This is a genomic window from Streptomyces sp. NPDC013457, from assembly GCF_043089925.1.
In the GTDB taxonomy this organism is placed as follows: Bacteria; Actinomycetota; Actinomycetes; order Streptomycetales; family Streptomycetaceae; genus Streptomyces.
On sequence record NZ_JBICBL010000007.1, the window covers coordinates 114,767 to 163,898 of the forward strand.

At 72.3% G+C, this 49,132-nt stretch carries 50 protein-coding genes and 1 tRNA gene (1 of these 51 only partly in view); 24 read left to right on the forward strand and 27 right to left on the reverse strand.

Annotated features, from left to right (window positions below):
• From ACF1G2_RS20015 to ACF1G2_RS20045, 7 genes are all read left to right on the forward strand, one after another.
• Nucleotides 1-834, forward strand: partial view of a molybdopterin oxidoreductase family protein gene (locus ACF1G2_RS20015; RefSeq protein WP_391799554.1) — the final stretch only. 1,365 nt of this gene lie to the left of the window's left edge; only the last 834 of its 2,199 coding nucleotides appear in the window; the start codon falls outside the window, past its left edge; its stop codon occupies nucleotides 832-834.
• A 180-nt stretch (nucleotides 835-1,014) separates the two neighbouring features.
• Nucleotides 1,015-2,487, forward strand: a complete 1,473-nt coding sequence (locus ACF1G2_RS20020) for a CitMHS family transporter (protein ID WP_391799842.1) — start codon at nucleotides 1,015-1,017, stop codon at nucleotides 2,485-2,487.
• A gap of 135 nt (nucleotides 2,488-2,622) precedes the next feature.
• Entirely contained in the window at nucleotides 2,623-3,558 is a 936-nt protein-coding gene (locus ACF1G2_RS20025; RefSeq protein WP_391799555.1) for a hypothetical protein, read from the forward strand.
• Complete coding sequence (locus ACF1G2_RS20030) at nucleotides 3,545-4,318, forward strand: class F sortase (protein WP_391799556.1); 774 nt, start codon at nucleotides 3,545-3,547, stop codon at nucleotides 4,316-4,318. Before ACF1G2_RS20025 ends, ACF1G2_RS20030 begins: the two co-directional genes overlap by 14 nt.
• A 203-nt stretch (nucleotides 4,319-4,521) precedes the next feature.
• Nucleotides 4,522-5,058, forward strand: coding sequence for a DUF3574 domain-containing protein (locus tag ACF1G2_RS20035; protein WP_391799557.1), 537 nt, complete (start codon nucleotides 4,522-4,524; stop codon nucleotides 5,056-5,058).
• A gap of 141 nt (nucleotides 5,059-5,199) precedes the next feature.
• The gene (locus ACF1G2_RS20040; RefSeq protein WP_391799558.1) at nucleotides 5,200-6,591 is read left to right on the forward strand and encodes an aldehyde dehydrogenase family protein; all 1,392 of its coding nucleotides are present in this window, start codon (nucleotides 5,200-5,202) and stop codon (nucleotides 6,589-6,591) included.
• A 121-nt stretch (nucleotides 6,592-6,712) separates the two neighbouring features.
• Nucleotides 6,713-7,846, forward strand: a complete 1,134-nt coding sequence (locus ACF1G2_RS20045; RefSeq protein WP_391799559.1) for a zinc-binding dehydrogenase — start codon at nucleotides 6,713-6,715, stop codon at nucleotides 7,844-7,846.
• Here ACF1G2_RS20045 and ACF1G2_RS20050 read toward each other — a convergent pair.
• The 4 genes from ACF1G2_RS20050 to ACF1G2_RS20065 are packed head-to-tail and all read right to left on the reverse strand — an operon-like array spanning nucleotide 7,843 to nucleotide 11,626.
• Nucleotides 7,843-8,862 (reverse strand): DMT family transporter, encoded by a 1,020-nt coding sequence (locus ACF1G2_RS20050; protein WP_391799560.1) that lies wholly within the window; start codon nucleotides 8,860-8,862, stop codon nucleotides 7,843-7,845. The genes ACF1G2_RS20045 and ACF1G2_RS20050 overlap by 4 nt on opposite strands.
• Before the next feature lie 32 nt (nucleotides 8,863-8,894).
• Nucleotides 8,895-9,590 carry an ArsR/SmtB family transcription factor gene (locus ACF1G2_RS20055; RefSeq protein ID WP_391799561.1) on the reverse strand — a complete coding sequence of 232 codons (696 nt, stop codon included), beginning with the start codon at nucleotides 9,588-9,590 and terminating at the stop codon, nucleotides 8,895-8,897.
• 18 nt (nucleotides 9,591-9,608) lie between these two features.
• Nucleotides 9,609-10,982 (reverse strand): HEAT repeat domain-containing protein, encoded by a 1,374-nt coding sequence (locus ACF1G2_RS20060; protein ID WP_391799562.1) that lies wholly within the window; start codon nucleotides 10,980-10,982, stop codon nucleotides 9,609-9,611.
• Complete coding sequence (locus tag ACF1G2_RS20065) at nucleotides 10,949-11,626, reverse strand: TetR/AcrR family transcriptional regulator (protein WP_391799563.1); 678 nt, start codon at nucleotides 11,624-11,626, stop codon at nucleotides 10,949-10,951. Before ACF1G2_RS20065 ends, ACF1G2_RS20060 begins: the two co-directional genes overlap by 34 nt.
• 72 nt (nucleotides 11,627-11,698) lie before the next feature.
• Between ACF1G2_RS20065 and ACF1G2_RS20070 the strand changes: the two genes are divergently transcribed.
• The 3 genes from ACF1G2_RS20070 (at nucleotide 11,699) to ACF1G2_RS20080 (ending at nucleotide 13,899) form a co-directional block, all read left to right on the forward strand.
• Nucleotides 11,699-12,850 (forward strand): acyl-CoA dehydrogenase family protein, encoded by a 1,152-nt coding sequence (locus ACF1G2_RS20070; RefSeq protein ID WP_391799564.1) that lies wholly within the window; start codon nucleotides 11,699-11,701, stop codon nucleotides 12,848-12,850.
• 70 nt (nucleotides 12,851-12,920) lie between these two features.
• Nucleotides 12,921-13,208 carry a YiaA/YiaB family inner membrane protein gene (locus ACF1G2_RS20075; protein ID WP_352189895.1) on the forward strand — a complete coding sequence of 96 codons (288 nt, stop codon included), beginning with the start codon at nucleotides 12,921-12,923 and terminating at the stop codon, nucleotides 13,206-13,208.
• 64 nt (nucleotides 13,209-13,272) lie between these two features.
• Nucleotides 13,273-13,899 (forward strand): TetR/AcrR family transcriptional regulator, encoded by a 627-nt coding sequence (locus tag ACF1G2_RS20080; RefSeq protein ID WP_391799565.1) that lies wholly within the window; start codon nucleotides 13,273-13,275, stop codon nucleotides 13,897-13,899.
• Here ACF1G2_RS20080 and ACF1G2_RS20085 read toward each other — a convergent pair.
• A complete protein-coding gene (locus tag ACF1G2_RS20085) occupies nucleotides 13,890-14,351 on the reverse strand; it encodes a MaoC family dehydratase (protein WP_391799566.1) in 462 nt (153 codons plus the stop codon). The genes ACF1G2_RS20080 and ACF1G2_RS20085 overlap by 10 nt on opposite strands.
• 101 nt (nucleotides 14,352-14,452) lie before the next feature.
• Between ACF1G2_RS20085 and soxR the strand changes: the two genes are divergently transcribed.
• Complete coding sequence (gene soxR, locus ACF1G2_RS20090; RefSeq protein WP_391799567.1) at nucleotides 14,453-14,917, forward strand: redox-sensitive transcriptional activator SoxR; 465 nt, start codon at nucleotides 14,453-14,455, stop codon at nucleotides 14,915-14,917.
• 118 nt (nucleotides 14,918-15,035) lie between these two features.
• Here the strand turns inward: soxR and ACF1G2_RS20095 are convergent, their stop codons facing one another.
• The 3 genes from ACF1G2_RS20095 to ACF1G2_RS20105 all read right to left on the reverse strand — a co-directional run bounded on the left by ACF1G2_RS20095 (nucleotide 15,036) and on the right by ACF1G2_RS20105 (nucleotide 17,640).
• Complete coding sequence (locus ACF1G2_RS20095) at nucleotides 15,036-16,106, reverse strand: RNA ligase (ATP) (RefSeq protein ID WP_391799568.1); 1,071 nt, start codon at nucleotides 16,104-16,106, stop codon at nucleotides 15,036-15,038.
• Between the two features lie 105 nt (nucleotides 16,107-16,211).
• Nucleotides 16,212-16,952 (reverse strand): 3-keto-5-aminohexanoate cleavage protein, encoded by a 741-nt coding sequence (locus ACF1G2_RS20100; protein WP_391799569.1) that lies wholly within the window; start codon nucleotides 16,950-16,952, stop codon nucleotides 16,212-16,214.
• A 76-nt stretch (nucleotides 16,953-17,028) separates the two neighbouring features.
• Nucleotides 17,029-17,640, reverse strand: a complete 612-nt coding sequence (locus tag ACF1G2_RS20105) for a hypothetical protein (RefSeq protein ID WP_391799570.1) — start codon at nucleotides 17,638-17,640, stop codon at nucleotides 17,029-17,031.
• A gap of 123 nt (nucleotides 17,641-17,763) precedes the next feature.
• Here ACF1G2_RS20105 and ACF1G2_RS20110 point away from each other — a divergent pair, with 123 nt between their 5' ends.
• Complete coding sequence (locus ACF1G2_RS20110; RefSeq protein WP_391799571.1) at nucleotides 17,764-19,173, forward strand: hypothetical protein; 1,410 nt, start codon at nucleotides 17,764-17,766, stop codon at nucleotides 19,171-19,173.
• A gap of 1 nt (nucleotide 19,174) precedes the next feature.
• On the opposite strand, the gene ACF1G2_RS20115 is transcribed toward ACF1G2_RS20110, so the two are convergent.
• The 3 genes from ACF1G2_RS20115 to ACF1G2_RS20125 form a co-directional block, all read right to left on the reverse strand.
• A complete protein-coding gene (locus ACF1G2_RS20115) occupies nucleotides 19,175-20,386 on the reverse strand; it encodes an alpha/beta hydrolase (protein ID WP_391799572.1) in 1,212 nt (403 codons plus the stop codon).
• Nucleotides 20,387-20,497: 111 nt separating this feature from the next.
• Complete coding sequence (locus ACF1G2_RS20120) at nucleotides 20,498-21,820, reverse strand: erythromycin esterase family protein (protein WP_391799573.1); 1,323 nt, start codon at nucleotides 21,818-21,820, stop codon at nucleotides 20,498-20,500.
• A 97-nt stretch (nucleotides 21,821-21,917) separates the two neighbouring features.
• Entirely contained in the window at nucleotides 21,918-23,177 is a 1,260-nt protein-coding gene (locus ACF1G2_RS20125; protein ID WP_391799574.1) for an exo-beta-N-acetylmuramidase NamZ domain-containing protein, read from the reverse strand.
• Between the two features lie 151 nt (nucleotides 23,178-23,328).
• Here ACF1G2_RS20125 and ACF1G2_RS20130 point away from each other — a divergent pair, with 151 nt between their 5' ends.
• The 3 genes from ACF1G2_RS20130 to ACF1G2_RS20140 are packed head-to-tail and all read left to right on the forward strand — an operon-like array spanning nucleotide 23,329 to nucleotide 26,374.
• Nucleotides 23,329-24,093, forward strand: a complete 765-nt coding sequence (locus ACF1G2_RS20130; RefSeq protein WP_391799575.1) for an SDR family oxidoreductase — start codon at nucleotides 23,329-23,331, stop codon at nucleotides 24,091-24,093.
• Nucleotides 24,090-25,739 carry a class I adenylate-forming enzyme family protein gene (locus tag ACF1G2_RS20135; RefSeq protein WP_391799576.1) on the forward strand — a complete coding sequence of 550 codons (1,650 nt, stop codon included), beginning with the start codon at nucleotides 24,090-24,092 and terminating at the stop codon, nucleotides 25,737-25,739. The genes ACF1G2_RS20130 and ACF1G2_RS20135 overlap by 4 nt, the downstream gene beginning before the upstream one ends.
• A gap of 41 nt (nucleotides 25,740-25,780) precedes the next feature.
• Entirely contained in the window at nucleotides 25,781-26,374 is a 594-nt protein-coding gene (locus ACF1G2_RS20140) for a TetR/AcrR family transcriptional regulator (protein WP_361601442.1), read from the forward strand.
• A 20-nt stretch (nucleotides 26,375-26,394) separates the two neighbouring features.
• Here ACF1G2_RS20140 and ACF1G2_RS20145 read toward each other — a convergent pair whose 3' ends face one another.
• Both ACF1G2_RS20145 and ACF1G2_RS20150 read right to left on the reverse strand, forming a co-directional pair.
• Entirely contained in the window at nucleotides 26,395-27,609 is a 1,215-nt protein-coding gene (locus ACF1G2_RS20145; protein WP_391799577.1) for an acyl-CoA dehydrogenase family protein, read from the reverse strand.
• 6 nt (nucleotides 27,610-27,615) lie between these two features.
• On the reverse strand, nucleotides 27,616-28,638 hold the full coding sequence (locus ACF1G2_RS20150) for a phosphotransferase family protein (RefSeq protein ID WP_391799578.1): 1,023 nt from the start codon (nucleotides 28,636-28,638) through the stop codon (nucleotides 27,616-27,618).
• A 133-nt stretch (nucleotides 28,639-28,771) separates the two neighbouring features.
• Between ACF1G2_RS20150 and ACF1G2_RS20155 the strand changes: the two genes are divergently transcribed.
• Nucleotides 28,772-30,064, forward strand: a complete 1,293-nt coding sequence (locus tag ACF1G2_RS20155; RefSeq protein ID WP_391799579.1) for a glucarate dehydratase family protein — start codon at nucleotides 28,772-28,774, stop codon at nucleotides 30,062-30,064.
• Here the strand turns inward: ACF1G2_RS20155 and ACF1G2_RS20160 are convergent.
• The 3 genes from ACF1G2_RS20160 to ACF1G2_RS20170 all read right to left on the reverse strand — a co-directional run bounded on the left by ACF1G2_RS20160 (nucleotide 30,051) and on the right by ACF1G2_RS20170 (nucleotide 32,959).
• Nucleotides 30,051-31,502 carry a DUF4157 domain-containing protein gene (locus ACF1G2_RS20160; protein WP_391799580.1) on the reverse strand — a complete coding sequence of 484 codons (1,452 nt, stop codon included), beginning with the start codon at nucleotides 31,500-31,502 and terminating at the stop codon, nucleotides 30,051-30,053. The genes ACF1G2_RS20155 and ACF1G2_RS20160 overlap by 14 nt on opposite strands.
• 161 nt (nucleotides 31,503-31,663) lie before the next feature.
• Entirely contained in the window at nucleotides 31,664-32,575 is a 912-nt protein-coding gene (locus tag ACF1G2_RS20165) for an MBL fold metallo-hydrolase (protein WP_391799581.1), read from the reverse strand.
• A gap of 87 nt (nucleotides 32,576-32,662) precedes the next feature.
• Nucleotides 32,663-32,959 (reverse strand): hypothetical protein, encoded by a 297-nt coding sequence (locus ACF1G2_RS20170; protein ID WP_391799582.1) that lies wholly within the window; start codon nucleotides 32,957-32,959, stop codon nucleotides 32,663-32,665.
• A 128-nt stretch (nucleotides 32,960-33,087) separates the two neighbouring features.
• Between ACF1G2_RS20170 and ACF1G2_RS20175 the strand changes: the two genes are divergently transcribed.
• Nucleotides 33,088-34,026 (forward strand): NADP-dependent oxidoreductase, encoded by a 939-nt coding sequence (locus ACF1G2_RS20175; RefSeq protein WP_391799583.1) that lies wholly within the window; start codon nucleotides 33,088-33,090, stop codon nucleotides 34,024-34,026.
• An 88-nt stretch (nucleotides 34,027-34,114) separates the two neighbouring features.
• Here ACF1G2_RS20175 and ACF1G2_RS20180 read toward each other — a convergent pair whose 3' ends face one another.
• The 5 genes from ACF1G2_RS20180 to ACF1G2_RS20200 form a co-directional block, all read right to left on the reverse strand.
• Nucleotides 34,115-34,435, reverse strand: a complete 321-nt coding sequence (locus ACF1G2_RS20180; RefSeq protein WP_391799584.1) for a DUF202 domain-containing protein — start codon at nucleotides 34,433-34,435, stop codon at nucleotides 34,115-34,117.
• On the reverse strand, nucleotides 34,432-34,827 hold the full coding sequence (locus ACF1G2_RS20185; RefSeq protein ID WP_391799585.1) for a YidH family protein: 396 nt from the start codon (nucleotides 34,825-34,827) through the stop codon (nucleotides 34,432-34,434). The genes ACF1G2_RS20180 and ACF1G2_RS20185 overlap by 4 nt, the downstream gene beginning before the upstream one ends.
• Nucleotides 34,828-34,836: 9 nt before the next feature.
• Nucleotides 34,837-35,352, reverse strand: a complete 516-nt coding sequence (locus tag ACF1G2_RS20190) for an NUDIX hydrolase (RefSeq protein ID WP_391799586.1) — start codon at nucleotides 35,350-35,352, stop codon at nucleotides 34,837-34,839.
• A gap of 108 nt (nucleotides 35,353-35,460) precedes the next feature.
• Entirely contained in the window at nucleotides 35,461-36,243 is a 783-nt protein-coding gene (locus tag ACF1G2_RS20195) for a glucose 1-dehydrogenase (protein WP_391799587.1), read from the reverse strand.
• A complete protein-coding gene (locus ACF1G2_RS20200; protein ID WP_391799588.1) occupies nucleotides 36,240-36,875 on the reverse strand; it encodes a TetR/AcrR family transcriptional regulator in 636 nt (211 codons plus the stop codon). The genes ACF1G2_RS20195 and ACF1G2_RS20200 overlap by 4 nt, the downstream gene beginning before the upstream one ends.
• A gap of 95 nt (nucleotides 36,876-36,970) precedes the next feature.
• Here ACF1G2_RS20200 and ACF1G2_RS20205 point away from each other — a divergent pair, with 95 nt between their 5' ends.
• Entirely contained in the window at nucleotides 36,971-38,626 is a 1,656-nt protein-coding gene (locus ACF1G2_RS20205; protein WP_391799589.1) for an FAD-binding dehydrogenase, read from the forward strand.
• A gap of 75 nt (nucleotides 38,627-38,701) precedes the next feature.
• Here ACF1G2_RS20205 and ACF1G2_RS20210 read toward each other — a convergent pair whose 3' ends face one another.
• The 3 genes from ACF1G2_RS20210 to ACF1G2_RS20220 all read right to left on the reverse strand — a co-directional run bounded on the left by ACF1G2_RS20210 (nucleotide 38,702) and on the right by ACF1G2_RS20220 (nucleotide 41,435).
• On the reverse strand, nucleotides 38,702-39,199 hold the full coding sequence (locus ACF1G2_RS20210; RefSeq protein ID WP_391799590.1) for an ASCH domain-containing protein: 498 nt from the start codon (nucleotides 39,197-39,199) through the stop codon (nucleotides 38,702-38,704).
• Nucleotides 39,200-39,321: 122 nt separating this feature from the next.
• Nucleotides 39,322-40,719, reverse strand: coding sequence for a GntP family permease (locus tag ACF1G2_RS20215; RefSeq protein WP_391799591.1), 1,398 nt, complete (start codon nucleotides 40,717-40,719; stop codon nucleotides 39,322-39,324).
• A gap of 191 nt (nucleotides 40,720-40,910) precedes the next feature.
• Nucleotides 40,911-41,435 (reverse strand): gluconokinase, encoded by a 525-nt coding sequence (locus tag ACF1G2_RS20220; RefSeq protein ID WP_391799843.1) that lies wholly within the window; start codon nucleotides 41,433-41,435, stop codon nucleotides 40,911-40,913.
• Nucleotides 41,436-41,574: 139 nt separating this feature from the next.
• Between ACF1G2_RS20220 and ACF1G2_RS20225 the strand changes: the two genes are divergently transcribed.
• Both ACF1G2_RS20225 and ACF1G2_RS20230 read left to right on the forward strand, forming a co-directional pair.
• Complete coding sequence (locus ACF1G2_RS20225; RefSeq protein ID WP_391799592.1) at nucleotides 41,575-42,276, forward strand: FadR/GntR family transcriptional regulator; 702 nt, start codon at nucleotides 41,575-41,577, stop codon at nucleotides 42,274-42,276.
• A gap of 193 nt (nucleotides 42,277-42,469) precedes the next feature.
• A complete protein-coding gene (locus tag ACF1G2_RS20230) occupies nucleotides 42,470-43,939 on the forward strand; it encodes an amino acid permease (protein WP_391799593.1) in 1,470 nt (489 codons plus the stop codon).
• Between the two features lie 86 nt (nucleotides 43,940-44,025).
• Here the strand turns inward: ACF1G2_RS20230 and ACF1G2_RS20235 are convergent, their stop codons facing one another.
• Both ACF1G2_RS20235 and ACF1G2_RS20240 read right to left on the reverse strand, forming a co-directional pair.
• On the reverse strand, nucleotides 44,026-44,961 hold the full coding sequence (locus ACF1G2_RS20235) for an RluA family pseudouridine synthase (RefSeq protein ID WP_391799594.1): 936 nt from the start codon (nucleotides 44,959-44,961) through the stop codon (nucleotides 44,026-44,028).
• A 137-nt stretch (nucleotides 44,962-45,098) separates the two neighbouring features.
• Nucleotides 45,099-45,186: transfer RNA gene (locus tag ACF1G2_RS20240), tRNA-Leu, on the reverse strand.
• A 208-nt stretch (nucleotides 45,187-45,394) separates the two neighbouring features.
• On the opposite strand from ACF1G2_RS20240, the gene ACF1G2_RS20245 reads away from it, so the two are divergent.
• The 3 genes from ACF1G2_RS20245 to ACF1G2_RS20255 all read left to right on the forward strand — a co-directional run bounded on the left by ACF1G2_RS20245 (nucleotide 45,395) and on the right by ACF1G2_RS20255 (nucleotide 48,048).
• Nucleotides 45,395-46,729 carry a M20/M25/M40 family metallo-hydrolase gene (locus ACF1G2_RS20245; RefSeq protein WP_391799595.1) on the forward strand — a complete coding sequence of 445 codons (1,335 nt, stop codon included), beginning with the start codon at nucleotides 45,395-45,397 and terminating at the stop codon, nucleotides 46,727-46,729.
• Nucleotides 46,730-46,871: 142 nt separating this feature from the next.
• Entirely contained in the window at nucleotides 46,872-47,105 is a 234-nt protein-coding gene (gene chpH, locus ACF1G2_RS20250) for a chaplin ChpH (protein WP_260230231.1), read from the forward strand.
• A 154-nt stretch (nucleotides 47,106-47,259) separates the two neighbouring features.
• Entirely contained in the window at nucleotides 47,260-48,048 is a 789-nt protein-coding gene (locus ACF1G2_RS20255; protein ID WP_391799596.1) for a chaplin, read from the forward strand.
• A gap of 67 nt (nucleotides 48,049-48,115) precedes the next feature.
• On the opposite strand, the gene ACF1G2_RS20260 is transcribed toward ACF1G2_RS20255, so the two are convergent.
• Nucleotides 48,116-48,304 carry a DUF5703 family protein gene (locus tag ACF1G2_RS20260; RefSeq protein ID WP_100106356.1) on the reverse strand — a complete coding sequence of 63 codons (189 nt, stop codon included), beginning with the start codon at nucleotides 48,302-48,304 and terminating at the stop codon, nucleotides 48,116-48,118.
• A gap of 47 nt (nucleotides 48,305-48,351) precedes the next feature.
• Here ACF1G2_RS20260 and ACF1G2_RS20265 point away from each other — a divergent pair, with 47 nt between their 5' ends.
• Nucleotides 48,352-48,999 carry a hypothetical protein gene (locus tag ACF1G2_RS20265; protein ID WP_391799597.1) on the forward strand — a complete coding sequence of 216 codons (648 nt, stop codon included), beginning with the start codon at nucleotides 48,352-48,354 and terminating at the stop codon, nucleotides 48,997-48,999.
• The last annotated feature ends 133 nt before the right edge of the window (nucleotides 49,000-49,132 follow it).

Below are 49,132 nucleotides of genomic sequence, written 5' to 3' on the forward strand. Positions count from 1 at the left end.
CAGGTCCGTTTCACCCCGGCCGTGGTTCCGCTGGAGGACGGGCGGATGGACGAGTGCGAGATCCACGCACGGCTGATCCTCGCCGTGAGCGGGATGCACGGCGCCCCGCCGTCGGCCGTCGACGACCTCGCCGTCGACACGACCCTGGCCAAGGCGGTCACCCAGGAGCACTCACCCGTCCACGGCGCCGACCCCAAGACCGTCGCCGCCGGGCTGAGGGGCGCCACCGGGGCCGAGCGGCGCCTCGACCTGATGCTCCGCCTCGGACCGTACGACCTCACTCTCGACGACCTCCTCCGGGCACCGCACGGCATCGACCTCGGTCCCCTCGAACCCCGCCTTCCCGGTCTCCTCAAGACCCGCAGCGGACGCGTCGAGCTGCTCCCGGAGCCGATCGCCGCCGACCTGCCCCGGCTGCGCGCCGCCCTCGCCGCGCCGCCCGGAGGTCTCGTCCTCGTCGGCCGCCGCCATCTGCGGTCCAACAACAGCTGGCTGCACAACGCGCCCTCTCTCAACAGCGGTTCGAACCGCTGCACCCTCCACGTCCACCCCGCCGACGCCGACCGCCTCGGCCTCGCCGACGGCAAACCCGCCCGGATCGCGGCCGAGGGCGGCGCCCTGGAGGTCGAGGTGGAGATCACCGACGCCGTACGGAGGGGAGTGGTGAGCCTGCCGCACGGCTGGGGACACGACCGGCCCGGCACTCGCCTCGCGGTCGCCGGGGCCCGGCCCGGGGTCAACGTGAACCAGCTCCTCGACGGCTCGCGCCTCGACCCGCTCTCGGGCACGGCGGTGCTCAACGGATTCCCCGTGGAGCTGGCGCCCCTGCCGTGACCCTCCTGTCGCCCCCGCTGTGACCCTCCTGCCACCCCTGCCGTGACCTGGGGTTTTGCTCGTATTGCTCACGCGTCAACGTCTTGTTAACGCCGGAAGGGGGCACCTAACGTCATCCGAACGCCGCACCGGTGGGAGCCGCCCCGGTGGGAGTTCGAAGGTGAACGTGAGGTGTCCTCCATGCTGACCGTCCTCGGCTTCGCCATGATCGCGACCTTCCTGGTCCTGATCATGATGAAGAAGATGTCGCCGATCGCGGCGCTCGTGCTGATCCCCGCCCTGTTCTGCGTCGCCGTCGGACAGGGCGCGCAACTCGGCGACTACGTCATCGGGGGAGTGGAGAAGCTCGCCCCCACCGCCGCGATGCTGATGTTCGCCATCGTCTACTTCGGCGTGATGATCGACGTCGGTCTGTTCGACCCGATCGTGCGGGGCATCCTGCGCTTCTGCAAGGCCGACCCCGTGCGGGTGGTGGTCGGTACCGCGGTGCTGGCGGCGATCGTCTCGCTCGACGGCGACGGCTCGACCACCTTCATGATCACCGTCTCGGCGATGTACCCGCTCTACAAGCGGCTCGGGATGAGCCTGGTCGTGATGACGGGCGTCGCCGCGACCGCCAACGGCGTCATGAACACCCTGCCCTGGGGCGGCCCCACGGCCCGAGCGGCGACCGCGCTCAAGGTGGACGCGGCGGACATCTTCGTCCCGATGATCCCCGCGCTCGCCATGGGCCTGCTCTTCGTCTTCGCCCTCGCGTACGTCCTCGGCCGCCGTGAGCGCAGGCGGATCGGCTACCTCACCCTCGACGAGGTCCTGGAGCCGCAGACCGGGACCGTCCTGGTCGCCGCCGGCGCAGGTGCGAAGGGTTCGGCCGGCGGCCCGGACGCCACCGGCTCCCCGGCGGGCTCCGACGCCACCGGAGCCGGTGTCCCCGGCTCGGGCGACGTGGGTACCGTGACGGGGGCCGGTGCCGGTGCCGGTGCCGGTGCCGGGGCGGGAGCCGCTGAGGGCTTCCAGGGGCTCGACCCGAACCGCCCGACCCTGCGGCCGAGGCTGTACTGGTTCAACGCGGGCCTCACCGTCGCGCTGCTCACCGCGATGATCCTCGAACTGCTGCCGATCCCGGTCCTCTTCCTCCTGGGCGCGGCGCTCGCGCTCACGGTCAACTATCCGAAGATGGCCGACCAGAAGGCCAGGCTCGCCGCGCACGCCGACAACGTCCTCAACGTCGCCGGCATGGTCTTCGCCGCCGCCGTCTTCACCGGTGTCCTCACCGGCACGGGCATGGTCAAGCACATGGCCGACTGGCTCGTGGGTGCGATCCCCGACGGCATGGGACCGCACATGGCGCTGGTCACCGGTCTGCTCAGCCTGCCCCTCACGTACTTCATGTCCAACGACGGTTTCTACTTCGGCGTCCTGCCGGTCCTCGCGGAGGCGGGCGCGGCCCACGGCGTCTCGCCGCTGGAGATCGCCCGTGCCTCCATCGCCGGCCAGGCGCTGCACATGTCGAGCCCGCTCGTCCCGGCCGTGTACGTCCTGGTCGGCATGGCGAAGGTCGAGTTCGGCGACCACACCCGCTTCACCGTGAAGTGGGCGGCGCTCACCTCGCTGGTGGTCCTCGCGGCGGGGATCCTCTTCGGAATCATCTAGCGCCGGCCCGTCGGCCGGGGGAGTGAATACGGAGGGTGTCACGGCGTCGGTGGCACCCTCCGTACGGGCGCGATGACAGATAGTCACATGATCGGCCAATTGTCCGACGTCTTCATGTGACTGGAGGAACCCCGTATGACCGCTCCCGCAGTCCGTCCCCTGCTGTCCATCGCCGCCGCGTCGCTCGCCCTTGGCAGTCTCGGCCTGGCCGGTGCACCTACCGCCTTCGCCGCGCCCGGCGACAACGGCGACATCAAGATCCACCACGCCGGAGGCCGGGATGAGCCCCGCCGCACCGCCGTGAACAGCGAGACCACCGAGCCGCGGGTCTGCACGTTCTATCTCGCCGCCTTCGACTTCGAGGGGTTGGAGCAACTCAGCTGGACGATCTCCCCCCAGCGACCCGTGGACAGCGTGACCACGAACGGCACGATCACCATCGACTCCACGGGCCGCGGGATCACCCCGGACCTGACGCTCGTCGACGGCGCGTACAGAGTCGAGTGGACCTGGGAGAGCCAGACCGGCACCAGGAAGAGCAGGGACTTCCGCGTCGACTGCGACGAGATCACCAACACCTCGGCGAACGGCGGCAGCGGCAGCAACGGCAGCAGCGCCGACGGAGGCAGCTCCGACCGCGCCAACGCCACCAACGGCAATGCGAACGGCGGCAGCGGCAGCGGCAACTCGGGCAACAGCGGCTCCGGCAGCAGCGACTCGGGCAGCGACTCGGGCAACAACTCCGGCAGTAGCGGCTCGGGCAACAGCTGGAGCGGCAGCGGCAGCGGAGGCAATGACGGCAGCGGCGGAAGCGGAGGCAGCGGCGGGGGCGGAGGCGGTGGTGGCAGAGAGAACGGCAGCGAGGGCGGCTGGAGCGGTGGCGACGGCGGAAAGCCCCCGCAGGGCCCGGTCGGCGCGGGTGGCGGCGGCAGTGCCACCACGACCACGACCGAGTCCTCCGACGACGGCTCCATGTTCGGCGTCGCCGCCGCCCTCGCCGCCGGCCTCGCGGGTACGGCGGGTCTGATCCTCGTCCGCCGGGCGCGTCGCCGCACGCATGGCGCTTCGTAGGTTCCGCTCCACGCGCAGGCAGCGGCGCCTCCTCCGGCTCACCCGGACCGTGGTGGTGGCCCTGTCCCTGGTCGGCGGCGGCATCTGGTGGGCCCAGGGCGACGAACCGTCCGGCCCGCCGGCCGCCGCCGCGGCCCGGACGGCCTCGGAACAGGCTGCCGCGCACGGGGCGCCCGCACAGTCCGCCGCCCGGCCCGCGCCCGGGAGGCATCCCGACGAGAAGCCGAAGGCGCAGTCCCGTTCCAGGACCGCGCCCAAGCCCGCACGTCCGCGCGCGCCGTCGCCCGCGCCCTTGACCCGGTCACGCGCCACCAGCATCGCCGTCCCGTCGATCACGATCGAGGCGCCGGTGATCGACCTCGGGCTCGACCGCACGGGGAAGCTCGCCACGCCGCCGATCGAGAACCCGCGGATCGTCGGCTGGTACGCGGGCGGCCCCGCCCCCGGCGAGCGCGGCACGGCGATCGTCGTCGGACACCGAGACACCCGCACCGGGCCGGCCATCTTCCTCAACCTGGACTCGCTCGACCGCGGCAACACCGTCCGCGTCGCGCGGGCCGACGGCAAGGTCGCCGTGTTCACGGTCGACAAGGTCCGCACGTACACCAAGAAGGAGTTCCCCGACCGCGAGGTGTACGGCTCCACCGACCGCGCCGAACTGCGGCTGCTCACCTGCGGTGGTTCCTTCGACCCCAAGAAGGGCTACGAGTCGAACGTCGTCGTCTTCGCCCATCTCACGGACGTCGCCCGGGAGTCCTGAGGCGCGCGCCGCCCGTCGTCCCACGGGCCGCCCACGCCTCCTCGGTGCGCCCCGCTGCTTCCGGTCAATCCGTGAGGGAACGCGCGGCGGTGGCGGGACGGGTCCGGTCCGGACGCTAGAACTGGTCCGTCACCGGGGGTGCGGAGCCTCGCAGGTCAGGCTCGGCGTCCGCCCGTACCGCCCCGAACCGCAAGGACGAGCCCATGACGATCCGCCCGCTGCCCCGTCCTCTGTTCCGTACCCTGTCCCGCTCGTCGGCCACGCCGGCCCGTGCGCTCGCCACGCGTACGCGTACGCGTGGCGCCGTCGCCACCGCCGGGCTGCTGCTCGCGGTCGGCGCCCCCGCCGCGTACGCCACTCTCGGCGAGAGCGCGCCCGCGCCGGCCGCCCTCACGGCGCAGGCCCGGGGCAAGGCGTATGTGGAGACTCGCCTCTTCTTCGGGACCGAGCGCCCCGGCGGCGGCCCCGCCGTCACCGACGGGCAGTTCATGGCCTTCGTCGACCGGAAGGTGACGCCGGGGTTCCCGGCGGGCCTGACCGTCCAGAACGGGCGTGGACAGTGGCGCGACGCCGACGGCACCATCGAGCGGGAGCGTTCGTACGAGCTGATCCTGCTCTACCCGGCGTCGGAGGCGAGGCTCCTCGACCCGCGGATCGAGGCGGTCAGGGAGGCGTACCGGAAGGCCTACGGGCAGGAGTCCGTGGCCCGGCTCGACGAGCCGACCCGGGCCGACTTCTGAAACCGGCCACGGTGGCGACGGGAGCGGCCCGCTGGAGCGCGACGGCTCTGGCGCCAGAAAACTATCAGCGCTAGTTTGGGTGACCTCGGCAGGACCGCAGGCACGCAGGCACGCAGGCACGCAGGACAGAGGGAGTAGCGGATGAAGAGCCACGACGCGATGTACATCGGCGGGGAGTGGCGTCCCGCCGCCTCCACGGAGACGATCCCGGTGGTCGATCCGGCGGACGAGCAGATCATCGGCCATGTCCCGGCCGGGACCGCCGAGGACGTCGACGCGGCCGTACGCGCCGCGCGCAGCGCCTTCCCGGGCTGGGCCGCCACCCCGCCCGCGGAGCGCGCCAAGCTGATCGGTGCGCTCCGCGACGGTCTCGCCGCCCGCGCCGAGGAGATCGCCGCCACGGTCACGGCCGAACTCGGCGCGCCGCCGCAGTTCGCCGCCGCCGTCCACGCCGGTCTGCCCATCGCCGTCGCCGGTACGTACGCCGATCTCGCCGCCGAGTACTCGTTCGAGGAGAAGGTCGGCAACTCCACGGTCTACTCCGAGCCGGTCGGCGTGGTCGGCGCGATCACCCCGTGGAACTACCCGCTCCACCAGATCGTCGCCAAGGTCGCTCCCGCGCTCGCCGCCGGCTGCACGGTCGTCCTCAAGCCGGCCGAGGACACCCCGCTGACCGCCCAGCTCTTCGCCGAGACCGTCCACGCGGCCGGCATCCCGGCCGGCGTCTTCAACCTCGTCACCGGCCTCGGCCCGGTCGCCGGCCAGGCGCTCGCCGAGCACGAGGACGTCGACCTCGTCTCCTTCACCGGCTCCACGGCCGTCGGCAGGCGGATCGGCGCCCTCGCGGGCGGAGCGGTCAAGCGGGTCGCGCTGGAACTCGGCGGCAAGTCCGCCAACGTCATCCTGCCGAGCGCCGACCTCGGCAAGGCCGTCGCCGTCGGCATCGCCAACGTCATGGCCAACTCCGGCCAGACGTGCAGCGCGTGGACCCGGATGCTCGTCCCCGCCGACCGGTACGAAGAGGCGGTGGCGCTGGCCGCCGAGGCCGTCGCCAAGTACGTCCCCGGCGAGCGCGTCGGCCCGCTCGTCAACGCGAAGCAGCAGCAGCGGGTGCGCGGCTACATCGAGAAGGGGATCGAGGAGGGCGCCCGGCTCGTCGCGGGCGGCCCGGAGGCCCCGCGCGAGACCGGCTACTACGTCTCCCCGACCGTCTTCGCCGACGTCACCCCGGACATGACCATCGCGCAGGAGGAGATCTTCGGACCGGTCGTCTCCCTCCTGCGCTACGAGGACGAGGACGAGGCACTCGCCATCGCCAACGGGACCGTGTACGGGCTCGCGGGCGCCGTCTGGGGCGAACCGGAGGCGGCCGTCGCCTTCGCGCGCCGGATGGAGACGGGTCAGGTCGACATCAACGGAGGCCGCTTCAACCCGCTGGCGCCGTTCGGCGGCTACAAGCAGTCAGGCGTGGGGCGCGAGCTCGGCGCGCACGGCCTCTCCGAGTACCTCCAGACCAAGTCCCTCCAGTTCTGAGCCCTTCCGAGCCGTTCCGGCCCTCCGGGGTTCCGGCCCTTCGGGGTTCCGGCCCTCCGGGGTTCCCGGCCCTTCGGGGCCGTTCCGAGCCTGTTCCGAGCCTTGAGGAGCAAGACGCGTCATGAGCGTGGTCCGCGCCGCCTTCCTGCCCGCCGTCGGCTCTCCGCTGGAGATAGCCGGCATCCGACTGCCCGAACCAGGTCCCGGCCAGGTACGGGTCCGCCTCGCCGCCGCGGGGGTCTGCCACTCCGACCTGTCCCTCACCAACGGCACCATGAAGGTGCCCGTCCCGGCCGTCCTCGGGCACGAGGGCGCCGGCACGGTCGTCTCCGTCGGCGAGGGCGTCACCCATGTCGCCCCCGGCGACGGTGTCGTCCTCAACTGGGCTCCGTCCTGCGGCGCCTGCCACGCCTGCTCGCTCGGCGAGGTCTGGCTCTGCGCCGACGCGCTGACCGGCGCGGGGAGCGTGTACGCCGAGACCGAGGACGGGACCGGTCTCCACCCCGGTCTCAACGTGGCCGCCTTCGCCGAGGAGACCGTGGTCGCGGCGAACTGCGTCCTGCCCGTCCCCGACGGCGTCCCGCTGACCGACGCGGCCCTCCTCGGCTGCGCCGTCCTCACCGGCTGGGGCGCGGTGCACCACTCGGCGCGGGTACGCCAGGGCGAGTCCGTCGTGGTGTACGGCGTCGGAGGCGTGGGCCTCGCCACCCTCCAGGCCGCCCGGATCGCGGGCGCCTCGCCGATCGTCGCGGTCGACGTCTCGCCCGAGAAGGAGGCCCTGGCGCGGGCCGCGGGAGCGACCGAGTACGTCGTCGCGTCCGCGACCACCGCCAGGGACATCCGGAAGCTGACGGGCGGCCACGGCGCCGACGTGGCCGTCGAGTGCGTGGGCCGTGCCACCACGATCCGGACCGCCTGGGACTCCACCCGGCGCGGCGGCCGCACCACGGTCGTCGGCATCGGCGGCAAGGACCAGCAGGTCACCTTCAACGCCCTGGAGCTCTTCCACTGGGGCCGGACCTTGTCCGGCTGCGTGTACGGGAACTCCGACCCGGCGGCGGACCTGCCCGTCCTCGCCGAACACATCCGGGCCGGGCGCCTCGACCTGAGTGCGCTGGTCACCGAACGGATCACCCTCGACGGCATCCCGGGCGCCTTCGAGAACATGATCGCGGGCAAGGGGGGCCGGGCGCTCGTCGTCTTCGGATCGGACGACTCGGACGACTCGGACGACCTCGCGCCGGACGTCCGCTAACCGGACGCCTTGCCGCGGGACGTCCTTCCGCCGGGCGTCCCCCCGCCGGGCGTCCTCTCACCGGGCGTCCTCTCACCGGGCGTCCTCACACCGTGCGTCGTCGTGGTCCCCACGCCGCCGGCCGGAGTCCCGGACGGGGGCTTCGGCCGGGAGCGCGAGACCGCGACGCCCGCGAGGCAGAGCGCGCCGCCCGCGAGCGTGAGCAGGCCCGGCAGCTCGCCGAGGAACACCCACGCCATGAGGACGACCAGCGCGGGCACGGCGTACGTGGTCGCACCCATCCGGCCGGCGGTCGTACGAGCGAGGGCGTAGGCCCAGGTCGTGAAGGCAAGGGCGGTCGGGAACACGCCGAGGTAGACCATGTTCAGGGTCGCCGAGACCGGGGCTCTCGCCACCTCGTCGACCAGCTGCCCGGCGAACGGCAGACACGCCACCGCGCCCACCAGGCACCCGAAGGTGGTGACCTGGAGGGCGCTCCCGTGCGCCAGGGCCGGCTTCTGCGCGACGACACCACCCGCGTACGCGACCGCCGCGAGGAGGCAGAGCCCGACGCCGAGCACCGAGGCGTGGCCCTCGCCCGACATCGACAGCCCCACGGCGACCGCGCCGGCGAAGGACACCGCCATGCCCGCGAGCAGCCGGGGCGGCAGCCTCTCGCCGAGGAACCGGGCGCCGAGCAGGGCGATGAGGAGGGGCCCGATGTTCACGACCATCGCGGCCGTGCCCGCGTCGACCTCCTGCTCGCCCCAGTTGAGGGCCACCATGTAGGCGCCGAACCAGAGGACCCCGGACACCGCGATCCCCCGCCAGGCCGCCCGGGGCGGCAGGCCTTCGCGCCGGACCAGCAGGACGGCCCCGAGGACGAGCGCACCGGACAGCAGCCGGCCGAGGGCCAGCGCTCCGGGGGAGTAGGCCTCCCCGGCGCTGCGGATCGAGACGAAGGCGGAGGCCCACAGGGCGACGGTGACACCGGCGGCGGCGAGCGCCAGACGCGAGGTGGCGGGGGAGTCGGTCATGGGGCGACCGTAGGGCCTGGACACTTCGGCGTTCACCGCAATATCGCGGGCTCGATGCCGAGCACCCGCTGGAGGGCCCGCTCGCCCTCGGAGGTCACCTTGACGGCGCGTTCCGACCCGATCCGTACGCACCAGCCGGAGTCGAGCGCGTGCCGGCAGAGCGCGGCGCCCGCGACCCCCGCCAGATGCGGCCTGCGCTCGGTCCGGTCGAGACAGCCGCGGGCGACCGGCCGCCGCCCCGCGGCCACGAGCGCGATGCCCTGCTCCCCGAACCACGCCACGCCCGCGTCGGTGAGCGCGAACCCGGTGTCCTGGCGCAGCAGTCCGCGCACCGTCATGGCCTCGGTGATCGCGATCCCGAGCCTCCCCGCGAGATGGTCGTAGCAGGTGCGCCCCCGCGCCATCGCGTGCCCGGCGCTCGCCGCCCGCAGCGAGTGCGGCGGCTTCTTCCGTGTGGGCTCGGAGCGGGCGGCGAGGTCCTCGACGAGATGCGCGATCCCGGCGTCGGCGAGCCGCACGTACCGGTGCCGCCCCTGCCGCTCCTCGGCGAGCACCCCGCCCGCGACCAGCTTCCCCAGGTGCTCGCTGGCGGTGGACGGTGCCACGCGCGCGTGCCGGGCGAGTTCGCCCGCGGTCCAGGCCCGCCCGTCGAGCAGGGCGAGGACGAACGCGGCTCGGGTCTCGTCGGCGAGGAGCGCCGCGAGGGCGGCGAGGTCTTCGGCTGCCATGCCCCCAGGGTCCCGCACTCACGTTTCGGCGGCCGCCGAACGGTCCTCCAGGCGCCACCGGTGGTGGAGCAGTTCCGTGGGCCGGTGATCGTGCTCGAACTCCGGGCCCGCCGCCGGCCCCGCCCGCCGGTACGCCTCCTCGGTCCGCGGGTCGTCGCGGCGGGCCAGGCCGAAGGCGCCCTCCAGGCGCAGCGACGGATCGTCGTCGTCGAGCAGCGCCCACAGGGCCGCGGCGGCCGTGGGCGACCGGTCCCTGCTGGTGGCGAGCGCTGCCGCGCCCTTCCGGCGCACGGCGGCGTCCCGGTCCGCGACGAGGGCGAGCAGGGCCCCGGTGACCTCGTCGGAGAGGTCGTGCCTGCCGGCCAGCATCTCGCCCGCCGTGGAGCGCACCAGGGCGTCGGGGTCGCCCGCGAGGCCGAGCAGTGCCGCCCGGGCCTTCGGCGTGAGGGGCGCGTTCTCGTCCGCCAGGGCGCACGCCGCCTCCACCCGGACGGGCGGGTGCGCGTGGCCGGCGAACCGCAGACCGAGCTCCTCGTGGGCCGGGTGCTCCAGGAGGTTGAAGGTGCGGAGGATCTGCGTGAGGACGCCGTCGTCCCGCTCCTCCGTGGCCCAGGCGGCGAGGAGTTCGGCGGTCTCCGTCTCGTAGGAGTCGGGGCCGTTCCAGCGGAAGGCGGAGAGGCTCCACAGGGCGTCGACCGTGAACAGGCGGCGGGCCGCGTCCGGGTGACGGCGGTGGGTCGCCAGCGCCGACCAGGTCTCGCGGCTGCGCCGCTCGCTCAGCACCCCGCGCGCCGCCGACCAGGCGACGTGCTCCGGGCCCGCGTCGCGGGGCGCCACCGCCCGCGCGATCAGCTCGTCCACGGGCGTCAGGACGCGGAACGCCCACTCCAGCGACGTCAGGATCGCGCCGTGCCCCTCCCGTACGGTCCGCCCGCCGAGCGTCACCTGCCGCACGAGCGAGTCCTCGGAGTCCTCGACCAGGACACTCCGCGCGGGGGCCGACGAGCCCGTCATCCGCCGGAGTTCGGCCTCCGCCCCGGCCTCGTGCCAACGGCGCACCCGGGCCAGGAGCCGCTCCCGCACCGGCTCCGGGAGTCGCAGCCGGGGCTCGGCCCCCAGGACCGCGTCGACGACGGCCGGAGAGCCGCCCATGACAGCGCGGAACAGCGGCGTCGTCCCGTCCGGCAGCTCCCGGTCCGGGTCGGCGCCGCCCTCCACGAGCGCGCGGGCGGTCCCGGCGTCGAAGGCCGCCACCGCCGCGCACAGCACCGGCAGTCCGTCCTCGGTCCGGGCGTCGGGGTCCGCACCCGCCTCCACGAGGGCGCGGACCGCGTCCGCGTCCCCGTTCCGTGTCGCCGCTACGAGCCGCTCGGCGTCTCCTGTCTGCCCCATGCTCCCCGTACCCCCGTCTCGTACTGCATCGCCAACCCGTCGAGCAGCGCCCTCAGGCCCGTCCCGAAGGCGCCCTCGTCGACCTTCTGGCGGTGTTCCGCGAGGAGGTGGGCCTGGCCGAGGTGAGGGTAGTCCGCGGGGTCGTAGGCCGTCTCGTCGTCGACGAAGCCACGGGCGAAGGAGCCGAGGGCCGAGCCCGTGACGAAGTACCGCATCAGCGCCCCGATGTACGTCGCCTGGGCAGGCGGCCAGCCCGCTCGGACCATCGCGCCGAAAACCGCGTCGGCGACCTTCAGGCCCGCCGGGCGACGGCCGGGGCCCTGGGCCAGGACCGGGACGACATGGGGGTGGTCGGCGAGGGCCGCCCGGTAGGAGACCGCCCAGTCGTGCAGCGCCGTACGCCAGTCGCGGCCGTCGTCCTCCGCGAACATCGACAGATCGACCTTGGCGCTGACGGCGTCGGCGACCGCGTCGAGGATCTCGTCCTTGGTGCGGAAGTGGTTGTAGAGGGACGGCCCGCTCACCCCGAGCTCGGCCGCGAGCCGTCGCGTCGAGACGGCCGCGAGGCCCTCCGCGTCCACGAGCGCGCTCGCCGCCTCGACGATGCGTTCTCTGCTCAGCAGGGGCTTGCGCGGTCGGGCCATGGCGCACATAGTAGGCCTGCGCAGCAGAAACTAGCAGTGCTAATTAAAGTCTTCCCGAAGGTCGGTGGCGCAGTGAACCTGGAGCTCAGCGAGGAGCAGGAAGCCGTACGGCGGCTCGCCGGGGAGTTCGTCGCGCGCGAGGTCGCCCCGCACGTCGTCGCCTGGGACCGGAGCGAGAGCGTCGACCGGTCGATCGTGAAGAAGCTCGGGGCCGTCGGTTTCCTCGGCCTGACCGTCCCGGAGGAGTACGGCGGATCGGGCGGCGACCATCTCTCGTACTGCCTGGTCACCGAGGAGCTCGGCCGCGGCGACTCCTCCGTGCGCGGCATCGTCTCCGTCTCGCTGGGTCTCGTCACCAAGACCATCGCCTCCTGGGGTACCGAGGAGCAGAAGCGCGCCTGGCTGCCCCGGCTCACCTCCGGCGACGCGCTCGGCTGCTTCGGGCTGACCGAGCCGGGCACCGGTTCGGACGCGGGCAGCCTCTCCACCAGGGCCGTACGCGACGGCGACACCTTCGTCGTCAACGGCTCGAAGATGTTCATCACCAACGGCACCTGGGCCGACGTCGTCCTGCTCTTCGCCCGTACCGGCGACGCCCCCGGCCACAAGGGTGTCTCCGCCTTCCTCGTCCCCACCGACACCCCCGGCCTCACCCGCCGCACCGTCCACGGCAAGCTCGGCCTGCGCGGCCAGGCCACCGCCGAGCTGGTCCTGGAGGACGTCCGCGTTCCCGCCTCCGCCATGCTGGGCCCCGAGGGCAAGGGCTTCTCCGTCGCCATGTCCGCCCTCGCCAAGGGGCGGATGTCGGTCGCGGCCGGCTGCGTGGGCATCGCGCAGGCGGCCCTCGACGCGGCCGTGCGCTACGCGGGGGAGCGGGAACAGTTCGGCAAGCCGATCGCCTCGTACCAGCTGGTGCAGGAGCTGATCAGCGACATCGCCGTCGACGTCGACGCCGCCCGCCTGCTCACCTGGCGCGTCGCCGACCTCGTGGACCGGGGCCTGGACTTCGCCACGGCCGCCTCCCAGGCCAAGCTGTTCGCCTCCGAAGCGGCCGTCCGCGCCGCGAACAACGCCCTGCAGGTCTTCGGCGGATACGGCTACATCGACGAGTACCCGGTCGGGAAGCTGCTCCGCGACGCGCGCGTGATGACGTTGTACGAGGGCACGAGCCAGATCCAGAAGCTGATCATCGGGCGGGCGCTCACGGGCGTGTCCGCGTTCTGAGTATCCCGCCGGACGCGGCTGAGTATCCGGACGGATGTGGCGGACACCACATCCGCCCGATCCTGCTCCCATGAGCGACACACCGGTCAAGCAGCAGAACACGGCCGCCTACCACCTGCAGGCCGTCATCTCCTTCGGCCTCGCCCTCGCCGCCGTGGCGATCGGCGTCTACCAGCTGGACGCCGACGCCTGGGTCCGCGCCTTCCTCGCCATCGCCGTCCTCTACCTCACGACCTCCGCCTTCACTCTCGCCAAGGTCGTCCGCGACCGGCAGGAGGCGGGGCAGATCGTCAGCCGGGTCGACCAGGCCCGGCTGGAGAAGCTCCTCGCCGAGCACGACCCCTTCCAGAAGCTCTGAGCCTAAGCGCTTGCTCAGCTTCGTTGTATGGTGTTCGTCCTGACGGTTGGAGAGGGGGCGAACGATGAGCGTCGCTGAGGAGACGCCCGGCGGCGCGGACGCGTCGTGGGGCGAGGTCACGCCCGAGGCTGCCCGGCGGCTGCTCGTCGCGGCCGTCGAGGCGTTCGCCGAGCGCGGTTACCACGCCACCACGACACGGGACATCGCCGGCCGCGCCGGCATGAGCCCTGCCGCGCTCTACATCCACTACAAGACCAAGGAAGAGCTGCTCCACCGGATCAGCCGCATCGGTCACGACAAGGCCCTGGAGATCCTCCGGGCCGCCGCCGACGGCGAGGGGACCGCGGGCGAGCGGCTGGCCGACGCCGTACGGTCCTTCGTGCGCTGGCACGCCGAGCGCCACACCACCGCGCGGGTCGTCCAGTACGAGCTCGACGCCCTCGGGCCCGAGCATCGCACCGAGATCGTCGCGCTGCGCCGCGAGTCCGACGCGACCGTGCGCGGGATCATCGACGAGGGCGTGGCGGCGGGCGAGTTCGACGTGCCGGACGTGCCGGGCACGACGGTGGCCGTGCTCTCCCTCTGCATCGACGTGTCGCGCTGGTTCAACGTCCAGGGCCGCCGGACGCCGGACGAGGTCGGCGCGCTCTACGCCGACCTCGTGCTGCGGATGGTCGGCGCTCAGAAGTAGTAGCGGGAGACCGACTCGGCGACGCAGACCGGCTTGTCGCCGCCCTCACGCTCCACCGTCACGGTCGCCGTCACCTGCACCCCGCCGCCCGCCTCCGTCACCTCGGTCAGCACGGCGCCCGCGCGCAGCCGCGAGCCGACCGGTACGGGGGAGGGGAAGCGGACCTTGTTGGTGCCGTAGTTGAGGCCCATCTTCATGCCCTCGACACGCATGATCTGCGGCACCAGCGTCGGCAGCAGCGACAGCGTCAGATAGCCGTGCGCGATGGTCTTCCCGAACGGCCCGGAGGCCGCCCGCTCCGGGTCCACGTGGATCCACTGGTGGTCACCGGTGGCGTCGGCGAACAGATCGATCCGCTTCTGCTCGACCTCCAGCCAGTCGCTGTGTCCCAGCGGTTCGCCGACCGCGGCGCGCAGCTCCTCGGGCGAGGTGAAGATCCTCGGCTCAGCCATGTTTCGATCGTCCCTTCGTGAACCTGTGACTCCTGTTTCTAAGCGCTTGCTCAGCATGTGGGGTGGTGGGCCCGCTGTCAACGGACAGTAGGGTTCGAGGGGTGCCGCAGATTCCAGAGAAGATCCATGAACTCACCGTCGGCCAGGTGTCCGCGCGAAGCGGCGCCGCGGTGTCGGCCCTGCACTTCTACGAGTCCAAGGGCCTGATCAACAGCCGCCGTACCAGTGGCAACCAGCGCCGCTACGGCCGTGACACCCTCCGGCGGGTCGCCTTCATCCGGGCCGCGCAGCGCGTGGGCATCCCGCTGGCGACCATCCGGGTCGCCCTCTCCGAACTCCCCGAGGAGCGCACGCCCACCAACGAGGACTGGGCGCGGCTCTCGGCGGCGTGGCGCACTGAGCTGGACGAGCGGATCGAGCAGCTCGGACGGCTGAGGGACCATCTGACCGACTGCATCGGCTGCGGTTGTCTGTCGCTGCAGAACTGCGTCCTGTCCAACCCGGACGACGCGATCGGCGAGCGCCTCACCGGTTCCCGGCTGATGGGGGAGCGCCGGGAGGGCTAGGGCGTGTTGCGAACGCAGCGCCGCAGCCCGCCGGGCAGGCGGGACTCTCCGAACACGCCCCGGGAACGAAGAGGGGCCCGCCACCCCCGTGGACGGGCCCCTCGGTCCTCCGTGGCGGTCACTCGTACTCGGTGCCGCCCTTGCGGGTCAGATAGGCCGGGCTGACCGCCTTGGCGATGGCGCGGCCGCCCACGACCGGGCTGTACCGCTCCGTGACCGGGCGGATCACGACACCCTCCCGCAGATGGAGCTCACCCCCGGACACGGTCTCCCGGCCGCTCGCCAGTCCGACGACGACGTCCAGGTCGTACGGCCCCGTGTACAGCCGCGGTACGAGCGGCAGCTCGCCGGCCTCCAGGACCTCCGCCGGGTCCAGCCACCGGACCTGGCCGTCGATCTCGGCGGACACGTCGAAGACCGCGTAACCGACCTGCTCGCCACGGGCGTTCGCGCCGTAGCCGAGGTCCTGCACACCGGCCCCGTACACCTCACCGAACAGACCGACCCGGCGCGCCCCGAGGCGGGCGGCAAGCCGCGCCGCGACGGCCGGTACGCCGTGGCCGTGGACGGCCCGCCAGTACAGGTTCCGCGGGTCCTCCTGGAGCGCGAGGCCCTTGGCCCCGAAGCCCTTGGAGGAGACCTGGACGCGGCCGTCCTCGGCGGAGTACGTGGTGAGGCAGGCGGTGCCGTGCAGCTTCTCGGTCAGGACCACCGGCTCGCCCGGCTCGAAGATGTCCGGATACCGCTGGAGGTTCTCGATGTCGACCCAGGGCAGCAGGTCGGGCGCCACCTCCACGTCCCCGCTCATGGTCGGCGGGATCGGCGGCACCCACTTCGTGATGCCGAGCAGCTCGGCGAAGTCGGTCCCCTCGGCTGCCGCCGCTGCCAGGTCGACGTCGGCCAGCGCCTTCGGCCGGCACACGATGCCCTGCGACAACTCGCCCCGCAGACGTACCGCCTTGACCCGGTCGGACGCCTTCCCGGCGAGCCGTCCGGTCAGCCCCAGCTCGTCGACGAGGGGGGTGGGCAGCACGGCCTGCTCCGGAATGTAGACGGCGACATCACCGCTGCGGTACGCGCCCTTCGCGACGACGGCCCGGTAGAGGCCCACCTGGGCCAGTTCGAGGGCGTCGGCGTTGGGATGGGCGTGGACGGCCAGGGTTTCGGCGGTGACGCGCAGCGTCGACATGTCAGTTCTCCGGTGACTCGGGTGTCGTTCTCACGCCGGACACTGTGCGGGAGGGGAATTCGGGTGGGCCACTGATTTCCGCTCTGGTAGCGTCGCGCCCTTCGACTACGCGGAGCCGGCCTCGGAGCCGGCCGCGACATCGTTCATCGCCAGTGCGGCCGCGACCAGTTGGGCGTTGGAGTCCGCGCGGGAGCCGTCCGGAAGGACGAGCGTGTCCTCCAGACCGACGCGGGTGGCCAGACCGAGGCGGCGGGCCAGCCGCAGGACCGGCCAGGCCCCGCCGTCCTCCCCGTGGAGGAGGACCGGCAGGCCGTGGGCCGTCCCCAGCTCCGCGAGGAGCGAACGGGCCGTGGACTCCGCGGTCGCGGGGTCGTGGTCGGTGACCTCCGCGAGGACCCGCAGCACCCGCGGTGCCAGCGGCGAACGGAGGAAGCGCTCCGGTCCGTCCGTGCCCGACCAGAGCCCCGCCTCCACAGCCACCCCGCGCTCCAGGAGGACGGCCGCCAGCTCCTCCGCGCCCGGCTCGTGCCAGTTCACCGACGCGTGGTCGGGCAGGTCCGTCCAGGTCAGGACGCGCTCCACCCGGCGTACGGGATCGGGCTCGGCCCACGCGCCGGTCGTCACACCCACCGGGACGCCGACCGCCTCCCGCAGCGCCGCCAGCGTCACCGAGAGGACCCGGGGCGACAGCGTGTCGCCGCCGCACGGCGTCCTGGGGTGCACATGGACGTCACGCGCCCCCGCCGCGACGGCCCGCGCCGCCGACTCCGCCATCGCGCCCGGTGACATCGGCACCGCCGCGGAGTCCTCCGGCCCCCGGGTCCCGTTCAGACATACCTGCAGCAACGCGGGCCCCCGTTGTCCCCGTCGCCCGCGCGTCCCCCGTGGCCCCGTTGCCCCCGCGTCTCGTCTTCCACCGTGACTAGGCCACCGACGCCAGAGCGAGCAGAGACTCTCCCCGAGCTCGCGCCAGCGCACCCGCCGTCAGCACCGCCCGCGGCACGACCACGCCGCAGTCCGCGCACACCGGGCCGAACCAGGGCTCGTCCGCCAGGTCCGGCCGCCATTCGATCCGGTCTCCCGCGCACACCGGGCAGTGCTCCCCGGGCGCGGATTCCAGCGCGGCGATCAACCGCCGCAACACCTCGGCCAGCGGCTCCGTCGGGTGCACGCCCGGATCGTCACACCGCGCCACTCCGTTGCCGCCCCACGTCCGCCGGTGCCAGTCGTCCAGCGCGCCCGGCCGGCGCAGGCCCTCGTGCTTCTCGCGCCGCCGACGCGCCGCGAACTCCTTCTCGTACGCGAGCCAGACCGCCCGCGCCTCCTCCAGCTCCTCCAGCGCGGCCACCAGCCGCCCCGGATCGAGCTCCCTGTCCTCGGGCCCGAACCCGTGCCTGCGGCACAGGTGGTCCCAGGTCGCGCGGTGCCCGTAAGGGGCGAACCGCTCCAGGCACTTGCGCAGCGAATACCTCCGCAGCGCCATGTCACTCCCGGGATCGCGCACCTGTCTCGCAAGACTCCGGAAACCCGCCATCGCTCCGCACCTCCGTCGCTGGTACTTCGGCGTCAAGGACGTTATGGAATGGACGAACGAGTACCCGTTCGTGTTCCATCGAAAATTCGATGGGGGCCATCAGAGGCGCGCGGGGGAGATCTGTTGCAGGACGTTCTGGCGGGTCTCGCGGACAATCCGGCGCTGCCGGAGAGGCTCTTCCAGCCGCTGGCGGACGCCGGTGACGAGGACGTCCGCCTACTCCTGGCGCGCCGAGACGACCTCACCGAGGCCCGGGCCCGCGCCCTGCGCGCCCACGACGACGTGGACCTCTGGACGCTCGTCGCCGGCGGCAGGATTCCCTGGGCCGAGGTGCCCCGCGACGACCCCGACCTCCTGGTGGCCGCCGCGCAGGCGGGGATCGCCCCCGAGGCGGCGGTACGTGCGCTCGCCGCGCACCCCGACCCGCAGGTCCGCGGCGAGCTGGCCCTGTACGTCACAGGGCTGCCGCCCGACGTCCTCGCCGCCCTCGCACGCGACCCGGAGCCGTACGTCGCCGAGTGCGCCGCCCAGTCCGCCGAGCTCTCCGCCGACCTCTCCGAGGAACTCGCCCGCCATCCCCACGTCGTCGTACGGGTGGAGTTCGCCCGGAACGCGGACGCACCGCCCGCCCTGCTCGCCGCCCTCCTCGCCGACGGCGGTCACCCGGCACCCAGTCGCTGTGACGCATGTCACCGTCGCGCCGAGCCCTGCACCGACCACGCGCCCGGCGTCCGGCGGGTACGGCACGCGGCCGCGGCCAATCCCGCGACGCCCCCGGCCGGCCTGGAGGAGTTCCTGGACGCCGAGGAGCCCTGGGCCGCGGGTGAGTTCGCGGAACGGACCGATCTGCCGGACCACTTCCAGCCGCGCCTGGCCGCCCATCCCGCCGCGTACGTCCGCAGGACCGTCGCGCGCAACCCCCGCGTGCGGGAGCCCCTGCTCCGGGTGCTCGCGGACGACCCGGATCCCGACGTCCGCCGGGCCGTCGCGGAGAACCCGGCCGTACCCCTCACCCTGCTCACCGCGCTCGTGGAGCGCGAGAGGCTCCCGCGCGAGCCGCTGCCGCGCATCCTCGCCGCCACGGACGCGGAGCTGTCCGAGCTGGCCGCGAGCCGGGTGGCCCAGGTGCGCGCGCTCGTCGCCGCCCGGCCCGGCCTCCCCGCCTCGCAGGCCGCCCGGCTCGCCGCCGACCCGGACATCGGGGTGGCCCGGCGGATCGCGCCCCACCCGGGTCTCGGCGAGGCGCGGCTCGCCGACCTCGTCGAGCGGCACGGGCCGCCGGTCTACGGCGCCGTCGCGCGCAACCCCGGCTGCCCCGCCGCGCTGCTGCGCCGGATGGCGCGGGACGCGGACTCCGTCCGCAAGGCGCTCCGGGTGATCGCCGTGCACCCGGCCCTGCCGCCGGACGTCGTCGAGGAGCTGCTCGCGGATCCGGACCGGAGGGTGGCCGGCGCGGCCGCCGCCCACCCCTCGCTGCCGGTCGAGACGATGGAACGTCTCATCGCCCGGGCCGCCGCCCGGCGGGCGGCCTGACCTACCGCCCCCCGAACCGTCCCGCCGACGCCACCAGCCGGGCCAGCTCCGCGTGGCAGATGTCGCTGTGCTCGCCGACCACGGCGGCCGCGTCGACGCTCACGCAGCCGGACGCCGGGATGCCGTCGCGCAGCGCCGCCGCCAGGGTCGCCGAGCGCGTGCCCGGGACCGCCTGGACGCCGTCGTGGCCGATCGCCCCCCAGCGCCGGTCGCTCGCGAGTAGCGAGTCGGCGTCCCTGGCCAGCCGGGAGGCCAGCGGATAGAAGACCCGCAGGGCCGTGTCATGGCGCGAATAGCAGGCGACCACCGGCCCGTCGACCCGCCGCTGCAGATCGCGCAGGGCGCCGCCCCGGCCCGGTTCGTGCGGGAGGGCGGCCGCGAACGCGTAGTGCGAGAAGGCCCCCTGGAACAGCGTCACCGAAGCCACGTTCCGCGCCTGCGCGGGCAGCCCGCGCAGGGCGTACGAGACGAGCCGGGCGCCCATGCTGTGGCCGACCAGGTGGATCCGCAGCCGGGGGGAGCTGTGGGCGAGTTCGCCGAGCAGCGGGCCGAGGCCCCGCTCGCCGACGGTCCCGGAGCGGCGCTTCATCGTGTAGTACGTGGCCTGGCGCAGGGCCTCCTTGGCACCCTTCCAGAACCGCGTCAGCCTGCCCCCGAACGCCTCGCGCGGGGTCGGCACGCTCCCTGGCCCCTCGGCCTCCTCCAGCGCGTCGGCGAACATCGCGCACACGGCGACCGGGTCCGCGAGCAGGAAGTCCGGGACGTCCGGTCCGGCCTCAGCGAGGCCGCGCGATCCGTCGGTGTCCGTCAACTCCCGCAGCAGAGCACCGAATTCGACGAACGCCGCCTCGTCGTCGGGCTGTTCGGCGAGCAGAGTGGCGAGCCGCTCCACCACCGCCTCCTTGCCCGGGTGCACGGCCGCCACGGACTCGAAGTCGGGGATCGGCTCGTCCGAGAACATCATCGACGGCCAGACCACCCCCACGTATCCCAGGTGCACGTCCCGCTCCACGGTCTGCGGGAACGGGGCGAAGAACGCCGCGTACAGGCGGGTGGCCACGGACCGGGTGTTGTTCCACCCGTGGGCGAACATCACCAGATCCGTGACCCCTTGGGCGGCCAGCGCCGCGAGCGCCTCGTGCTGCCGGGCCGCCCCGTCGCCGTCCTTGTCGAAGGTGATCTCCCGGTACGGCTCCACACTCATTCCGGCCATGCCCTGCCCGTCCCTCCGCGTCGAGGAAGTGCTGAGGAAGTTCCTGAGGAAGCTGCTGAGGATGTTCTTCCCGCGCCAGCATCCTGCGCGCACGGAGGGACGGCCAGGTTTTCAGCGCAGACGCGCCGCGGAGACCTCGGGGAAGTGGACGAGCAGGTCGTACGACGTGGTCAGCCTGACCGGTGCCTGGTTGCCTTCCCACGGGAACGCCGTGCCGATCAGCCACGCAGGGCGGTGCACGCCCAGCCAGCTCCGCGCGGCGGGCGTCGTCGCGCGCAGGTCCAGGTAGAAGGGGCGCGGCGACACCCGGTCCAGGGTCTCGGCGCCGCTGTCCGTCCCCGGCCGGCCGACCGTGAACGCCCGGATCGGCTCGCCCGGCGCCTCGGTGTCATGGGCGTTGAACGAGCCCCGCCCGAAGGACGCCCCCATGCTCACGTAGTCCCGGCCGAGCGCGTCGCGCAGGAACGCCCCCTGGAGGCGCGGGTACTGGGCCGGCTTCGTCGTCTCGTAGCCGACGTGGTTGTTGTGCGCGGACAGCACGATCCGGTCGCCGGTCGCCCGCTGCCACCACACGGTGTTCTCGGCCATGATCCGGTCGCGGTAGAGCATCGCGTCGGCGACGCTGGTGGCGCTCTCCGTGTCGTGCGCCATCTCGGTGCCGACCTGGGCGATCGCCCGGGCGTGCTGGACCGTCCAGGCGTGCGCCTCACGGTCGCGGCCGGGCTTCTGCCCCTCCAGGAGCGCGAGGGCGCGGTTCACGTCCGCGGCCATCCGCCGACGCTCCTCCAACGGCTTGGCGAGGTACCCGTTCATCCAGCTGTCGACGTCACCGACCGGCCGCGAGTCCCGGTACAGCTCCTGGAAGCGCTGCAGCAGCCGTGGGTGGGTGCGGGCGACATGGTCCGTGACCTCGTCGAAGAGGTTCGGCCCCGCGTAGCCGAGGTCGTTGCCCATGAACCGCACCTGGTGGCCGGGGTGGCGCAGATTGTGCTGCCGCATCCAGGTGATCAGATCGAGGTACTCCTCGGTGTTCCAGAAGCGGTAGGCGTTCTGGAACTCGTCCTTCAGGATCTGGCGCGGGTCGCCCTTGCCGAAGCGTACGTAGTCGTCGATCAGCAGCCCGGTGGACCAGTTGGCCTCCAGGGCGAAGGTGGTGAAGCCCTTCCTCTCCACCAGGTGCTCGAAGATCCGGTGCTTGGTCTCGAAGAACTCGGCCGAGCTGTGCGTCGCCTCGCCGATCCCCAGGACCTTGGCCGATCCGATCATCCGGTCCAGCGGCCGCAGGTCGTCCAGAGGCACTGCGGTGCGGGCGAGTTCACGGGCGGGGTCCGGGGCGGCATGGGCGTCCGCGCCCGCGGCGGGAGCGAGGGCGGCGAGGCAGAGCGCCACGACCGCCCCCACCAGCGGTAACCGATGTCGTGTCAACGTCTTCATGGATCAAGCCTGTCGGCGGCGGGGCCCGGCGGCCAACCCGCCCGCACCAGTGATCATCCGGGGGTTTCCCCCACCGCCGCCGGCCGTCCCACCGCCGTCACCGGTACAGCAGGTACTCCTTTCGCACCGCACGGAACGCGGCCAGGTCGGCGCCCCACGCACCCACGACCTCGTCCGTGTCCGCGCCCGCGTCGACGAGGGTCCGCACGCGCGTCGAGCCCGTCAGCTTGTCGATCCAGTTGTCCGACCGCCAGGCGAAGCCGCTCCATGAGCGCCGGGCGGTGACGAGCAGCCCGATCCCGGTCCGTACGGGGTCGAAGGCGTCCCGGTCGTGGACCTGCACCTGGACCCCGCCGACGGTCTTCCCCTGGAACTTGGAGAAGGTCGGGGCGAAGTACGCCTCCCGGAACCGCACCCCGGGCAGCTCCAGCGCGTTCGCGGCCTCGGCCCACCGCCGGTCCACGCCCTCCGCGCCCAGGAGTTCGAACGGGCGCGTGGTGCCGCGCCCCTCCGAGAGGTTGGTGCCCTCGAAGAGGCAGGTGCCGGAGTAGGCGAGCGCGGTGTCGGGCGTCGGCATGTTGGGGCTCGGCGGCACCCACGGAAGCCCGGTCGCGTCGAAGAAGTCGCGCCGCCTCCAGCCCGACATCTGGACGGTCGCCAGCTCCACCGGCTTCGCCAGGAACTCCCCGTTGAAGAGCCGCGCCAGCTCCGACACCGTCATCCCGTGGGCCTGCGCGATCGGTTCGCGTCCCACGAAGGTGGCGAAGGCGCGGTCGAGGACCGGGCCGAGCGCCGCCCGCCCGGTGACCGGATTGGGCCGGTCGAGGACGACGAACCGTTTCCCCGCCAGCGCGGCCGCCACCATGCAGTCGTAGAGCGTCCAGATGTACGTGTAGAAGCGGGCACCCGCGTCCTGGATGTCGAAGACCACGGTGTCCACGCCCGAGGCGGTGAAGACGTCCGCCAGCGGCTGCCCGCTCTTCAGGTACGTGTCGTAGACGGGGAGCCCGGTCGCGGGGTCGTCGTAGCGGCCCTCGGAACCGCCGGCCTGCGCCGTGCCCCGGAAGCCGTGCTCGGGCCCGAAGACCGCCACCAGGTCCACCCGGTCGTCGGCGTGCATCACGTCGACGATGTGGCGCACGTCGGAGGTGATCCCGGTCGGGTTGGTGACGACGCCGACCCGCTGCCCGGCGAGCGGCGCGTAGCCGTCGGCAGCCAGCCGCTCGAATCCGGTGCGCACCCGTCCGCCGCCCCCGTGCGCCACCGCCGTGGGGGCGGTCACCGCGCCCACCCCCAGTGCGCCGCCGGCGGCCAGCAGGCGGCGCCTGGAAGGGTTCGACCGGCTCGACAGGTTCATGCGGAAACCTCCTTGATCGCCTTCCCTGGCATGGCCACGCACGCTAGCGCTCCTGACGGCCCCAGGGAACGAGGCGTGCGCACGGGACTTTCGCCACGACATACCGACTGGTTAGTCTGCCGGTACTGTGGCAACGGAGAGGCGGGTCTCGATGAGTACGGTGCAGGGTTCCGGAGTGGTCGTCACGGGCGCGGGCGGGGGGATCGGCGCCGCTCTGGCCCGCCGGTTCGCCGCCGAGGGCGCCCGGGTCGTCGTCAACGACCTCGACCCCGGCCGTACCAAGGCCGTGGCCGAGGAGATCGGCGGCACCGCCGTCCCGGGTGACGCCTCGGAGATCGTCGAGGAGGCCCGCGAGGCCCTCGGCGGAACCGTCGACGTGTGGTGCGCCAACGCCGGACTCGCCTCGCCGGGCGACGCCTTCGCCGACGAGGCCGTCTGGGCCGCCGCCTGGGACGTCAACGTGATGGCCCACGTCCGCGCGGCCCGCGCCCTCCTCCCCGACTGGCTGGAACGCGGCAGCGGCCGCTTCGTCTCCACCGTCTCCGCCGCCGGCCTGCTGACCATGGTGGGCGCGGCCCCGTACAGCGTCTCCAAGCACGGGGCGTACGCCTTCGCCGAGTGGCTCTCCCTCACCTACCGCCACCGCGGCCTCAAGGTCCACGCGATCTGCCCGCAGGGCGTCCGTACGGACATGCTCACCGCCGCCGGATCGGCGGGCGAACTCGTCCTCGCCCCCACCGCCATCGAGCCCGAGGACGTCGCCGACTCCCTCTTCGACGCCATCGAGGCGGACCGCTTCCTCGTCCTCCCGCACTCCGAGGTCGCCGACTACTACCGCGCCCGGGCGAACGATCCCGAGCGGTGGCTCGGCAACATGAACCACATCCAGCGGAAGTGGGAGGGAGAGGCCCGATGACGGAGTCGCTCTACGCCGCCAGGCCCTGGCTCGCCCAGCTCACCGAGGTCCAGAGCGCTCCCATAGCCCCGCCGCCCACCGTGCTGCACGCCTTCCGCGCCGCAGCCGCCCGCACCCCCGAGCACCCGGCCCTCGCCTACTTCGACGGCCGTCTGACGTACCGCGAGACCGACACGCTCTCCGACTCGGTCGCCGGACACCTCGCCGCCCGCGGCCTGGCGCGCGGAGACCGGGTCGCGATCATGCTCCAGAACAGCCCCCACTTCGTCCTCGCCCTCCTCGGCGCCTGGAAGGCGGGCGCGACCGTCGTCCCGCTCAACCCGATGTACAAGTCGGCCGAGGTGGGACACGCCCTCCGGGACTCCGGGGCCGTCGCGCTGATCTGCTCCGACCGCGCCTGGGACGGGTACCTGCGGAAGACCGCCGCGGACTCTCCCGTACGGATCGCGCTCACCGCCTGCGAACGCGACCTCCAGACCCGCGACGACCCGCGCGTTCTCGCCTTCGACCGGGTCCCCGCCGAGGTGGACGACCTCCTCGCCGTCGCCCGCGCCGGACACCCCGCCCCGGCGGGCCGCGAGCTCAGCGGCGAGGACGTGGCCCTCATCAGCTACACGTCCGGCACCAGCGGCACCCCCAAGGGGGCCCTCAACCTCCACAAGGGCATCGCCTACAACGCCGAACGCCAGCGCACCGGACATCCGATCCCCGAAGGCGCCGGCTACTTCGCGCTCGCCCCGCTCTTCCACATCACCGGCCTGGTCTGCGAACTCGCCGCCTGCTTCGGCAACGCCGGCACCCTCGTCCTCGCCTACCGCTTCGACGCCGGCGTCGTCCTCGACGCGTTCGTGGAGCACCGCCCCGCCTACACGGTCGGCCCCTCGACGGCCTTCATGGCCCTCGCCGCGCACCCCGGGGCCACCCCGGACCACTTCTCCTCCTTCCAGGTCGTCTCCTCGGGCGGTGCCCCGGTCCCGCCCGCCCTCGTGGAGAAGTTCCGCGCCGGCTTCGGCCCGTACATCCGCAACGGCTACGGGCTCACCGAGTGCACCGCTCCGTGCGCCGCCGTACCGCCGGAGAAGGAGGCCCCGGTCGACCCCGCCTCCGGCACCCTGTCCGTCGGTGTCCCCGGGCCGGAGACGGTCGTCCGGATCCTCGACGAGAACGGCGCGGAGGTGCCGTTCGGCGAACAGGGCGAGATCGCCGTACGCGGCCCACAGGTCGTCCCGGGCTACTGGCGGCTCCCCGAGGCCACCGCCGCCACCTTCCCCGACGGGGAGCTGCGGACGGGGGACATCGGCTTCATGGACGCGGACGGCTGGCTCTACGTCGTCGACCGCAAGAAGGACATGATCAACGCCTCCGGGTTCAAGGTCTGGCCGCGTGAGGTGGAGGACGTCCTCTACACCCACCCCGCCGTCCGCGAGGCCGCCGTCGTCGGCGTCCCCGACGCCTACCGGGGTGAGACGGTCAAGGCGTACGTCAGTCTGCGCCCGGGCGGCGCCGTCGAGCCGGCCGAGCTGTCCGCCTACTGCGAGCAGCGGCTCGCCGCGTACAAGTATCCGCGCGAGGTCGAGATCCTGGCGGAGCTGCCCAAGACGACAAGTGGGAAGATCCTCAGAAGGGAACTGCGTTCCCACCCGTAGGACGACCCACACCGATGATCACCAGAGAGAGGCGGCGGCGCATGGCCAGGACGACGGACGGGAGCGGTACCCCCGTCCCCCAGAGGCTGCTGGCCGCCGCCACCCGGCTCTTCGCGGAGCAGGGCTACGACCGCACCTCCGTCCAGGAGATCGTGGAGGCGGCGGGCGTCACCAAGGGCGCGCTCTACCACTACTTCGGCTCCAAGGAGGACCTCCTCCAGGAGGTCTACTCCCGGGTCCTGCGGCTCCAGCAGGAGCGGCTCGACGCCTTCGCGGACGCCGACGCCCCGGTCGAGCAGCGCCTGCGCGACGCCGCTGCCGACGTCGTCGTGACCACGATCGACAACCTCGACGACGCCTCGATCTTCTTCCGCTCGATGCACCACCTCAGCCCGGAGAAGAACAAGCAGGTACGGGCCGAGCGGCGGCGCTACCACGAGCGGTTCCGCGCACTGATCGAGGAGGGCCAGCAGGCCGGGGTCTTCTCGTCCGCCACCCCGGCGGACCTGGTGGTGGACTACCACTTCGGCTCCGTCCATCACCTGTCCACCTGGTACCGCCCGGACGGTCCGCTGACGCCGCAGCAGGTCGCCGACCAACTCGCCGACCTGCTGCTGCGCGCGCTCCGCCCCTGAGAACTGCTGCGTACGGGTACTTACAGGTACTTCTTCAGCTCCCGCCGTGCCAGCGACCGCTGGTGCACCTCGTCCGGGCCGTCCGCCAGCTTCAGCGTCCGCGCGGCCGCCCAGAGTTCCGCCAGCGGGAAGTCCTGCGAGACCCCGCCCGCGCCGTGCACCTGGACGGCCTTGTCGAGGATGTCGACCACCGCGCGCGGAGTCGCGATCTTGATGGCCTGGATCTCCGTGTGGGCGCCCCGGTTGCCGACGGTGTCCATCAGCCAGGCCGTCTTCAGGACGAGCAGCCGCAGCTGCTCGACCGTCACCCGGGCGTCCGCGATCCAGTTCTGGACCACGCCCTGCTGGGCGATCGGCTTGCCGAAGGCGGTACGGGAGACGGCGCGCCGGCACATCAGCTCGATGGCCCGCTCGGCCATGCCGATCAGCCGCATGCAGTGGTGGATCCGGCCGGGGCCGAGCCGGGCCTGGGCGATGGCGAAGCCGCCGCCCTCCTCGCCGACGAGGTTCGAGGCCGGGACGCGGACGTCGTGGAAGACGACCTCGGCGTGACCGCCGTGGGAGTGGTCCTCGTAGCCGTACACCTGCATCGCCCGGCGCACCTCCAGGCCCGGGGTGTCGCGGGGCACGAGGATCATCGACTGCTGGCGGCGGATGTCCGCGCCCTCGGGGTCGGTCTTGCCCATCACGATGAAGACCGCGCAGTCGGGGTTCATCGCCCCGGAGATGTACCACTTGCGGCCGTTGATCACGTACTGGTCGCCGTCGCGGATGATGCGCGTCTCGATGTTCGTGGCGTCCGAGGAGGCGACCTCCGGCTCCGTCATCGCGAAGGCCGAGCGGATCTCCCCGGCGAGCAGCGGCTGCAGCCACTGCTTCTTCTGCGCCTCGTCGCCGAACTGGGCGAGCACCTCCATGTTCCCGGTGTCCGGCGCCGCGCAGTTGAGGGCGGTGGGGGCCAGGTGCGGGCTCCGGCCGGTGATCTCGGCGAGCGGCGCGTACTGGAGGTTGGTCAGCCCCGCCCCGTGCTCGGCATCGGGCAGGAAGAGGTTCCACAGACCCTGGCGGCGGGCCTCGGCCTTGAGGTCCTCCACCACCTGCGGGGTGTCCCACGGCGAGGCGAGCTGTGCGCGCTGCTCCTCGGCGACCGGCTCGGCGGGGTGGACGTGCTCGTCCATGAAGGCGAGCAGCTTCGCCCGCAGCTCCTCGGTGCGCGCGTCGAATGCGAAGTCCATGGCGGATCAGCCTTCCTGGAGGGTGGTGAGGCCGTGCTCGATGAAGACGGGGACGAGCTCGCCGATGCGGTCGAAGCCGGCGCCGACGGTCTGGCCGAGGGTGTAGCGGTAGTGGATGCCCTCAAGGATCACGGCGAGCTTGAACCAGGCGAAGGCCGTGTACCAGGAGATGGCGGAGGTGTCGCGGCCCGAGCGGGCGGCGTACCGCTCGATCAGCTCGGCGGGCGTGGGGTGCCCGGCGGCGGTGGCGGTCGTGCTGACGGGGGAGTGCGGGACGTCGAGCGGCGCGCTGTACATGGCGAGCAGGCCGAGGTCGGTCAGCGGGTCGCCGAGCGTGGACATCTCCCAGTCGAGGACCGCCTTGATCCGGTCGTCCTCGCCGATCAGGACGTTGTCCAGGCGGTAGTCGCCGTGGACGACGGCCGGCGCGGGGGAGGCCGGAAGGGCGCGGCCGAGTGCGGCGTGCAGCTCGTCGATGCCCGCGAGATCGCGGTTGCGTGAGGCGTCGAGCTGCTTGCCCCAGCGGCGCAGCTGCCGGTCGAGGAAGCCGTCGGGGCGCCCGAAGTCGCCGAGACCCACCGCCGCGGGGTCCACGGCATGCAGGTCGACGAGCGTGTCGACCAGGCCGAGGACGGCCTCGCGGGTGCGGTCGGGGCCGAGCGGGGCGAGCTGCTCCGCCGAGCGGTACGGAGTGCCCGCGACGAACTCCATGACGTAGAACGGCGCTCCGAGGACGGTGTCGTCCTCGCAGAGGAGGACGGTCTCGGGGACGGGCACGGCCGTCGCGTGCAGGGCGCTGATCACCCGGTGCTCGCGCTTCATGTCGTGCGCGGTGGCGAGGACATGGCCGAGCGGAGGCCGGCGGACCACCCATCGGCCGGTGCCGTCGGTGACCACGTACGTGAGGTTGGACCGGCCGCCCTCGATCAGCCGGGCGTCGAGGGGGCCGCGCACGAGTCCCGGCCGTTCCCGGTCGAGGAATCCGCGCAACTGCTCGGGATCGAGACCTGGCGGCGGGGCTGAGCTCATCGTGCGTACCTCCGGGACGGGGGGCGGGTCGGCGTTCATGATGACCGACCAGTCGGTATGTCGTCCAGAGCTCGGTCCGGAAAGTGGCGTGGGCGGTCTGGTGGTGAATCGGAGCCATGAATAGGGTTCACATATGAATCCAGACCTGCTCGTCGAGGAAGTCCGGCTGACCCCGATCCTGATCGCCGACCCGCCCCTGCTCAACACGCAGGGCGTCCATCAGCCCTTCACCCCCCGCCTGGTGGTGGAGGTCGTCACGCGGGGCGGGGTCACCGGCCTGGGGGAGACGTACGGCGACGGGAGGTATCTGGATCTCGCACGGCCGCTGGCCGAGGCGCTGCCCGGCCAAACGGTCACGGACGTGAACGGCCTGTTCGTGCTGGCCGCGCGGGTGTGCGGCGACTCACGAGCCGTCGACGCGCGCGTCGACGCGGGTGGGCTGCGCGGGGTCCAGACCGCCGCCAAGCTCCGCCTCTCCGTCGTCTCGGCCTTCGAGGTCGCGTACCTCGACGCGCTCGGCAAGAGCCTCGGCCTCCCCGTCCACGCCCTCCTCGGCGGCAAGGTCCGCGACTCCGTCGAGTACAGCGCGTACCTCTTCTACAAGACCGCCGGAACCGACGACTGGGGCCCGGCCCTCGACCCGGCGGGCATCGTGGAACAGGCCCGCCGCTTCGACCGGACGTACGGCTTCCGTTCCTTCAAGCTCAAGGGTGGTGTCTTCCCGCCCGAGCAGGAGATCGCCGCGATCCGGGCCCTGGCCGAGGAGTTCCCCGGCCGGCCGCTCCGCCTCGACCCGAACGGCGCGTGGTCCGTGGAGACCGCGCTGGAGGTGGCGCGCGAACTGAAGGGCGTCCTGGAGTACCTGGAGGACCCGACGACCGGCACGGACACCATGGCCGAGGTCGCGTCCCGTACGGACGTGCCGCTCGCGACCAACATGTGCGTGACGACCTTCGAGGAGATCCCCAGGGCCTTCGCCCGGGACGCGGTACGGATCGTGCTCTGCGACCACCACTACTGGGGCGGCCTGCACCGCACGCGCGAACTGGCCGCGCTCTGCCGCACGTACGGCGTCGGGCTCTCCATGCACTCCAACACCCACCTGGGGATCAGCCTCGCGGCCATGACCCAGGTCGCCGCCACCCTGCCCGACCTGGACCACGCCTGCGACACCCACCATCCCTGGCAGACCGAGGACGTCGTCACCACCCGCCCCGAATTCCGGGACGGGCGCCTCCCCGTCTCCGACGCCCCCGGCCTCGGCGTCGAACTGGACCGGGAGGCCCTCGCCGCCCTGCACCGCCGCTGGCTGGAGGACGACGGCACCCACCGCGACCGTGACGACGCGGCGGCCCTGCGAAGGCTGCGCGCCGCCGGGGAAAAGGGCCTGGACGGCGTACTCGCGGACGGGCTCAGGGGAGTGTGATCGGCTGGGTCTTGTCGCCGGGCGCGGGCGCCGGCCGGTCGGGGTGGATCGCCACCAGCCGGGCGCCCTGCGCGTACGTGCTCTCCCGGCCGAAGAACTGGTAGCCGGACTCGAGGAGCTGCAGGATCTCGTGGCCCAGCATGGCCTGGGGACCACCCTCGTCGGCCGCCTTGTTGCTGTCCCAGAGCGCGCCGTCGCCCAGGGCCTCGACCTCGTTCCAGAAGTTGCCCGTGTGCAACTGACCGGCGATCAGCATGCCTTCGATCTGGGCGCCGAGGTTGGTGAGGATCTTGAACACGGCGCGCTCGGCGATGCCGCCGTCCATGAAGGCGTAGTTGACCGGGACGGACCACTTGGTGGTGTTGAGCCGCCGGCCCATCCGGGCGTCCTCCGGCAGCCGGTCCCCGACCTGGGGCTTCCCCTGCTGGTACTGGGCCCACGGCCCGGTGTCGCCCGTCCGGCCGAGGACGAGCTTGCGCTTGGCCTTGAGCGCCGCCGCCTGGGAACTCGCCATCGTCTCCGACGAGGTGGTGGTCAGGTCGGCCCGGAGGCTCGCCTCCACGGCGGCCACCACCTCGGCCTTGCCTCGCCCCTGGAGCGGACCCACCAGGCCGTGGATGTACTCGACGTTGTCGTTGAGATCCGGGTTGCTGAGGACCCATTTCGGCTTGGCGCGGTTCGCGGCCCAGGTGTCGTACTCGGCGACGTAGTCGTTGATGCTCTCGTCCGCCTGGTCGAGCAGCCTGCGCACCTCGTCGTCGATCTTGCCCGGGTGGTGCATGCGCTGGACGTCGCCGGTTCCCCCCGCGACCGGCGCGGCGTCGGCCGTCGCCTCCCCGGCGGCCTGGGTCGCCGACGAGCGCAGCACGCGGTGGGCCGTCGCCTCGGCCTCACGCTCGAACCGGTCCGACGGATCGCTGACACGCAGCCCGTCCCCCCGGTCGGTGCCGGCCACCGGCCCCTTGCGCTGCTGGAGGACATGGGTCAGCTCGTGCGCGAGGGTGTGCCGGTCCATACCGCCGGGCCCGGCGACGATGTGGCTGCCGGAGGTGTAGGCGGAGGCGCCGAGCTCGGTCGCGGACGCCTGGGCGGCGGAGTCCGTGTGGACGCGGACGTCGGAGAAGTCGGCGCCGAACCGCGCCTCCATGTCGGACCGGCTCTCGGCGTCGAGCGGCCGGCCGCCACCGCGCAGGACGCTGTGGACGGAGGAGCGCTGCACCGACGGCCCCGGCTCCTCCTCGTGCCCGCACCCCGCGCCGTGCCGGTGCTCGTCCTGCGCGGCGCCGGCACGGCGCAGCATCTGGACGACGGCGGCGTTCCCGGCCGAGCGCTGGAGGCCGAGCAGTGACTCGGCGGGCGCCACCGCCCGGGCCGAGGAGGTGCGGTCCGCCGAGGCGTCCCGTTTCTTCGCTGCCCGGCTGCTCGCTCGGTCGTACATGAAGGTCCTTTCGGGCGCCGGTCGTCTGCCTTCCCGGTATAGCCGGGCGGGCTGACGTCCCGCCAGGTACGGCAGGGCAGACTTCCCGGCCCCCGGGGCCCTGCCTCTCGGCCCGAACGCCCCCTCGCGACGATCGCCCGGCCGTCGCGAGGGCGTGCCGCTCACGCGTGGCAGGCCACCGGAACGCCGCCGTTCATCGCGGCCATGTCGCCGAAGACCGTCACCGGATCCAGCGGCGAGCCTTCGGGCAGGCCGTTCAGCTCCGCGTACGCACGGTGCAGGTTGGCCACCAGACGCTCGCTCTCCCGCCACTCCGCGAACTCGCCGAGGTCCGCCGATCGCGCCGTCTCCAGCGGTGTCGCCCCCTTGGCGTGCCCCTCGCGGGCCAGTTCGGCCACCCAGCGCAGGTACCGCTCCGTCGCGTCGTACGCCGAGGGGTCCGTCACCCGCCCGTGCCCCGGCACCACCGTCGGGGCGTCCAGCGAGCGCAGCAGTTCGAGCGCGCGCAGCGAACCCGCGAGCGACCCCATCGGAAGGAACGGCGTTCCGCCGTGGAAGACCAGGTCCCCCGTGAACACCACGCCTTCTTCCGGGAGATGGACGATCGAGTCGCCGGTCGTGTGCGCGGGGCCGGGGTGCAGCACGCGCACCTCCAGCTCACCCACGTACAGCGTCAGCCGCTCGCTGTACGTGAGCGAGGGCGGCGCCACCTCGATCTCGCCGAAGTCGGTCTGCGGCCAGAGCAGATGGAGCTGCCGCCCGGCCGCGAGCTGCTCGGCCCGGCAGGACTCGTGCCCGACGATCCGAGCCTCCGGCAGGAACACCCCGTTGCCGTAGGTGTGGTCGCCGTGGTGGTGCGTGGAGACGATCGTGCGGGGGAGCGGCAGTCCCTCGGCCAGGACCGCCTCGCGGAGCAGTCGCGCCCGGCGCTCGGTCGCGGCGGTGTCCACGAGCAGCGTCTCGCCGCGATCCCCGACGAACCCGGCGTTGTTCAGACACCAGCCGCCGTCGGGCTGGACGAACGCGTGCACGCCCGGTGCGAGTGCGACGACGTACGGATCGGTGACGGACAAGGAATCCCCCTGGATGTGAAGAACGGCCCGACCGGCGAGTACTTCCCCTCGGGGGAGCCTGTCAGTCGGGCCCGTTCCGCAGAAGGCTCAGTGGTCGTCCCAGTGGTTGCCGTGCGCCGCGTGCCGGTGCCCGTCGTGCACGTAGTCGACGTGGTCCCCGTGTGCGACGGCCGTGTGCCCGCAGTCCGGCCCGTGCGTGTGGTCGGGGTGGGTGTGCGGGACGTGGGAGGAGGGCTCGCACTCGTCCCAGTGCCCGGAGTGCTCACGGTGCAGATGCCCGTCGTGGGCGTAGTCCACGTGGTCGTGGTGGGTCACGGCGGTGTGCCCGCACGAGGGCCCGTGCGTGTGCGCGTGGGTGGGGTGCTCGTGGTGGAGAAGGGTCATGGCCTCAGGCTAGTCCGAAATGCCGCTTTCGTCCCTGTATCGGCCTGGGGTCCGGGCGTGCGCGTCGCCGCACTCCGCCGGGGGTATCCGGCTTGCGGCACCTCCGGCCCGCCGTGATCGTTCGGGGTATGAAGGCCATCAGCTACAGCCGGTACGGCGGACCCGAGGTGCTCGAGTACGGGGAGCGGCCCGACCCCAAGGTCGGCCCCGACGACGTGCTCGTGAAGGTGCGCGCGGCGGCCGTGAACCCGGTCGACTGGAAGGCCCAGGCGGGCTACCTCGACGGGATGATCGACGCCGTCTTCCCGGTCGTACCCGGCTGGGACGTCTCGGGGGTGGTCGTCCAGCCCGGTGTCTCCGTCACCGAGTTCAGCGTCGGCGACGAGGTCATGGGCTACGTCCGCGAGGACTTCCTCTGCCGCGGCACCTTCGCGGAGTACGTCGCCGCCCCGGTCCGCACCCTCGCCCGCAAGCCGCGCACCCTCGGCTTCGAGGAGTCCGCCGCGCTTCCGCTGGTCGGACTCACGGCCTACCAGGTGCTCCACCAGGCGCTCACCGTCCGTTCCGGCGAGACGGTCCTGGTGCACGCGGCGGCAGGCGGGGTCGGCTCCATGGCGGTCCAGATCGCCCTCCACCTCGGCTGCCGGGTCATCGGTGCCGCCCGCGAGGCCGGCCAGGAGCAGATCAGGGAGCTGGGCGCCGAGCCGGTGGTCTACGACGAGGCCACTTTCGTCGAGCAGGTCCGCGCGCTGGCGCCGGACGGGGTGGACGCGGCCTTCGACACGATCGGCGGACCGTACCTCAAGCTCACGCCGAGGGTCCTCGCCCCCGAGGGCCGCCTCGCCTCCATCGCGGACGGCGAGGTGATCGGCCTGGGCGGCCGCTACTTCTGGGTACGGCCCGACGCCCAGGACCTCGCCGCGCTGGCCGCCCTGGCCGACGAGGGCGCCCTGTCCGTACGGGTGGCGCGGTCCTTCCCGCTGGAACAGGCCGCCGACGCCCAGCGCGCCAACCAGGAGGGCGGCCTCCACGGCAAGGTCGTGGTCACCGTGGAGTGGGCCGACTGACGGCGAGCGGCGCACGGCCGCGGACTCCGGGCGGCGGCGAGCGGCGGACTGCGGCGGACGGCGCCGGACGGAACGACTCCGGGGCGGCTCAGAGCACCACGGCCACCGCGAACGCCGCCAGCGCGACCGTGCACGCCGTCGCGAGCAGCGCGCCCCGAGGGGAGAGCGGCCCCGGGCGCGCCGCGTCCAGGGCGCGGATCCGGCGGTGGGCGACGGCCAGGAAGCCGATCCAGACCAGCGCGGTGAGCGCGGCCCCCGCCACCGAAGCCGGTGTGATCGCGTCACTGATCGCCGACTTCGTCGCGAGCACCGCCACGACGGTGCAGGTCAGCGTCGTACGCCGCCACGCGAGCCGGGTCCGCTCCGGCTGCAGCCCCGGATCCCGGACGGGCTTCGCCGCCTCGGTCACCGTCCGGCCCAGCCGAAGAGGATGACCACCACCATCGCCAGCGCGACCACGGCCACCGCGAGGCTCAGCACCGTCGGGAAGCGGGACACCGGCAGGTCGTCCCCGCGCCGCATCGCCCGCTCGCACCGCACCCAGTGGTTCACCGCCCGCAGCGCGCACAGCACACCCGCGGCCAGCAGCGCGAGCGCGAGCCCGACCCGTACGCCCCACCGCAGGTCCGGCAGGAACTGGTCGACGGCGAAACCGCCGCCGACGAGCGCGAGCGCGGTCCGGATCCAGGCGAGGAAGGTGCGCTCGTTGGCGAGCGAGAACCGGTAGTCCGGGGTCTCGCCCTCGTCACGGATCCGCTGCGGCGCGAACCACAGCCGCAGACTCTGTACGAAGTCACTCACCTGGGCACCTTAACCGCGGCGCGCACGCAGGCGTTCGTAGGCCGCCAGCCCGTCCGGGACCCACTCCCACTCGCCGAGCCGCGCGACGACCTCCGTCTCCGGAAGGAACGCGTGCCAGGCGACCTCCTCCACCTGAGGGTTCACCGGCAGCTCGCACCGCACCTGGTAGACCGCGGACCACCACTTCCCGGCGACGCCCCCGGAGTCGTGCAGGAACCGGAACAGCGGCTCGGGGCGCGGCAGCCCGGAGACGCCCAGCTCCTCCTCCGCCTCGCGCAGCGCCGCGTCGTCGTACGACTCGCCGGCGCCGACGACACCGCCGACGAACATGTCGTACATCGACGGGTAGACCAGTTTCACCGGCGTGCGCCGGTGCACGAAGATCCGGTCCTCGGCGTCCCGCACCAGGATGAAGGTGCAGCGATGGATCAGACCCCGGGCGTACACCTCGGCGCGCGGGGCCCGGCCGACCACCTCGTCGTTCTCGTCGACGACGTCCAGGATCTCTTCGGCGGGGTTCGTCATACCGCCATGAAATCACCGGGGGCGCAAGCCGCGTCGCCACTGCCCGGTGTCAGGGCGTCACCGCCCACGAGGTCGTCGCGTCACGACGTCACCGCCCCCTCACGTACGTCACCGCCCCATCACGTACTTCACCGTCGGACCGGTCGTCCAGCCGCCGTCCACGGCCAGCTCCGCACCCGTCACGTACGAGGCCGCGTCCGAGAGCAGGAACACCACCGCGCCCGCGATCTCGGGCGCCTCGCCGACCCGGCCCATCGGGGTGTTGGGGTACCTGCCCTCGCCGCGCTCGATGCCGACGACCGCCGTCATCGGCGTGTACGTCATGCCCGGGTGGACCGAGTTGACGCGGATCCCCGCCGTGCCCAGCTCCACCGCGCCGATCTTCGTCAGCCCCCGCACGCCCCACTTCGAGGCGCCGTAGCCGGCCGTCAGCGCCAGGCCCATCAGCCCCGCGGCCGAGGAGATGTTGACGATCGAGCCGCCGCCCGCCTCCTTCATCGCCGGTATCGCGGCCTTCATGCCGATGAAGACACCGGTCAGGTTGATGTCGAGCACCTTGCGGAAGTTCTCGACGGACTCCGACTCCAGGAACGCGCCGCTGGAGATCCCGGCGTTGTTCACCAGACCGTGCAGCCCGCCGAACTCGGCGACCGCGTAAGCGACGGCCGAGGCCCATGCCTCCTCGGACGTGACGTCGTGGTGGAGGAAGCGCGCCCGGTCGCCCAGCCCGGCCGCGGTCGCCTCGCCGTCCTCGTCGAGCACGTCCGTGATCACGACGTTCGCACCGGCGGCCACGGACTGCCGTGCGGCCTCGGCGCCCAGACCGCGGGCGCCCCCGGTGATGAGGACGGTCCGGCCGGTGAGGTCGTGGAGGCGGGTGGTCTCGGTCATGAGAGGTCCTTGTCGATCGAGGGCGGCGGAGCCTGAAGCAGGGCCGTCGTGGTCTGGACGAGGTCGGCGAGGAAGAGCGGCTGCCCGGTGAGCGGCTCGGTGCCGTCGAGGTACTGCCGGGCCCGGTCGGCCATGGCCGCGCCGACGACCGTGAGCGCCAGATCGAGCCGCTCCAGCCGCAGCGGCTCGGGCAGACCGGTCAGGCAGGCCTCGACGCGCTCGATCAGCCGCCAGTACACGGTGCCGTCGAGCGTGGGATGCGGGGTGCGGGTGCGCACCCCGCTCTCATGGCTGAGCTGGGCGGAGATCCGCAGACAGCGGCGGCCGCGCTCGGTGCCCAGCTCGCTCGCCTCGGCCGTGACAAGGGCCCGGATCAGCGCGTGCGGCTCGTCCGTGGCCTCGGCGAGGAGCGGTTCCAGGACCTGCTCCGTACGTCTCTGGCGGCCCGCCATCACCGCGTCGAGGAGTCCGGTGCGCGAGCCGAAGTGGTACTGCACGGCCGAGGGGTTGCTCTGGCCCGCGAGGGCCACGACGTCGCGCAGCTGGGCGCCGTCGACACCCTGCGCCGCGAAGACCTCCTCCGCCGCACGGATCAGCTTCTCCCGGGTCTCGGGCCCCGATGTCCTCGCCATGCCGAGCATGTTAATGCTCGACATTAGAAAACGGGAGGGGCGGGAAAGGGTCCGGACTGTTGACTCGATACATCGGTGTATCCAAGATTCGGTCCATGTCGTACGACGCTGATGTGATCGTGATCGGAGCCGGCCTCGCCGGCCTGGTGGCCACCGCCGAACTCGTGGACGCCGGGCGGAGCGTGATCCTGCTCGACCAGGAGCCCGAACAGTCCATGGGCGGACAGGCCCACTGGTCCTTCGGCGGGCTGTTCCTCGTGGACTCGCCCGAGCAGCGCCGGATGCGGATCAAGGACAGCCGCGACCTCGCCCTGCAGGACTGGCTCGGCACGGCGGGCTTCGACCGCGCCGAGGACCACTGGCCGCGGAAGTGGGCGGAGGCGTACGTCGACTTCGCGGCGGGCGAGAAGCGCTCCTGGCTGCACGCGCGCGGCGTGCGCTTCTTCCCGGTGGTCGGCTGGGCCGAGCGCGGCGGCTACGACGCGAACGGGCACGGCAACTCGGTGCCCCGCTTCCACATCACCTGGGGCACCGGCCCCGGCCTCGTCGCCCCCTTCGAGCGCCGGGTCCGCGAGGGCGTCGCCTCCGGCCGGGTCCAGCTCCGCTTCCGCCACCGGGTGACCGGCCTCGGCCGCACCGCCGGAGCCGTGGACACCGTCAGCGGCGAGATCCTGGAGCCCTCCACCGCCGAGCGCGGCACCGCGAGCAGCCGGGAGGTCACCGGCCCCTTCGAACTCCGCGCGCAGGCGGTGATCGTCACCTCGGGCGGCATCGGCGGCAACCACGACCTCGTACGCAAGCAGTGGCCCGACCGGCTCGGCACCCCGCCCGCGAAGCTGCTCTCCGGCGTCCCCGCCCATGTCGACGGGCTGATGCTCGGCATCACCGAGGAGGCCGGCGCCCACCACATCAACCGCGACCGGATGTGGCACTACACCGAGGGCATCGAGAACTGGAACCCGATCTGGGCCAGGCACGGCATCCGCATCCTGCCCGGCCCGTCCTCGCTCTGGCTCGACGCGACCGGCCGCCGGCTGCCCGTCCCGCTCTTTCCGGGCTTCGACACCCTCGGCACGCTGGAACACATCATGCGGACCGGGCACGACCACACCTGGTTCGTCCTCGACCAGCGCATCATCGGCAAGGAGTTCGCCCTCTCCGGCTCCGAGCAGAACCCCGACCTCACCGGCAAGTCGGTCCGCGACGTCATCGGCCGGGCCCGCGCGGACGTGCCGGGCCCGGTGAAGGCGTTCATGGACAACGGCGTCGACTTCGTCGTCGAGAAGGACCTGTCCGCGCTCGTCCGGGGGATGAACGCCCTCACGGACGAGCCGCTGATCGACGAGGCGGAACTGCGCCGGGAGATCACGGCGCGGGACCGCGAGATCGCCAACCCCTTCACCAAAGACCTCCAGGTCACGGCGATCCGAGGGGCCCGCAGATATCTCGGCGACAAGCTGATCCGTACGGCGCCCCCGCACCGGATCCTGGACCCCAAGGCCGGTCCGCTGATCGCCGTACGCCTGAACATCCTGACCCGCAAGTCGCTCGGCGGTCTGGAGACCGACCTCTCGTCGAGGGTGCTCACCGAGAGCGGAGAGGCACTGGAAGGGGTCTACGCGGCGGGCGAGGCGGCCGGGTTCGGCGGCGGAGGCGTCCACGGCTACCGCTCCCTGGAGGGCACCTTCCTCGGCGGCTGCATCTTCTCGGGCCGGGCGGCGGGCCGGGCGGCCGCGCAGGCGGTGGGGTAGAAGGCCTACGGGCGGCGGGCCGAAGGCCGTACGGGGGGCGGTGGCGCGCGATGCGCCCGCCACCGCCCCCAGACCTCAGCCCAGTCGCCGTACGACCGTGAACCGCTCCGCGACCGCCACCGTCGCGTCGGTCACGGTGAACTCCGGATCGCCGAGGAACTCCCGCATCTCGGCGCCGTGCCAGAACCTCTCGTGGGAGGCCCGCCACTCGGCGACCGTCGTGTACCCCTCCCCCTCCTCGATCGCGAACGGGAGGTCGACCTCGCCGACCGGCAGCACCCGTACCTCCGTGGTCTCCACCACGGCGACGGGCAGCCCCCGCGAGTCGATCAGCGCCCAGCGCTCGCCGACGCGCGGCAGTTCGTCGCCCTCCACCTCGTACTCCACCAGGAGACCCGTCGTCGAGGTCTTCTCGCCGGAGAGCACGGCCGCCACGAGCTGGTCGCGCAGGGGGCCGGGAAAGGCCAGCTCGAACGGCTTGAGGGACGCGGGATCCTCGGGAATCCCGGAGTCCTCGGGAGTCCCGGAGTGCTCGGGGCTCTCCGTCCGTGCGGTGATCTCACTCTCTTCCATGCGCCGCAGTGTGGCACGCGGCACGTTGCCCGAACCGAACCGAACCGAACCGGACCGGGTCCGGGCGCCAGGAGGCGCCCGGACCCGGTCCGTCTGCAAGGGCTGCGGAGTGCGTTCGGCCGCTACAACACGAGCGAAAGCAGCAGGACGAAGACGATGCCGACGACCGAGATGATCGTCTCCATCACCGACCAGGTCTTGATCGTCTGGCCGACGTTCATCCCGAAGTACTCCTTGACGAGCCAGAAGCCTGCGTCGTTCACATGGCTGAAGAAGAGCGAACCGGCACCGATCGCGAGGACGAGCAGCGCCGTCTCGCTCGTGCCCATGCCCTCGGCGAGCGGGGCCACGAGTCCGGCCGCGGAGATCGTCGCCACCGTCGCCGAACCGGTCGCGAGCCGGATGGCCACCGCGATCAGCCAGGCCAGGAACAGCGCCGGGATCGACCAGTTCTCGGAGAAGTCCAGGATCATCTGGCCCACGCCGACGTCGATCAGCGTCTGCTTGAAGCCGCCGCCCGCGCCGACGATCATCAGCACGCCCGCGATCGGGGCGAGGGACTTCTCGACGGTCGAGGAGAGCCGCTCCTTGGTGAAGCCGGCCGCGCGGCCCAGCGTGAAGAGGCCCACGATGACGGCCGCGAGCAGAGCGATCAGCGGCGAGCCGATGACGTCGGTGACCTTCTGCACGGCGTTGTCGGGGTCGTCGACGACGATGTCGACCAGCGCCTTGACCAGCATCAGGACGACGGGCAGCAGGACGGTCGCGACGGTGGCGGCGAAGCCGGGGCGCTTCTCCAGGTCCTCCGACGGACGCGCGGGGATCATGTTCTCGGGGGCCGGGATGTCGACCCAGCGGGCCGCGTACCGGGAGAAGAGGGGACCGGCGATGATCACGGTCGGGATGGCGACCAGCACACCGAGGGCGAGCGTGACGCCGAGGTTGGCGCCGAGCGCGTCGATGGCGACCAGCGGGCCGGGGTGCGGTGGGATCAGACCGTGCATGACCGACAGACCGGCGAGGGCCGGCACGCCGATCCGCATCAGCGAGTAGTTGCCGCGCTTGGCGACGAGCAGGACCACCGGGATCAGCAGGACGATGCCGACCTCGAAGAAGAGCGGCAGACCGATGACGGAGGCGATCAGCACCATCGCCCAGGGCATCGACCTGCCGCTCGCCCTGGCGAGGATCGTGTCGACGATCTGGTCCGCGCCGCCGGAGTCGGCGAGCAGCTTGCCGAGGATCGCGCCGAGCGCGATCAGCACACCCACACCCGCGACGGTCTTGCCCAGACCGGCGGTGAAGGAGTCGATGGTCGCCGCGAGCGGCGCCCCGGCGAAGGCGCCGAGGGCCAGCGACCCGATGGTCAGGGCGAGGAAGGCGTGCAGCTTGAACTTGGTGATGAGCAGGACGATGACGGCTATGCCCGCGAGCACGGCTATGCCGAGCTGGGCGTTGCCCGCCGAGGTGATCGGCTCGACGGCGTCCGCTGCCAGCACCTCGACGCTGAGACTGGTCACGGTGGTTCCTTTGGGACGGGTGGGGGCAGGAAGGGGGCCCGTCCGACACCCGGAACGGGCGAGGGACGACGGTGCGGCGGGTACCGCGTGCCGCGGGGGCACGGCAGGAGTTCCGGCGCGCGGCAGGGCTGCCGCAGGGCCACGGCAGCCTGCCGCGGGCTACGGCGGATCTGCCGCAGGGCTTGTGGAGATCAGCCGGCGTGCTCGCGCAGCGCGGCCACCGCCCGTGCGGCGATCTCCTCGGGCGAACCGGAGACGTCGACGGCCACACCGGCCTCGTCGTCGCCGAGCGGCTGCAGCGTGGCGAACTGCGAATCGAGCAGCGCCGTCGGCATGAAGTGCCCCTTGCGCTCCCTCATCCGCCGCTCGATCAGCTCGCGGTCGCCGGTCAGATGGAGGAAGACCACGCCCGGGGCGGCCGCCCGCAGCCGGTCCCGGTAGATCCGCTTCAGCGCGGAACTGCTCACCACCCCGCCGATCCCTTCACGGCCGTGCGCCCACCGCCCGATCGCGTCGAGCCAGGGGCCGCGGTCCGCGTCGTCCAGCGGGGTGCCGGCCGACATCTTCGCGACGTTCGCCGCAGGATGGAAATCGTCGCCCTCGGCATAGGGGACTCCGAGCGCGTCCGCGACCAGCGGACCGATGGTCGTCTTGCCGGTGCCGGCGACGCCCATCACGACGACGACCGGGGAGACCGTCGGGGAGGTGGAGCTCATGGGGTGGTGCCTCGCTGTCTTCTTCGACATCGATTCCGTCGCGCTCATGAAACCCATTGGGTACGACGTATTCAAGAGACTGTGACTTTAAAGTCATACTTTTTATTGGCGATCTTGGTCCACGCGTAGGCTGACCCCCATGACGACACCGGCCCAGGGGCTCCATCCGCACGTCCTCGCCATCCTGGGTCTCGCGATCACCGCGGGGGAGTACCAGCCCGGCAGCGTCCTGCGCACCCACGAACTCGCCCAGCGTTTCGACGTCTCCCGCACCGTCGTCCGCGAGGTCGTCCGCGTCCTGGAGTCCATGCACCTGGTCGAGTCCCGCCGCCGCGTGGGTGTGATCGTCCTGCCGACCGCGCAGTGGAACGTCTACGACCCCCAGGTCATCCGCTGGCGCCTGGCCGGCACCGACCGGCCCCGCCAGCTGCGCTCCCTGACCGTGCTCCGCTCCGCCGTCGAACCCGTCGCCGCCGGACTCGCCGCCGTGCACGCCACCCCCGAGCAGTGCCGTGAGCTGACCGAGCAGGCGCTCGGCATGGTCGCCACCTCGCGCGGCCGGCAGCTGGAGGCGTACCTCGTCCACGACATCGCCTTCCACCGGGTCGTCCTGAACGCCTCCGGCAACGAGATGTTCGCCCGGCTCGGCGACGTCGTCGCCGAGGTGCTCACCGGCCGCACCCGGCACCAGGTGATGTTCGAGGACCCCGACCCGGCGGCCGTGACCCTCCACGTCCAGGTCGCCGAGGCGGTACGGGAGCGTGACGCGGTACGCGCCGAGGAGCTCACCCGCCAGATCGCGGTCGGCGCGCTCAAGGAACTGGACGTTCTCGCGCCGTAAAACCTTTCGATCCCAGGCGTTCGCGTCGTAGGAACCTCAGAAGTAGCTCAAATAAGGGCGATCAGTGACATTGGCCACTGCTGAATTCCCGCCGTGCCGTGACGATGTGCGCTGGCCGTGAGAGCCGTGGACGACCTCCACGCGCTCGGCCGGGTACCGCACAGACCCTCCCCTCACGAAGGCGAACAACTCCATGAGTGACCGCACCCTCCCTGCGGCCGACACGCTGTCCGCCACGCCACCGGCGACGGCATCCGGGGCGTCCCCCCACGTAGACGCCGGCGACGCCGGGTACCGCAAGGACCTCAAGTCCCGCCACATCAACATGATCGCCATCGGCGGCGCGATCGGCACCGGCCTCTTCCTCGGCGCCGGTGGCCGCATGGCCAACGCCGGCCCGTCCCTCTTCATCGCGTACGCGGTCTGCGGCGTCTTCGCCTTCTTCGTGGTGCGGGCTCTCGGCGAGCTGGTCCTCTACCGCCCCTCCTCCGGCGCGTTCGTCTCCTACGCGCGTGAGTTCATGGGCGAGAAGGGCGCCTACACGGCCGGCTGGCTCTACTTCCTCAACTGGTCGACCACCGCCATCGCGGACATCACCGCCGCCGCGACCTACGCCCACTTCTGGGCCATGTTCAGCGACGTCCCGCAGTGGATCCTCGCGCTGATCGCCCTCGCGGTCGTCCTCGCCGCCAACCTCATCTCCGTGAAGTACTTCGGCGAGATGGAGTTCTGGTTCGCGATCATCAAGGTCGGCGCGCTCGTCGCCTTCATGCTCATCGGCATCTTCCTGATCGTGACCTCGCACGACGTCGGCGGCCACACGCCGGGCCTGTCCACCATCACGGACAACGGCGGCATCTTCCCGACCGGTGTCATGCCGATGCTGCTCCTGATCCAGGGTGTCGTCTTCGCGTACGCCTCCGTCGAGCTGTGCGGCGTCGCCGCCGGCGAGACCGAGAACCCCGAGAAGATCATGCCGCGGGCGATCAACTCGATCATGTGGCGCGTGGGCCTCTTCTACGTCGGCTCCGTGATCCTCCTCGCCCTGCTCCTGCCGTACACCGCGTACTCCGGCGACCAGAGCCCGTTCGTCACCGTCTTCGACAAGCTGGGCATCCCCGGCGCCGCCGGCGTGATGAACCTGGTCGTCCTCACCGCCGCGCTCTCCAGCCTGAACTCGGGTCTCTACTCGACCGGCCGGATCCTGCGCTCCATGTCGCTCGCCGGCTCCGCGCCCAAGTTCACCGGCGTCATGAACAAGGGTGGCGTGCCCTACGGCGGCATCCTGCTCACCGCCGCCTTCGGTGTCCTCGGCGTCGGCCTGAACTACCTCATGCCGGGCGAGGCCTTCGAGCTCGTGCTGAACTTCGCCTCCATCGGCATCATCGGCACGTGGGCCATGATCATGGTCTGCTCGCTGCTCTTCGTGAACCGCTCCAAGGAAGGCCGGGTCACCCGCCCCGGCTACCGGCTGCCCTGGGCCCCGTACACCCAGATCGTCACGCTGGTCTTCCTCGGCTCCGTCCTCGTCCTGATGTGGATGGACGGCGGCATCAGCCGCACCACCGTGAACTGCCTCCCGCTGATCGCCCTCGCGCTCGTCGGCGGCTGGTTCCTGGTCCGCAAGCGCGTCCGCGCGACCGCGTCGGTGACCCAGGACTGACGACCCCCCACGGGGTGCCGAGACCCCCGCAGGCGACCGCCTGCGGGGGTCTCGCGCTGTGTGCGGGGGCGGCTGTCGGAACCGCCTCAGCCGAGCCCGTCGAGCCCATGGAGCCGCAGCCCGCTCTCGAACCGCATCGGGACGCCGGTGAGCGGGTCGGTGAACTCCAGCGTCCGCGCGAGCAGCTGGAGCGGACGCGCATGGTCCTCCGGCCCGTCCTCGCGGACCACGGGATAGACCGGGTCGTGCAGGATCGGCAGTCCCAGGCTGTTCATGTGCACCCGCAGCTGATGGGTCCGCCCGGTCGCCGGCAGCAGCCGGTACCGCCCGAGCCCGCCGCGCCGCTCCACCAGCTCGATCCGGCTCTCGCTGTTCGGCTCACCCGGCACCTCGCGGGCGGCGATCACCCCGCGCTCCTTCTCGATCCGGCTCCGCACGGTCACCGGCAGCGCGATCCCGGGCTCGTACGCCGCCACCGCCTCGTACTCCTTGCCGACCAGCCGGTCCCGGAACAGCGTCTGGTACGCGCCCCGGTCGCCGGGCCGCACGATGAAGAGCACCAGGCCGGCCGTCAGCCGGTCGAGCCGGTGCGCGGGCTGGAGCTCCGGCATCCCCAGCTCCCGCCGGAGCCGGGCGAGCGCCGTCTCGGTCACATGGCGCCCGCGCGGCATGGTCGCCAGGAAGTGCGGCTTGTCGACGACGACGATCCGCTCGTCGCGGTGCACGATCCCCAGCTCGAAGGGGACCCGCTCCTCCGCGGGGAAGTCCCGGTGGAACCAGAGCCGCAGCCCGGCGACGTACGGCTCGTCCCCGGCGACCGCCCCGTCCACCCCGACGAACCGCCCGTCCCGCAGCATCTCCGCGACCCGCGCGTCCCCGATGGCGCCCCCGTACCGCGCCCGCAGGTAGTCCCCGACGGTCGCCCAGCCGGCATCGGGCTCCTCGGGCAGCCGCACCCGCACCGGATCGATCCCGTCCCGCTGCGGAAGCGGCGCGGCAGGCGTCCTCGTTCTCCGTCTCACCGGCCTCGCCCTCCGTCGTTCCGTCCCGCACCGCGCCCTTCGCGCCGTCGCCCCACAAGCCGTCGTCCGAGAAGCCGTCGTCCGAGAAGCCGTCGTCCGAAAGCAAGAAGGACCCCACATGACGTGGGGTCCTTCGCTGGTGTCCGAGGGGGGACTTGAACCCCCACGCCCGATAAAGGGCACTAGCACCTCAAGCTAGCGCGTCTGCCATTCCGCCACCCGGACAAGGTGTCTGTCTTTCCGGCCGCTCGGCCGTTCCGACGTGGAAAACCATAGCAAACATCAGGGGTGGTCGATCACCACCCCTGCTCCGGGCGGAACCGTGTGACAGACGTGTGTCGGCCGACGGGCGCCCTTGGGTCCCGGAGCCGGGCGCGCGAGGATGGGGGCGACCACCAGCAAGCACGTGGGGCACGTAGTGGGAGGAAGCAGCGTGAGCGAGTCGAACACGGCCCGGAGGGACAACGGCGAGACCGCCGAGAACGAGGTCGTCGACCTCTGTCGTGACCTCATCCGCATCGACACCAGCAACTACGGCGACCACTCCGGCCCGGGCGAGCGGGCGGCGGCGGAGTACGTCGCCGAGAAGCTCGCCGAGGTCGGTCTCGAGCCGAAGATCATCGAGTCGCACAAGGGGCGGGCCTCCACCGTCGCCCGTATCGAGGGCGAGGACCCCTCCCGGCCGGCCCTGCTGATCCACGGCCACACCGACGTCGTGCCGGCCAACGCCGAGGACTGGACCCACCACCCCTTCTCCGGCGAGATCGCCGACGGCTGTGTCTGGGGCCGGGGCGCGGTCGACATGAAGGACATGGACGCGATGACCCTCGCGGTCGTACGGGACCGGATGCGCAGCGGCCGCAAGCCCCCGCGCGACATCGTCCTGGCGTTCCTCGCCGACGAGGAGGCGGGCGGCACGTACGGCGCCCGGCACCTCGTCGACCACCACCGCGACCTCTTCGACGGGGTGACCGAGGCGATCGGCGAGGTCGGCGGCTTCTCCTTCACCGTCAACGAGAACCTGCGGCTCTACCTGGTCGAGACGGCACAGAAGGGCATGCACTGGATGCGGCTCACCGTCGAGGGCACGGCGGGGCACGGGTCGATGACCAACAACGACAACGCCATCACCGAGCTCTGCGAGGCCGTCGGCCGTCTCGGGCGCCACCAGTGGCCGGTCAGGGTCACCAAGACCGTACGGTCCTTCCTGGACGAGCTCTCGGACGCGCTGGGCACCCCGCTCGACCCCGAGGACATGGAGGCGACGCTCGCCAAGCTGGGCGGCATCGCCAAGATGGTCGGCGCGACCCTGCGCAACTCCGCCGCCCCGACCATGCTCGGCGCCGGGTACAAGGTCAACGTCATCCCCGGACAGGCCACGGCGCACGTCGACGGACGCTTCCTGCCGGGTTACGAGGAGGAGTTCCTGGCCGACCTCGACCGGATCCTCGGCCCGCGGGTCAAGCGCGAGGACGTGCACGGGGACAAGGCCCTGGAGACCAGCTTCGACGGAGCCCTCGTCGACGCCATGCAGCTCGCCCTGCGCGCCGAGGACCCGATCGCCCGTGCCGTCCCGTACATGCTCTCCGGCGGTACCGACGCCAAGTCCTTCGACGACCTCGGTATCCGCTGCTTCGGTTTCGCGCCGCTCAAGCTGCCGCCGGAGCTGGACTTCGCCGGGATGTTCCACGGCGTGGACGAGCGGGTTCCGGTCGACGGCCTGAAGTTCGGTGCACGCGTCCTCGACCGGTTCATCGACGCCTCCTGAGAGCCTCGGCCGGTATTCGGGCGCACGTGCGCATGTGCCCGGAACGAGTGAATGCACTCATACGCTCGTAGCCCCATTACTTTCCCCTCGTTACAGGTGGTGCGGTCCGCGGCTGGGATCGCATTGCCAACAAGGAGGAATAATGATCAAGAAGGTCGTCGCTGCTGCGGCTGCCACGGGCGGTCTCGTTCTCGCGGGTGCGGGCATGGCCGTTGCCGACTCGGGTGCCCAGGGTGCCGCCATCGGTTCCCCCGGCGTGCTCTCGGGCAACGTCGTCCAGGTGCCGGTTCACGTCCCGGTGAACGTGTGCGGCAACACGGTCTCCGTGATCGGGCTGCTGAACCCCGCCTTCGGCAACACCTGCATCAACGCCTGACGTTGTGCCTCGACCCGTGAGGGTCTGAGCCAGTCCGGCCCCGGAGTGCGTGCCATGCACTCCGGGGCCGGTGGCCATTTCCGCCCCGGGCGTGGTGCCCGGTGGCCCCTCTTCTGAAGCCAGAAGGCAGAAGCCGAGAAGGCAGGGAACAGCTATGCGACAGGTCACGCGCAAGGGCCTGATCACCGTTGCGGCCGCGGGCGGGGTACTCGCCCTCGGTGGTGGTTACGCGAATGCCGATGCGGGAGCGAACGGCACCGCCTCGAATTCTCCGGGCGTCGCGTCCGGCAATTCCGTCCAGGTTCCGGTGCACGCGCCGGTGAACGTCTGCGGAAACACCGTCAATGTGGTCGGGCTGCTCAATCCGACGTTCGGCAACAAGTGCGCCAACGTCTCCAAGCCGGGCAAGCACCGCCGCGGCTCGTCGGCCCAGGGCAGCACCAGCAACTCCCCGGGCGTCGCGTCCGGCAACAACGTCCAGGTGCCGGTCCACGTCCCCGTGAACGCCTGCGGGAACAGCATCTCGGTCATCGGCGCGATCAACCCGGCGTTCGGGAACGAGTGCGGCAACGGCGTCGAGCCGACGCACCCCGGCAACCCCGGCAACCCCGGTAACCCGGGCAACCCCGGCAACCCTGGGAATCCGGGCAACCCCGGCAACCCTGGGAATCCGGGTAACCCTGGTAACCCCGGCAACCCTGGCAACCCCGGAAACCCGGGTACGCCCGGCAACCCGGGCAACCCCGGGGACTCCGGCGAGCCCGGCGGACCCGGAACGCCCGGCGGGCCGAACACGCCTGGTACGCACACGATCACACAGCCCGACGAGACCGAGGAGCTGGCGCAGACCGGCTCCGGCCCGCTCGGGGCGATCGTCCCGGCCGGCGCGGGTCTGCTGCTCGCCGGTGCGGTGCTCTACCGCCGCAACCGCCGGTCCGCCTAGCGCCGGCGGGCGACCGGACCGGTCGCGCAACGCGCAGGGGCCCCGCATCGCGGGGCCCCATGTCATGTCACCAGGTGGCGCGGACCTGACGGATGATGCGCCGGCGCAGCCGCACCCTGCGGCTGCCGTCCCGGTGCAGGGTCAGACGGTCCAACTCCCAGTGCCCGTACTCCGCGTGGTCGGTCAGGAGCCGCGTGGCCTCCTTGCGGGAGACGCCGCGCGGCACGTACACGTCGACAAATTCGTATTCCGGCATCGCATCTATTGTGCGGGCACCGGCCCGCTACGGATAGCGTGCGTCCCATGTCTGATGCTGCGCAGCCCACCGCTGCCGAGGTACGTGCCGCCGCCGAGGCGGTCAAAGCCGCACTGGACCGTCACCTGGAGGCGGTCGAACGTCGTTCGGGGGACGACGACCCGGCCGTCTACGAAGCCTTCAACGCCCTCGCCGCGGCGGCCGAGGCGTACGACGAGCGGCTCTACGACCGGTACGACGAGGTCACCCCCTTCGAGATCCCGGGCGCCGACGACTCGCTGCCGCCCTACGCGGGACCGGAGGAGCCACATGCCCTCAGCGTGCTGATCCGCCGCGACTACGCCGTGGCGGAGCCCAAGCGGCTCCTCGCCCAGGCTCAGCGCATCGCCGATCTGGAGGGCGACGAGGAGGGTGCGGACGGGACTCCGGCCGTCGGTGTCAGTACGCACGCGGCGCTCGGAGTGCTGTTCGGCGAGTTCGAACCGGATGAAATCGCCTCACGGCACAAGGAGTTCGGCCTGGAGGAGGGCGACTCCACCCTCTGGGTCTCGGCCGCGGAGGAGCTGCCGGAGCCGGGGGAGTGGCTGAACGCCCCCTTCGAGCAGGCCGATCCGGAGCGGATCGTCTGCCGCTTCGACGTCAGCGCGGTCTTCGACGACGAGTTGGACGACGACCTGGAGGAGCAGGACGCCTGAACGGTACGGCGTCCGGCCGGGTACGGCGGAGGGCGGGGCAACACCCCCAGTCCCCCCCCCCCCCCGAACCCGCGCCCCACCCCCACCCGAAAACGCCACCCCCCCCCCCCCGAGGGGTTCCCGCACCGCCCCC

Bases quoted from the DNA above. Each gene is read 5' to 3' on its own strand.
- ACF1G2_RS20020 (WP_391799842.1), top strand. From the start codon at position 1,015: ATGCTGACCGTCCTCGGCTTCGCCATGATCGCGACCTTCCTGGTCCTG.
- ACF1G2_RS20025 (WP_391799555.1), top strand. From the start codon at position 2,623: ATGACCGCTCCCGCAGTCCGTCCCCTGCTGTCCATCGCCGCCGCGTCG.
- ACF1G2_RS20030 (WP_391799556.1), top strand. From the start codon at position 3,545: ATGGCGCTTCGTAGGTTCCGCTCCACGCGCAGGCAGCGGCGCCTCCTC.
- ACF1G2_RS20035 (WP_391799557.1), top strand. From the start codon at position 4,522: ATGACGATCCGCCCGCTGCCCCGTCCTCTGTTCCGTACCCTGTCCCGC.
- ACF1G2_RS20040 (WP_391799558.1), top strand. From the start codon at position 5,200: ATGAAGAGCCACGACGCGATGTACATCGGCGGGGAGTGGCGTCCCGCC.
- ACF1G2_RS20045 (WP_391799559.1), top strand. From the start codon at position 6,713: ATGAGCGTGGTCCGCGCCGCCTTCCTGCCCGCCGTCGGCTCTCCGCTG.
- ACF1G2_RS20050 (WP_391799560.1), bottom strand. From the start codon at position 8,862: ATGACCGACTCCCCCGCCACCTCGCGTCTGGCGCTCGCCGCCGCCGGT.
- ACF1G2_RS20055 (WP_391799561.1), bottom strand. From the start codon at position 9,590: ATGGCAGCCGAAGACCTCGCCGCCCTCGCGGCGCTCCTCGCCGACGAG.
- ACF1G2_RS20060 (WP_391799562.1), bottom strand. From the start codon at position 10,982: ATGGGGCAGACAGGAGACGCCGAGCGGCTCGTAGCGGCGACACGGAAC.
- ACF1G2_RS20065 (WP_391799563.1), bottom strand. From the start codon at position 11,626: ATGGCCCGACCGCGCAAGCCCCTGCTGAGCAGAGAACGCATCGTCGAG.
- ACF1G2_RS20075 (WP_352189895.1), top strand. From the start codon at position 12,921: ATGAGCGACACACCGGTCAAGCAGCAGAACACGGCCGCCTACCACCTG.
- ACF1G2_RS20080 (WP_391799565.1), top strand. From the start codon at position 13,273: ATGAGCGTCGCTGAGGAGACGCCCGGCGGCGCGGACGCGTCGTGGGGC.
- ACF1G2_RS20085 (WP_391799566.1), bottom strand. From the start codon at position 14,351: ATGGCTGAGCCGAGGATCTTCACCTCGCCCGAGGAGCTGCGCGCCGCG.
- ACF1G2_RS20095 (WP_391799568.1), bottom strand. From the start codon at position 16,106: ATGTCGACGCTGCGCGTCACCGCCGAAACCCTGGCCGTCCACGCCCAT.
- ACF1G2_RS20105 (WP_391799570.1), bottom strand. From the start codon at position 17,640: ATGGCGGGTTTCCGGAGTCTTGCGAGACAGGTGCGCGATCCCGGGAGT.
- ACF1G2_RS20115 (WP_391799572.1), bottom strand. From the start codon at position 20,386: ATGGCCGGAATGAGTGTGGAGCCGTACCGGGAGATCACCTTCGACAAG.
- ACF1G2_RS20120 (WP_391799573.1), bottom strand. From the start codon at position 21,820: ATGAAGACGTTGACACGACATCGGTTACCGCTGGTGGGGGCGGTCGTG.
- ACF1G2_RS20125 (WP_391799574.1), bottom strand. From the start codon at position 23,177: ATGAACCTGTCGAGCCGGTCGAACCCTTCCAGGCGCCGCCTGCTGGCC.
- ACF1G2_RS20130 (WP_391799575.1), top strand. From the start codon at position 23,329: ATGAGTACGGTGCAGGGTTCCGGAGTGGTCGTCACGGGCGCGGGCGGG.
- ACF1G2_RS20135 (WP_391799576.1), top strand. From the start codon at position 24,090: ATGACGGAGTCGCTCTACGCCGCCAGGCCCTGGCTCGCCCAGCTCACC.
- ACF1G2_RS20140 (WP_361601442.1), top strand. From the start codon at position 25,781: ATGGCCAGGACGACGGACGGGAGCGGTACCCCCGTCCCCCAGAGGCTG.
- ACF1G2_RS20145 (WP_391799577.1), bottom strand. From the start codon at position 27,609: ATGGACTTCGCATTCGACGCGCGCACCGAGGAGCTGCGGGCGAAGCTG.
- ACF1G2_RS20150 (WP_391799578.1), bottom strand. From the start codon at position 28,638: ATGAGCTCAGCCCCGCCGCCAGGTCTCGATCCCGAGCAGTTGCGCGGA.
- ACF1G2_RS20155 (WP_391799579.1), top strand. From the start codon at position 28,772: ATGAATCCAGACCTGCTCGTCGAGGAAGTCCGGCTGACCCCGATCCTG.
- ACF1G2_RS20160 (WP_391799580.1), bottom strand. From the start codon at position 31,502: ATGTACGACCGAGCGAGCAGCCGGGCAGCGAAGAAACGGGACGCCTCG.
- ACF1G2_RS20170 (WP_391799582.1), bottom strand. From the start codon at position 32,959: ATGACCCTTCTCCACCACGAGCACCCCACCCACGCGCACACGCACGGG.
- ACF1G2_RS20175 (WP_391799583.1), top strand. From the start codon at position 33,088: ATGAAGGCCATCAGCTACAGCCGGTACGGCGGACCCGAGGTGCTCGAG.
- ACF1G2_RS20190 (WP_391799586.1), bottom strand. From the start codon at position 35,352: ATGACGAACCCCGCCGAAGAGATCCTGGACGTCGTCGACGAGAACGAC.
- ACF1G2_RS20195 (WP_391799587.1), bottom strand. From the start codon at position 36,243: ATGACCGAGACCACCCGCCTCCACGACCTCACCGGCCGGACCGTCCTC.
- ACF1G2_RS20200 (WP_391799588.1), bottom strand. From the start codon at position 36,875: ATGGCGAGGACATCGGGGCCCGAGACCCGGGAGAAGCTGATCCGTGCG.
- ACF1G2_RS20205 (WP_391799589.1), top strand. From the start codon at position 36,971: ATGTCGTACGACGCTGATGTGATCGTGATCGGAGCCGGCCTCGCCGGC.
- ACF1G2_RS20210 (WP_391799590.1), bottom strand. From the start codon at position 39,199: ATGGAAGAGAGTGAGATCACCGCACGGACGGAGAGCCCCGAGCACTCC.
- ACF1G2_RS20220 (WP_391799843.1), bottom strand. From the start codon at position 41,435: ATGAGCTCCACCTCCCCGACGGTCTCCCCGGTCGTCGTCGTGATGGGC.
- ACF1G2_RS20225 (WP_391799592.1), top strand. From the start codon at position 41,575: ATGACGACACCGGCCCAGGGGCTCCATCCGCACGTCCTCGCCATCCTG.
- ACF1G2_RS20230 (WP_391799593.1), top strand. From the start codon at position 42,470: ATGAGTGACCGCACCCTCCCTGCGGCCGACACGCTGTCCGCCACGCCA.
- chpH (WP_260230231.1), top strand. From the start codon at position 46,872: ATGATCAAGAAGGTCGTCGCTGCTGCGGCTGCCACGGGCGGTCTCGTT.
- ACF1G2_RS20255 (WP_391799596.1), top strand. From the start codon at position 47,260: ATGCGACAGGTCACGCGCAAGGGCCTGATCACCGTTGCGGCCGCGGGC.
- ACF1G2_RS20260 (WP_100106356.1), bottom strand. From the start codon at position 48,304: ATGCCGGAATACGAATTTGTCGACGTGTACGTGCCGCGCGGCGTCTCC.
- ACF1G2_RS20265 (WP_391799597.1), top strand. From the start codon at position 48,352: ATGTCTGATGCTGCGCAGCCCACCGCTGCCGAGGTACGTGCCGCCGCC.